Source organism: Pseudomonas fluorescens (assembly GCF_902497745.1).
Taxonomy (GTDB): Bacteria; Pseudomonadota; Gammaproteobacteria; order Pseudomonadales; family Pseudomonadaceae; genus Aquipseudomonas; species Aquipseudomonas fluorescens_BM.
In genome coordinates this window covers 57672-113390 of sequence record NZ_CABVHJ010000006.1, presented here as the reverse complement: position 1 = coordinate 113390, position 55719 = coordinate 57672, and the positions used below count along the sequence as shown (strand labels likewise).

The window sequence follows — 55719 nt, the reverse complement described above, 5'->3', positions numbered from 1 at the left end:
AAGGCGCGATGATGCGCAGGGTTTCAAGATTCCACGGAATATCCGGCAGGGCGAAAGTCGGCAAGCCGCCGGCGATGTGCGCCATGTCGCCAAGGGTGCGGGTCGGCAGGCCGAACAGGTAAACCAGCAGGCCGACACCGAGAATCGCCACCAGTGCCGGCGGTACCGCTTTCGTCAGACGCGGCAGGATGTAGACGATGGCCATGGTCAGCGCCACCAGTCCGGTCATCAGGTACAGCGGCGCACCGCTGAGCCAGTCTTCACCGCTCTTGAAGTGCTCCAGTTGCGCCAAAGCAATGATGATCGCCAGGCCGTTGACGAAACCGAGCATCACCGGGTGCGGCACCATGCGCACCAGTTTGCCCAGGCGCAGCAGTCCGAACGCCATCATGATCAAACCGCCGAGCAACACCGTCGCCAGCAAATACTGCACACCGTGCTGCACCACCAACGCGACGATAACCACCGCCATCGAACCCGCCGCGCCGGACACCATGCCCGGCCGGCCGCCGAACAACGCCGTCAGCGTGCAGATGATGAAAGCGCCGTACAAGCCCATCAGCGGATTGAGGTGCGCCACCAGCGCGAACGCAATGCATTCGGGCAACAGGGCAAACGAGGTGGTGAGTCCGGCCAGGACATCGGCGCGCAGACGAATCGGTTTCATGGCTTACCTGACTGAGCGGCCGACGAGCACGGCCGCGGGTGTTCGGGGAAAAGAGGGTTGCGGATGTTACGGAATTGTTCCGGATCGAGCCAGTGAACGCTGACACCTGTCGGCTCGGGCTTTATGCTGGCGCGCTCCGGTATTCATCGAGTTCGACATGTCTGCATTTCTGACGTCCCGCGAAGTGTGCCAGCGTTTGCGTGAAGCGGCGCTCGGTGTGCTCGCGTTCAAAGTCTGCGAAGCACCTGCCGAGACCGGACTGGTCACAGTCGATATCGACGGCTGGCGCCTGCTGCTGGATTTTGCCGGGGGGCGATTACATCACTGTGAACACGCCCGCAGCGACGATGGACAAGAAGGCTCGCTAGAGCGCTGGCAGCGTTTCGGCACCGACCCGGTGAGCCTGCTCAGTACTTGGGAACTGGCGCAGATCGAGCAATTGCTCAAAGCGCCGACGAACGAGGTTGCTCAATGATGGCACTCTGCCCATAATTCGCGCCCTCCTCTATTCCCACGCAAGGAACTGCCGTGAAGAAGTCGCTGTTGTTGATCCCGATGCTGGCCGTGCTGCTGCAAGGCTGTGGCATGACCATGACCCGTTACGAGCCGAGCTTCGAGAACGTGCAGAAGCTCAAGCAAACCCCACCGCTGCATGCGATCAGCAATCCTCAGGTTACGGCCGAATCCGGTGAAGGTTCGCTGGTGGTGCGTGCCAATCCGGTCCGCTCGCCGTCCGGCAGCATCCCGGCACACATTCAGGACGCGATCACCGAAGAACTGCGCAAGGCCGGTCTGCTCGACCCGCAGGCTCAGCGTCAGTTGAAAGTGCTAGTGGTGAAGAACGAACTGTCCGCCGGCATGGGCACGGGCGACGGCAAACTGGCCGCACGCTTCACCCTGCTCAACGGCAACGATGTGGTGTACGACGCGACCAAGAATGTCAGCAGCCAGTGGAGCAGCAGCTTCTTCGGTTTCATTGCGATCCCGAACGCGGTCAACGCTTACAACCCGATGGTGCGTGACTTGCTGAAGGAACTGTACAGCGATCCGCAGTTCATTCAGGCCCTGAAATAAGGGCAAAAAAAGAGCCGCAATTGCGGCTCTTTTTTTCGCTTCAAACCCGTGGAATACCGGTTTCGAGCGCCGAGTACTTCAGGTTTTTGTTATCAACCATTTGCTTGAGCAACGCGTTGACCTGACGGGTAAAGGTGTCATTCACCGCGTCTTTAGGCGTGTTGGCCATCAGCGGAATGAACCAGATGCCGATCCAGGTGCCGACCGCATCGTGATTGCTCGCGGTGGTGAGGGCCTGACCTTGGCCATCCAAGCCTTCCAGGCTCAAGGTGTACTGATCGGTGCCGTACGCCGGGATTACCATCATGCTGAAGCCGCTGATGAAGGCCAGCACCATGGAGCCTGCATTCGGCGGATGGTTGTACATTTTCAGACGCAGGCTGTAGTCGCCCGGCTGCTTCTGGAACTCGTCCAGAGTGACACGGCCGAACAGACCCGAGTCAGTGAGGATTTTTTGCAGCTGTGGTTTCAGTTGATCACGTGCCTGCGGCACTTCCACGGCGGAACCACTTTTCGGCTCGCCCTGATAAAAATCGAAATCGACGTAAACGTTTGGCTTGTTGGTGTAACTGGCCATCGACGGCATAGTCACCGGCGCCACTTCGTCTTTGGTGAAACTGGCACAACCGCCCAGCGCAAGTACCAGCCCCAGCGCCAGCATTTTCCCGAATTGCATGATGTCCGTCCCTATGTGTACAAGACCAAATGATGGCATTGAGCCTTCATTGCGAAGGCCGAGCGGATTCTAGAGAGAGCGGCCTTCCAGCGAAAGCCTGAATTGGCGAAATCGGCAAAAAAATTGCTCAGCCCTGCCGCAAGTCGAGGATGTAGGTGTAGTAACCACTGTCGCGTACGTAGCCGAGGGATTCGTACAAGCCTTGCGCCGTGAAGTTGTCCGTGGCAGTTTCCAGCACCAAGCCCTTGGCGCCGGTTGCCAAAGCAAAATCCCGCGCAGTGTTCATCAACAGTCGGCCAACGCCGCGTCCACGGGCGGCGGGTGCAGTGAAGAGGTCGCTGAGCAGCCAGGTGCGGTGGGCATCGATTGACGAGAATGTCGGATACAGCTGCACGAAACCCAGCGTTTCACCGTGTTCATCCTGAGCAAGAAAAATCGCTGATTCGCTGGCAGCCATGCGTTCAGCGATGAAGGTGCGTGATTGTTCAAGGTTCGACGCCTGCCGGTAAAAGCCTCGATAAGCGTCGAACAACGCCGCCACCGCATCCAGGTATGTCGCGTCGGCCCGCAGTGCCTGAAGGGTCATGGCCTCGCTCCGTTTCCAATCAATGATCGAAACAGCATAGCGCTGCCCTTCGAGTGTGCTGGCTTCATCGCTATATAGTTTTGTATATTGCGAAACCGAAATAGCCAGAACCTTGCCATGCCGTCCATTCAGTCTCCATTTCCATGAGCGCGATCCGCGTACGCAACGAGCAGTTGATCCTCGCCGCCGCCAGCGAAGAGTTCGCCGCGAACGGCTTTGACGCCACCCAGACCCGCGACATTGCGGCGCGTGCCGGGGTGCCCAAGGCCAATCTGTATTATTACTTTCAGACCAAGGAAAACCTCTACAGCAAAGTACTGCTGGGGTTTGTCGAGCCGTTGTTGGAAGCTTCGGCGGCGCTGCGTGAAAGTGATGATCCGCTGATGGGGCTGCGCGCCTACGTTGCCGCGCGGATTCGGATTGCCCGCGAGCATCCGGCGATTGCCAAAGTGTTCAGTGGCGAGTTACTGCTGGGCGGTCGACAGTTGCCCGGCGAGTGCCGCGATCTGTTGCAGGCCGAAGCGCGGCGCAATGTTGAATGCCTGCGCAGCTGGATCGAGCGCGGCTTGCTGGCGCCGGTGGATCCTGAGCATTTGATGTTGTTCATCTGGTCGGCGACGCGTACGTACACCAACATTGGCTGGCAGATGGGCCGGATCATGGGGCGCGAAGTGCCGCAGGATGAGGATTATCAAACGGCGGCGCAGACGATTACGCGAATGGTGCTGGAGGGTGTCGTGGTGACACCGCGGGTGGGCGAGATTCGTGGGGTTTTGTTTGCGACTTGAGGGAGGGCTGCTGCGCAGATCAGGGCATGAAGTCTATGGGGAGTTCCAGATGAGCTTTCATGCGCTCGTTCCAGTCGTGCAAGGCGTCGGGTAGCCGTTTTTTCCATTTCGCAGCATTGGTGTAGTAACGCAGACGCGAGTGGCCGGTACTGTCGTAGGTCACCAACAACACCCAGAAATGGCCAGCGGTTGACCGCATCACGACACCGGTACCGCCGAGGCCGCGCATCCACATCTCCCAGACCTGACTACCCGGTACGTCGGTGCCTGGCTCGCCAGTCATCAACGAGCCGGACTTTTCCACCAGCGTTTGATAATCAGTCTTAAGCAACGTGTGCAGTGCCTGATTCTCTTCCGGTGTTTGTGCCAGGCCCAGGCTGAGCATGTCGTAATTCAGCGTCAGCGGTTGCTGCGAAGCAACAAAACGACCGGTGTAGTAGACGCCCAGTCCGGCACTGCAATATCCGCCTGCACCCACGAGCGAAATATCCAGCACACCGTTGATGGGAGTGAACAACAGGGTGCACTCGTCTTCCGAGTAAACGGCCTTACCGTCCTTGAGTGTGGCAACACCGTCCAGATCACCGGAGTTGGCGCCCTCGGCTGCCGTAATGTCGATGCTGATGTGCGTAGCATCGCGGCGCTGGGTTATCACTGTCGCCGAGGTTGAAGTCCCCGGCGGAACAAGCTGCCAGGTCGCGTCCCAACTGAAGGGCTGGGTGGCGTGTTCAAGTTCGGTCAGGCGCATCAGGTACTGGCGGCGCAAACAGGCTGTCTGATCGCCACAGGCGTTACGGCTTTTCAGCCACTGCCGCTGGTCAGTCTTGAGGGCTTTGGCATCGGGGACATTGGCCAATGTCGAGTGCCAAAGCTTGCCCAGTTTCTCATCGAGCAGCGAAATCTGCGGATCACCGCAAATGGCTTTTTCAGTTTTGCTGGCAGCGCTGGCGCAATCGAAACTGCTGGCCTGGGTAACAGCGGCAAACGCAAGGGACATCAGCGCCAAGGCATGACGCAGGGAGAGAGCGAACATCGAGAGATTCCATTCTTCGGACGGCGCGCAGTATGCCAGTGCTGCTGCCGGAAATCCCGGTGTCATGAAGTCCTCAGTTACCTTGTGGGAGCGAGCTTGCTCGCGAAGGCGGCGTGTCAGTCAGTTTGATATCGGCTGGTACACCGCTTTCGCGAGCAAGCTCGCTCCCACAGGGTTTTGTGTGGGTTGTCAGAACGTGATGTCGGCTGCGGGTTTGACGTCGATACGCGCCACGGAGCCAGTCAGGTGCGCCAGATCCTTGTTGTGTTCGGCGATGATGTCTTCGGCGCTCATGTTGCCGTTGTCGACGGTTGAATGCGCATCGGCGGCGAGCACCACGTCATAGCCCAGTTGATGGGCCTGACGCACGGTGGCGTTGACGCAGTAATCGGTTTGCAGACCGCAGATGACCAGTTTTTCGAAGTCTTCGCTCGGCAGCAGTTTGCGCAAGTCGGTCTGGTAGAACGAATCCGGGGTGGTCTTGCGTACGCGCAGGTCTTTGAGCGATGTCTCAAGCCCTTCGGCCAGTTGCCAGCCTTCGACACCATGGGCCAACGGGCTGTCCTTTTCTTCATGCTGGATCAGCACCACCGGCACGCCAGCCTTGCGCGCGCGGGCGCTTAAACCGTTGATGGTTTCGATCACGCGATGAATGTCATGACACTGATATTCGCCCGAGCAGAGGGCGCGCTGGACGTCGATGATCAATAATGCGGTGGTCATGATGAGCCTTCCTTGATCAGTCCTTGAGACAGGGGCGGACGTGAGCCTGCCCCCTTTTTACGCCCCTCAGTAACCCAGCGACAAGCCGGTGTTGCGGCGTGGATCGTTGGCGCCGTAGAAGCGGTTTTTGCCGACCTGTTTACCGCCCAGCGACGGTGCACCGACCAGAATCGCGGCGATGTGGTTGGCGTCCTGCGGGCCGGCGAACTTGTGGCCCCAGCTCTCGAGAATCTTGCGCGTATCGGGGCTGGCGGCGAAGTCTTCGAGGTTGGTTTCCTCCGGCATCCACTGCTGATGGAAGCGTGGCGCATCGACCGCTTCCTGAAGGCCCATGCCGTAGTCGATGACGTTGAGCATGGTCAGCAAAGTCGCCGTGATAATGCGGCTGCCACCCGGTGTGCCAACCACCATCACCACTTTGCCGTCCTTGGTGACGATGGTCGGGCTCATCGAGGACAACGGTGCCTTGCCCGGCGCAATGGCATTCGCTTCGCCCTGCACCAGACCGTACATGTTCGGCACGCCGACCTTGGAGGTAAAGTCGTCCATTTCATCGTTGAGGATCACCCCGGTCTTGCTCGCCATCACGCCCGCGCCGAACCAGTCGTTGAGGGTGTAAGTGACCGACACGGCATTGCCCCACTTGTCGACGATCGAATAGTGGGTGGTGTTGCTGCCTTCATGGGGCGCTACGCCGGGCTTGAGTTCAGCCGAGACGCCGGCCTTTTGCGGCTGAATGGCGTTGCGCAGTTTGGTTGCGTAGTTCTTGTCCAGCAGGTGCTCGATCGGGTTTTTGACGAAGTCCGGATCGCCGAGATAGCTGTTGCGATCGACATACGCGTGGCGCATCGCTTCGATCTGATAGTGCATGCCCTGAGCTGAATGGAAGCCCAGATCCTTCATCGGATAGCCTTCGAGGATGTTCATGATCTGGCAGATCACCACCCCGCCGGAGCTTGGTGGTGGCGCCGAGACCACGTGGTAACCACGATAATCGCACTCCACCGGCGCCAGTTCGCGGGTCTTGTATTTGTCGAGATCCGCCTGGGTGATGATGCCTTTGTTGGCCTGACTGGAGGTCACGATGGCATCGGCGACCCAGCCTTTATAAAAGCCGTCGGCGCCTTTTTCGGAAATGGTCCGCAGGGTTTTGCCGAGATCCTTCTGCACCAGCTTCTGCCCGACCTGCATCGGCTCGCCGTTGTGCAGGAAGATCGAGCCGGAGTCACGCATGTCCTTCTTGAACACGTCGGTGGCGTACTCCAGCAGCTCGACGTCACCCTGCTCCAGTGCGAAACCGTCTTCCGCCAGTTTGATCGCCGGGGCAATCATCTCCTTGCGCGGTCTGGTCCCGTATTTGCTCAGCGCCAGTTCCATACCGGAGACCGTGCCGGGCACACCCACCGCCAAATGGCCACGGGTGCTCAAATCGGGAATGACGTTGCCTTCCTTGTCTAGGTACATGTTGGCGGTCGCCGCCAGCGGCGCTTTTTCGCGGAAATCGAGGAAGGTCTTGCGCCCATCCGCCAATTGAATGGTCATGAAGCCGCCACCGCCGAGGTTGCCTGCTGCGGGATACACCACCGCCAGCGCGTAACCCACGGCGACTGCCGCATCGACGGCATTACCGCCACTTTTCAGTACATCGACACCCACATGGGTGGCCAGATGTTGCGCGGTGACCACCATGCCGTTTTCGGCGGCAACCGGTGCGACTGAAGCCGCGTGAGCCATGAGACAGCTAAGTGCCAGTGAGGTCGCTATCAGCGATTTGGCCAAAGGTTCGTACTTCATGAGTCGATCTCTTTTTTTGTTTTAGGGTCTGTGCAAAACAGAGGGGGAACGCTTCAAGAGCAACAAGCAGTATGGTCGGCTTTGCGTATTGCGCCTCCCCGCTCAGGCAGTATGCTGGGCGCTGTTGCCGTCCTGATCCGGAGTCTGCCGTCATGTCTTACTCGTTCATCACCCTGCCCTCGCCCGTCGGCGAGCTGAAGCTGGTCGCGAACGGCTCACGACTGGCGGCCATCCTCTGGGAAAACGACAAACCGAACCGCGTGCGCCTCGGGCCGATGAGTGAAGCGCCCGACAATCCGATCCTGCGTAAGGCCGCCCGGCAACTTGAAGAATATTTCTCCGGGACGCGGGACTGTTTCGAACTGGAACTGGATTTCGCCGGCACCGACTTTCAGAAAAAGGTCTGGGCGGCCCTGCTGACCATTCCATTTGGCGAGACGCGCACCTACAGCCAGATTGCCGAACAGATCGGCAACCCCAGCGCCGTACGGGCAGTAGGCGCCGCGAATGGACGCAACCCGATTTCCATTGTGGCGCCGTGTCATCGGGTGATCGGCGCCTCGGGGAAGCTGACCGGGTTTGCCGGGGGACTTGAGGCGAAAGAGCGCTTGCTGACACTTGAAGGTGGCGACTGGTCGCAGATTGGCAAAACCGGAGATTTGTTCTAGTCAGTCAATACAGATCAAGAGATCGCAGCCTTCGGCAGCTCCTGCCTGGAATGCGTTTTCCTGTGCGAGCTGCCGAAGGCTGCGATCTTTTGATTTATTGGGCAAACAAGTTATTCATCGCCGCATACTGCAACAGCATGATGGTCTTGGCGTCGCAGATCTCACCGCGCTGAAACGCTGCCAACGCTTCGTCGAATCGCCACTCCAGCACTTCCAGCTCTTCAGTCTCCTCTTCCAGACCACCACCGTCGCTGACCTTCGATGCCGCGTCGTATTCAGCAATGAAAAAGTGCAGCTTCTCGGTCACCGAACCGGGACTCATGTACGCCTCGAATACCTTCTTCACATCGTGCACGCGATAACCGGTTTCCTCCTCGGCCTCATCACGAATCCGTTGTTCCGGCGCAGCACCTTCGAGCAACCCGGCCGCCACCTCGATCAGCAAACCATCATGGCCATTGACGAACACCGGTAAACGGAACTGCCGGGTCAGCACCACCGTGCGCTGCTCGCGGTTGAACAACAAAATCGCCGCACCGTTACCACGGTCGTAGACCTCACGAGTCTGACGCTGCCACTCGCCGTTGTTGCGGTGATAGTCGAAGGTGATTTTCTTCAGCAAATACCAGTCATGGGACAACACCTGAGTGTCGACGATGTTGACCCGCTCGGCTGTGTTGGACATGACGCTTGATCCTGTTTCCTGAGTAAGCCGCCATGGTCGAATAATTGCGCGAACAAAAAAAGCCCGGCAGCGCTACCGGGCTTCTTTATTTGCAACTAACGAGCGATGAGCGATTGCATGTCATCGGCATCCTGCCCAACGGAACGAACCCCTTGAATCAGCGGCCCATAACGCCGGCTGAACTCCCAGTTGTACGGCACGCCATCCTTGCTAGTGCCGTTGTCCCAATTCACCGACCAGGTCATCAAACCTTTGATCGGTATCCCCTTGATCGCCAGACGCTTGAGGACATTCCCGACCACGGCTTTGTCGGTCACATAACCGGTGGCTGCCGCATCGTTGTTGGCCGGCAGGCCGATGACGAACTTGTCCGCCGGGATCCGCGTGAAGCCGCGAGTGCCGGTCACCAGACTTTCGGTCAGGTAGTAAAGGAAATCCTCCTTCAGCGCATCGTTGTTCTGCGCAATCCACGCACCCGCGCCATTATTGGCTTCCGGCACCCAGACTCCGTCTCCACCCTGGTTGTAGAACTGCGGGGCGATAAAGTCGTAGTAGCCTTCCAGTGCCTGCAGGTAGCTCACGTAGTTGCCGGTACTGGTCAGATACGGGAACTCCGGGGCCATGCTGATGATGAAGTGTTTGCCCTGGCCTGCGTAGTGATCCTTGACCCGTTTCAGCGCGGCCGGCAGGACGGTCTTGTTGGCAGCGAAATCAATCGCGCTCTGTTCAAGATCGATGTCCAGTCCATCGAAGCCATAGGTTTCCACCAGACGGATGATTTCGTTAGCCAGCGGCTGTTCCTGACCGCTGCGCAATTCGATGTGCGCATCGGCACCGCCGAGGGAGATCAGCACGGCCCGCCCCTGACTGTTGAGCACGCCGACCTGGCGGCGGAACTCGGCATCGGACACGTTGAACGGCTTGAAGGTCGGAATGCCGCTGCCCTTCATGAAGGCCACTGCAACGACGTTGTACTCCTTGGGCACTTCCTCCAGCGAGAGGCTGGCAAAGCGGCCCTGGCGATAACCATCGCTCGCCCCCGCTGGCCAGTTGTGCCAGAAGCCCATGAGGATCTTTTTGCCGGCAATGCTCGGCATCAGCGAAGCGGCATCGCTCGCCGGGTTTTGCATTAAAGAAAAGTCGATATTTGACATGTTCTAATCCTTCAGAACGTGTGGGTTTGACGACGCAGCGCCGTTATTTGAAGTCGACGTCGAAGGCCTGATAGAAGGCGTTACCGGTGTTGGCAACGATCCACATCAGCACGATCACGTGATGGCCCTTCTTGTTGGCTGGCAGTTTCACCGCGTGATTGACCTTGGCCTTCAGCTCATTCGGATAGCTGTAATAAGGCACCTGAGTGTAGAAGTCCTCGAAGAACGGTTGCGCCTCCAGTTGCGCGCGGCTGATGCGTTGTTTCTGGTCCCAGCCATCCTTGGTGATCAGCCAGCGGTAGCCCCGGGTGGTGTGCGGCGCGGTGTATTCCCACTTGATTTCGAGGGTCTGCCCCGGCGTGACATTGAGCAGCGGCCAGGTGAACGGGCGAGCGAGTTTCTTGCTCATCTCTTCATTGGTGAAGTTCACGCAATCGCGGGCATCGTTCTTGCCGCCGCTGAGAATGTAGCCGTCGGCCGGTGGCGTGACACTGTCCGAGTCGCTCTGGTAAGGGGCCGGAAACGGCCCCGCTGCCAGCGCCGGGAAATTCTTCCCGCCTTCCATTTCGTTGACCTGCCAGGCGCCGAGCAATCCTTGCTCGATCGCTACCGCACCGCGGCTTGCAGGGGAAATGACACGACCGTGTCGCAGTTGGATTTGTGGTTGATTCATGTTTTTCACTCCGTTGATTTAAGAACTCTCCTTTCCGAGGAGAGGCCTTCAAGCTAACGGAGGTGAATTTTTTGTCTATTGGCGGTTTTGTCGCAGTCGGCGGGTTTATGACGTAAAAACACCGCAAATACTGGATGCATATACAGTCTTTTACGATAACGCCCACCCGAGGTGACGCCAAAAGATTACACGCCAATGCTGCAAACACTGCCATTCGGTACTCACGACAACTGTGCCTGGAACTCCTTTTCGTATTGTCCGGCGAGTTGTACTTTCTGTTTTTCGTTGAGCAATTTGCCGGCCATCTGGAAGAACTTCTGCTCTTCTTCCTTCAAATGATGATGAACCTTGTCCGACAGCTTCTTCGCGGTTGCCAACCACGCCGGACTGGACATCTCGGTCTCGTCGAGTTCTTCCATCATCTCGTCCATTTCATGGTGTTCGGCGATGGCATGGCGGCTCAGATCGACACCCTCGTCAAGCTCCATCAATGGAATGTAGAAATGGCGTTCTTCGGCGGTTTCGTGGGCTTGGAGTTCGGCTTTGAGTTGTTTGTACGCCTCAACCCGCTCCGGCGTATCGCCGCTGGTTTCGATCAGGGTTTTGGCGTAGCTACGCTGGCGATCGTGGCTTTCGCGAAGGGCTTCGAAAATATTCATGGAGATTCCTCATCAACCGCGTGCTGGAATGACGCTGTAAAGGCTAGACCGCAGCGCGTAAGCGGCGGTTCCACCGGGTTGAAGAAGCGCTTGGACGATGCCCGCGGGGCAGGATAGGCTTGCAGGTTCACATCACAAGGAAGTTGCGCATGACGTTGCGAATCGAGTTGTCGAAGAATCCTACGGAAGAACAACGCAAGGCCATTCTCGAGCCACTGATTGCCTATAACGATGCCAAGACCGGAGGCTCCACGTCGGAACCTTTCGCGCTGACAGTGCGGGATGAGCACGACGCGATTCTCGGCGGTTTGTATGGTCGGGTGATCTTCAAGTGGATGTACATCGAGCTGCTTTTAGTGCCGGAACAGGGGCGCGGCCAGGGCCTGGGATCAAGACTGATGACCATGGCCGAAGAACTCGCCAACGAGAAGCACTGCTTGGGCATCTGGCTGGACACCTTCGATTTTCAGGCGCCGGAGTTCTACAAGAAGCTGGGATTCAGCCAGTTTGGCGAGATTATCGATTATCCGCCGGGGCATAGCCGGCATTACTTGCAAAAACGGTTGAGGGGTTGAATTCACTGGCCCCACCGCCAGCAGGCTGGCTCCTACACTTGGAATGCATTTCAAATGTGGCAGCCAGCCTGCTGGCGAAAGCGGTTTGCGCTTCACTGCATCAATTTGACCATTACAGGCAGGTCGCCAACGCCGCCAACCGGCGCTTGGCGACAAAGTCATCCTTCTGCGCGTAGTAATTCAACGTCGTACCCGATGCCTCGGTAATCACGTCGACAAACGACTCCGCCGAACGGGTGTATACCGTCGTACCGCCCGACTTGCGCGGTTCCAGATACGCCGCCGCATCGACGCCGAACACCGCTTCGTCCTGCCAGCCGAATTGCACACACCGCGCCACATCTTTTTCGGCTTTGTTCGACGTCAACACCTTGTATGGGGTTTTCGTGCGAGCATCGTCCATCACCGAGCCTGCGCAACCGGCCAGCAGTGTCGCGGCCAACGCTACCATCAGAATTCGCATCGCATTCGCTCATTCAAAAAAAGCGGACTGTATCATCGCAGCAGCAGGAATCGTTCTGCTTTACTGCATTTATACCGCGACATCCGCCAATCGCTGCGGCAACCTAAGGTCATCAGCCTCACAAGGAAAACCCATGGCGCCCACCGACCAGCGACATGAACATGCCCTGAAAGTGTTTCTCGACGCGCGTCCCGAACTGCGCGAATCCCTCGACCACCTCAACCCGCTACTGGCTCAGGCCAAAGGCGAAACTCAAGCGCAGTATCGTGAAGAACGCCTGCATGAAGCGTTTGAGGCTGAAGCGGAAAGTCTCGGGCTGTTTGCCTGGGAGCTGACCTTGCAACTGACCGCTGACTCGCCTGAGGAATACCAGGCGCAGCGTCTGGAAGTACATCGTGAAGTCGCGGAAATGGCCGGGATGGATTGGCTGGAATATTGCGATCTGTATGGCATAGAACCGTAACCGCCGCGAAAGGACACCGCCACTCATGCTGCCATCCGCCTCGACTCACCGCGCCAGCCCCGGCCACCTGCACACACAGAAGTGGCGCGGGCGGATTGGTCTGGCGCTAGTTGCCAGCCTCTCGGTGCTGGCCGGGATGACCGACGCCATCGGCTTTATGGCTAGCGGCGACTTCGTCTCGTTCATGAGCGGCAACACCACTCGACTCGCTGTGGCGATCAGTGATGGCGATGTCGGGTTGACCGTGCGTTTGTTGATACTCGTCGCAACTTTTATCGTCGGCAATGCCTTGGGCGTTGTCGTCGCACGTTACGGTGGACGCCGGGCGCTGCCGTTGCTGCTGTGTATTGCCACCCTGTTGTGCGCGGCGGCGGCCTGGCCATTCGACACACAATTGCCGGCGCTGCTGGCGGCGATCATTGCGATGGGCATGCTCAACGCGTCGGTCGAAGAAGTGAATGGCTTGCCGGTCGGACTGACTTACGTGACTGGCGCATTGTCGCGGTTCGGCCGTGGCTTGGGGCGCTGGATGCTTGGCGAACGGCGCAGCGGCTGGCGGGTGCAACTGGTGCCTTGGAGCGGAATGTTTATCGGCGCGATTCTGGGGGCGGTGCTGGAACATCATTTGGGACTACAGGCGATGTTTGTCAGCGGTTTGCTGGCTGCAATCATCGGGCTGTTTTCCCTGAAAATCCCGCGCCGCTGGCAACTGGGCTACATGCCCCGCTAACGGATTCCTCAACCAACGCTCATGTAGGAGCTGCCGAGTGAAACGAGGCTGCGATCTTTTGATCTTGCTTTTAAAGATCAAGATCAACAGATCGCAGCGTGCCGCAGCTCCTGCAGAGATCGTGTTTCGCTGCAAGCGCTGCGATCCTTTGCGGTCTGCAATGCTTTATCATGGCCGCAGTTTTGCTGATCGAGTCCGTCATGAAGTTCGCCATTGCGCTGTTTTCCGCCGCCCATGCGCCCTCCTCGCGCCGCGCCCTGCTGTTTGCGCAAGCCGCGCTGGCCGGTGGGCATGAAATTGTCCGGCTGTTTTTCTATCAGGACGGCGTTTACAACGCTTCGGATACGCTAGTCACCCCGCAGGACGAACTCGACCTGCCCAAACAATGGCGCACGTTCATCAGCGAGCAAAAGCTGGACGGCGTGGTGTGCATCGCCGCCGCCCTGCGCCGTGGTGCGCTGAACGCTGAAGAGGCCAAGCGTTATCAGCGTGAAGCGATTTCGGTCAGCGCGCCGTGGGAATTGTCCGGCCTCGGTCAGTTGCATGACGCAGTGCAAGATGCTGACCGCTTGATCTGCTTCGGAGGTGCGTGAGATGGCCAAGTCCCTGTTGATCATCAGCCGCCAATCGCCATGGTCAGGCCCCGGTGCCCGCGAAGCGCTGGACATCGTGCTGGCCGGCGGCGCCTTTGATCTACCGATCGGTTTGCTGTTTCTCGATGACGGCGTGCTGCAACTCAGCGCCGGGCAAAACGCCAAGGCCCTGCAGCAGAAAGACCTCAGCGCCAACCTGCAGGCATTGCCGATGTTTGGTGTCGAAGAACTGTTTTACTGCGCCGACAGTGCCAGCTCTCGTGGTCTCGGCAATCTGTCACTGGACGAAGCGCAGCCGCTGGCCGCCGAGCAAATCACCGCCCTTATTGACCGTTACGACCAGGTGATCACCCTCTGATGTCGACTTTGCATGTGTTGTCTCATTCCCCTTTTGGCGACGATCGTCTGACCAGTTGCCTGCGCCTGATCGGCAGCGCTGATGCCCTGCTGCTGTCCGGCGATTCCGTCTATGCATTGCAACCGGGTACCGCGCCATTCACCGATCTGCAAAGCCGCCAGATCAAATTGTTCGTTCTGGCCGAGGATGCACAGGCGCGCGCCATCGAAGTGCCGGACTGGGCCGAAGCCATCGATTACCCGGCCTTCGTCGAGCTGTCGATCCACCACGACAAGGTCAACAGCTGGCTATGAACTCCATGACCGTCGGCGCCCGCGCCATCGAACTGGACAAGGATGGCTTTCTCGTCGACCTCAGCGACTGGTCGGCGGATGTCGCCAGCGCCCTCGCCGCCGCCGAAGACATCGAGTTGACGCCCGAACACTGGGAAGTCCTCGAACTGCTGCGCAACTTCTACGAGGAATTCCAGCTGTCCCCGGCCACCCGGCCGCTGATCAAGTACACCGCGTTGAAACTCGGCCCGGACAAAGGCAACAGCCTTCACCTGAACCGACTGTTCAAAGGCACCCCCGCCAAACTCGCCGCGAAACTGGCGGGCCTGCCCAAACCGACGAATTGCTTATGACCGACTTTCCAGCGCTGACCCTCGAAACGCCCGCCGAGCATCCCTTCGCCCAGTTCGTGCGCATCCTCGGCAAAGGCAAACGCGGCGCTCGCGACCTGACGCGCGAAGAAGCCCGCGAAGCCATGGGCATGGTCCTTGACGACAAGGTCGAGGACACCCAACTCGGCGCGTTCCTGATGTTGCTGCGGCACAAGGAAGAAAGCGCCGAGGAGATGGCCGGTTTCACCGAGGCCCTGCGCGAGCGTTTGCAGGCCCCAAAACTGAACGTCGATCTGGACTGGCCGACCTATGCCGGCAAAAAGCGCCATCTGCCGTGGTATCTGCTGGCGGCGAAGTGTCTGGCACAGAACGGTGTGCGCATCTTCATGCACGGCGGCGGCGCACACACCGCCGGGCGAATGTACAGCGAGCAGCTGCTCGGTGAGTTGAACATCCCGTTGTGCCGCACCTGGCAGCAGGTCGGCACAGCACTGGACAACGGCGGACTGGCATTCATGCCGCTGGTGGACTGGGCGCCGCAGTTGCAGAACATGATCGACCTGCGCAACACCTTGGGCCTGCGCTCGCCGATTCATTCGCTGGCGCGGATTCTCAATCCGCTGGGTGCGCGTTGTGGGCTGCAAAGCATCTTCCACCCCGGCTATCAGGCGGTGCATCGCGATGCCAGCGGTCTGCTCGGCGACACGGCGATTGTGGTCAAGGGCGACGGCGGCGAAATCGAGATTAACCCGGATGCCGACAGCCACCTCTACGGCACCACCGGCGGCGAAAGCTGGGACGAGGAATGGCCGCAATTGTCGGCGCAGCGCCACGTCAAACCGGCGACCCTGGACGTTGAACATCTGAAAGCCGTCTGGCGCGGAGATGTCGTCGACAGTTACCCGCAAATGGCCTTGATTGCGACCATGGCGCTGGCCTTGCGCGGTCTGGGTCAAAGTCGTGAGCAAGCCTTCGCAACCGCCGAGCAATACTGGGCTGCGCGGAACAAATCGATTTAACCGATCATTCACGCCCGATCTTTGCGCTTTTTGTTCGAACTCATCGGAATAGACTCGACTCCAACGATTATTGGTTTACGGAGTCTTGATCATGGGTTTACTCGTCGATGGCCGCTGGCAGGACAAGTGGTACGAAAGCAGCAAGGACGGCGCGTTCCAGCGCGAACAGGCCAAACGCCGCAATTGGGTCACCGCCGATGGCCAGCCCGGCCCCAGCGGTGAAGGCGGATTTGCCGCTGAAGCCGGGCGCTACCACCTGTACGTTTCTCTCGCCTGTCCATGGGCGCATCGCACGCTGATCCTGCGCAAGCTCAAAGGTCTGGAAAGTCTGATCGACGTTTCGGTGGTCAGCTGGTTGATGCTGGAAAACGGCTGGACTTTCGATACGACGCTCGGCTCGACCGGCGACAAGCTCGACAACTTCGAATTCATGCACCAGCGCTATACCGCCGACACGGCCGATTACACAGGGCGCGTCACTGTGCCGGTACTGTGGGACAAAAAGCTCAAACGCATCGTCAGCAATGAATCAGCGGAGATCATCCGCATGTTCAACAGCGCGTTTGATGATCTGACCGGCAATGATCTGGATTTCTACCCGGCGCCGTTGCGCGGTGAAATCGATGCGCTGAACGAGCGGATCTATCCGGCGGTAAACAACGGTGTCTATCGCGCAGGCTTCGCGACTTCGCAACAGGCTTATGAAGAAGCGTTCGATGAGGTGTTTGCCGAGCTGGATCATCTGGAGCGTCTTCTGGGCGCCAATCGCTACTTGTCGGGTGAATACCTCACCGAAGCTGACATCCGTTTGTTCACCACGATGATTCGTTTTGACGCGGTGTACCACGGGCACTTCAAGTGCAATTTGCGGCGGATTGCCGATTACCCGAATCTGTCGAACTGGCTTCGTGAGCTGTATCAGCTGCCGGGGATTGCCGAGACCGTGGATTTCCAGCACATCAAGAACCACTACTACGGCAGTCACAAGACGATCAATCCGACGGGGGTTGTGCCGAAGGGGCCGGCGCAGGATTTCACCGTGGCCCATGATCGGGCGCGGTTGGCTGGGAAAGGGGTTTGGTTGAAGGGTTAATAGCAAAAAGCAAAAGATCGCAGCCTTCGGCAGCTCCTACAGGGAACGCATTCTCATGTAGGAGCTGCCGAAGGCTGCGATCTTTTGATCTGACTCAGACCTGCGCCTGAGCCCCTTCGAACCACGCCAGTTTCTCGCGCAGTTGCACCACTTCCCCGACGATCACCAATGTCGGCGCATGCACTTCATGCTCCGCCACCAATCGCGGCAGATCAGCCAGCGTGCCGGTGAAGACGCGCTGATTGACCGTGGTTCCCTGCTGAATCAACGCGGCCGGGGTATCCGCCGAACGACCATGTTTGATCAGTTGTTCGCAAATGACCGGCAAGCCGACCAGGCCCATGTAGAACACCAGCGTCTGCGCCGGGGCGACAAGGTCGGCCCATGGCAGATCGGTGGAACCGTCCTTCAAATGCCCGGTGACAAAACGCACCGACTGCGCGTAATCACGATGCGTCAGCGGAATCCCGGCATATGCCGCGCAACCGCTGGCCGCTGTGATCCCCGGCACCACCTGAAACGGAATGCCGTGGGCTGCCAGCTCTTCGATTTCTTCGCCGCCACGGCCGAAGATAAACGGATCGCCGCCCTTCAACCGGACCACGCGCTTGCCGGCCTTGGCCAGATCGACCAGTTGCTGGTTGATCTGATCCTGCGGCACGGCGTGATCAGAACGACGCTTGCCGACATAAACCCGCTCGGCATCACGACGGCACAGCTCAAGAATCGCTGGCGCCACCAAGCGGTCGTACAGCACCACATCGGCTTGCTGCATCAGTCGCAAGGCCTTGAAGGTCAGCAGATCCGGATCGCCCGGACCGGCGCCAACCAGATACACCTCGCCGGTGGTGACCATGGCCTCGCCATCAATCTTGGCCTGCAGCAAACGCTCGGCTTCCGCGCCCTGCCCGGCCAGTTGGCGGTCGGCAATCGGACCCTGAAAAACGTCTTCCCAAAAGCCACGACGCTGCTGCACATCAGGAAACAGGCTTTTCACCTGATTGCGGAAACGCGCGGCGAGCCCGGCCAACTGACCGTAAGTCGAGGGAATCCAGGTTTCGATCTTGGCGCGGATCAAACGCGCCAGCACCGGCGCATCGCCGCCGCTGGACACCGCGATGATCAATGGCGAGCGATCGACGATCGCCGGGAAGATCACGCTGCACAAGGCCGGCGCATCGACCACGTTGACCGGCACGCAACGCTTGTGAGCATCGGTGGAAACTTGTGCGTTCAGCGTTTCATCGTCGGTGGCGGCAATAATCAGCCCGCAGCCGTCCAGATCCGCCTCGACGTAACCGCGCAACAGGCATTCACCGCCAGAGGCAGTAACCAGTTCACGCAGTTGCGTTTCGATTTCAGGTGCGACCACCCGCAGTAGCGCACCGGCATCGGCCAGCAGGCGGGATTTGCGCAAGGCAATTTCCCCCCCACCGACGACCAACACACGACTGCCGCGCAGGTTGTGAAACAGCGGCAGATATTTCATTTAGCCGATGACCTCAAGGCCACCCATGTACGGCTTCAGCACATCCGGCACACGGATCGAACCGTCGGCCTGCTGGTAGTTTTCCAGCACGGCCACCAGAGTGCGGCCGACGGCCAGACCGGAACCGTTCAGGGTGTGCACCAGCTCAGGCTTGCCGGTTTCCGGGTTACGGAAACGCGCCTGCATACGGCGGGCCTGGAAGTCGCCGCAGTTCGAGCACGAAGAGATTTCGCGGTACTTGTCCTGGCTCGGGATCCACACTTCCAGATCGTAAGTCTTGACCGCGCTGAAGCCCATGTCGCCAGTGCACAGCGCCAGGGTGCGATAAGGCAGACCGAGCAGTTGCAGGACTTTTTCGGCGTTGGCGGTCAGGCCTTCCAGCGCTTCCATCGATTGCGATGGCTCAACGATCTGGACCATTTCAACTTTGTCGAACTGGTGCTGACGGATCATGCCGCGGGTGTCACGACCCGATGCGCCAGCTTCACTGCGGAAGCACGGCGTATGCGCGACGAACTTGATCGGCAGCAGTTTCGAATCGACGATTTCACCGGCAACAATGTTGGTCAGCGACACTTCGGCGGTAGGGATCAGGTACAGATCGGCTTCGCCTTCACGAGCGATCTTGAACAGGTCTTCTTCGAACTTCGGCAGTTGACCGGTGCCTTGCAGTGCCGGGGCCTGAACCAGATAAGGCGTGTAGGCCTCTTCGTAGCCGTGCTCGTTGACGTGCAGGTTGATCATGAACTGTGCCAGTGCGCGGTGCAGACGGGCGATCGGGCCACGCAGCAGGGCAAAACGGGCGCCGGACAGCTTGGCGGCGGTTTCGAAATCCAGCCAGCCGAACTTCTCGCCCAGCGCCACGTGGTCTTTCACTTCGAAATCGAATGCAGTCGGCGTGCCCCAACGGCGCACTTCGACGTTGTCGTCTTCGTCTTTGCCGACCGGCACGGATTCGTGTGGCAGGTTCGGGATGCCGAGCAGGATCGAGTCCAGTTCGGTCTGGATCGCGTCCAGCTCGACTTTACCGGCGCTCAGTTCGCCCGCCATGCGCTCGACGTCCGCCATCAGCGGCGCGATGTCTTCGCCGCGCTGCTTGGCCTGACCGATGGATTTGGAACGCGCGTTACGCTCAGCCTGCAGTGCTTCGGTGCGGGTCTGGACGGTCTTGCGCTGTTCTTCCAGCGCTTCGATGCGCGCGGTGTCCAGGGCAAAGCCACGGGAAGCCAGGCGGTCCGCTACGTCCTGAAGGTTGCTACGTAACAGTTTGGAATCGAGCATGTCGGTTTCTCGTTATCAAAGTTTGGTCAAAGACAGGCCAGCCCACGTCGCGAGCAGCCCGCCGAATACGCTGAGTGCCGCATAGCCCAGGGCCAGCGGCACTTGCCCGCTTTCCAGCAGGCGCACCGTATCCAGTGAAAAGGATGAAAAAGTCGTCAGCCCCCCGAGGAAGCCGACCATCAACCCGGCGCGTACCTCGATCGGCACTTCCGGGCGTATCAAAAACAGGCCGTACAACACGCCAATCAGCAGACAGCCCACGATATTAACGGCCAGCGTCGCGGTATAGAAGTGCCGCGGCCAATTGGCGTTGACCCAATTGCCGGTGGCGAAGCGCAACAAGGTGCCAGCGACACCGCCGACGGAGACCGCAACAATCAATGGAAGCACTATTTTCTCCGCTGCCGAGGGCTTAAACGGTCAAGTTGGGCGAGGTGGTTGAGCTTCTCGCCGATCTTCAATTCGAGGCCGCGCGGCACCGGTTGGTAGAACGGAATCGGTTCGAGCTCTTCCGGGAAGTAGTCTTCGCCGGCGGCGTAAGCGTCCGGCTCATCGTGGGCGTAACGGTATTCGTCGCCGTAGCCCAATTGTTTCATCAGTTTGGTCGGTGCGTTGCGCAGGTGCAGGGGTACTTCCAGCGAGCCGTTTTCAGCAGCGGCACGCAGAGCGGTTTTGAAGCCCATGTACACCGCATTGCTCTTCGGCGCGCAGGCCAGATAAGTGATGGCCTGGGCCACGGCCAACTCGCCTTCCGGACTGCCGAGGCGTTCCTGCACCTCCCACGCCGCGAGGCACAGACTCAGTGCGCGCGGGTCGGCGTTGCCAATGTCTTCGCTGGCCATACGCACCACACGCCGCGCCAGGTACAGCGGATCGCAACCACCGTCGATCATCCGCGCAAACCAGTACAGCGCGCCGTCGGGGTTGGAGCCGCGTACCGATTTGTGCAGCGCCGAGATCTGGTCGTAGAACGCCTCGCCACCCTTGTCGAAACGCCGACGGGTGTCGCCGAGCAGGCTTTGCAGCAGCTCGGTGCCGATTTCGCTGTTGTCTTCAGCAAGATCCGAGGCGTTTTCCAGCAGATTGAGCAGACGCCGGCCATCGCCATCGGCGGCCGACAGCAACATCTGGAAGCCTTCGTCGTTCAGCGTCAGATTGCGCTTGCCCAGACCACGCTCTTCGGTAAGTGCGCGGTGCACCAGTTTGCGCAGCGCCGCTTCGTCGAGGCTTTTCAGCACGTAGACGCGGGCCCGCGACAACAAGGCGTTGTTGAGTTCGAACGAAGGGTTTTCGGTGGTGGCGCCGATGAAGATCAGCGTGCCGTCTTCAACATACGGCAGGAACGCGTCCTGCTGGGATTTGTTGAAACGGTGCACTTCATCAACAAACAGAATCGTGCGCTTGCCGTACTGGCCGGCCTGCTGCTTGGCGATTTCAACGGCCTGACGGATCTCCTTGACCCCGGCGAGCACCGCCGAGACCGTTTCGAAATGCGCATCGGAGACTTCGGCGAGCAATCGTGCAAGGGTGGTTTTACCCACGCCCGGCGGGCCCCAGAAGATCATCGAATGCAGGGCACCCTGCTCCAGCGCCTCACGCAGAGGCTTGCCGCGAGCGAGCACGTGCTCCTGACCGACGTACTCATCCAGATTGGTCGCACGCAAACGCGCGGCCAGTGGCTGGGCAATCGGTGCACTGCGAAACAGATCCATCACGTAGCGTTGAAACCTCTATTTGATCAAGTCGATCATTTGCCCTTGTGGGAGCGAGCCTGCTCGCGAAAGCGGTGTATCAGTCACTATTAATGCTGGATGAAATATCGCTTTCGCGAGCAGGCTCGCTCCCACAGGGTTTCGTGTTTATTCCTGGATCACGTCGGCACCCTTGGGGATGTCGAACTTGAACTTGGACGGCGATACCGGCTCGTTGGCCTTGACCCCGGTGAACAGGATATTGGTGCGTTGGCCGACACTGTCGATCAGTTGCATGTCATTGAGCAGACCGTTGCGGAACGACAGACGCAGGTTGTCGAACAGGGTGTCCTTGGTCTTCGGCTTGAGAGTGAAGTCGATCACGCCGCCTGCCTCTTTCGCGCTGATGTCGAAGCTCTGGCTGATCTTCGACACGTCACCGGACAGCAGCAGCGCCGGGGTCTGGGTCAGACGCTCGTCGAGCTTCTTGATGGTCGCCTGTTCCAGATCAGGGTCCCACAGGGTGACTTTCTTGCCGTCGGAAACCATGGTCTGTTCGGCCGGCGCATTGGTGTGCCAGTAGAACAGGCCCGGACGCTGCAGGGTCATGTTGCCGGTGGTTTCCTGCAACTGCGTGCCGCTGCCGTCGAGGGTCAGCTGCGAAAAGTTCGCGCTCAGGGTCTTGGATGTTTCCAGCAATTGGGTCAGACGCGCCACGTCCTTGTCATCGGCGTGGGCCGTGAGAGTGGTCAGCGCCAGTACTGGCAGCAACATGCGGATAAGACGCATGGGAGTCCTCTTGAATACTCGTTGGGAGAGCGGCGGCACATCATTGTCCCGCCTCTTGCGTTTGCAATCAGTCGCGTACCGGGCCAGGGGCCAGGACTTCACGGGAACCGTTGGTGTTCATCGAGGTGACGACGCCGGCCATTTCCATGGCTTCGATCATCCGTGCGGCGCGGTTGTAGCCGATCTTCAGCTTGCGCTGTACCGCGGAAATCGAGGCGCGACGGCTTTCGAGTACGAACTGTACGGCTTCGTCATACAGCGCGTCGGCTTCCGGATCATCGCCGTCGCCGCCACCGCTGCTGCCTTCAAAACCGCTGCCGGCTTCTTCGACACCGTTGAGGATGTCGTCGTTGTATTCCGGTGCGCCGCGCAGTTTCCATGCTTCGACCACGCGGTGTACTTCATCGTCGGATACGAATGCACCGTGAACCCGAATCGGCAGGCTGGTGCCCGGTGGCATGTAAAGCATGTCACCGTGGCCGAGCAGTTGTTCGGCGCCACCCTGATCGATGATGGTGCGCGAGTCGATCTTGCTCGACACCTGGAACGCCATACGCGTTGGAATGTTGGCCTTGATCAGACCGGTGATCACGTCCACCGATGGCCGCTGGGTTGCGAGGATCAAGTGAATACCGGCCGCACGCGCCTTCTGGGCGATACGGGCGATCAGTTCTTCAACCTTCTTGCCGACGATCATCATCATGTCGGCAAATTCGTCGACCACCACAACAATGGTTGGCAGCTTCTGCAGTAATGGTGCTTCGTCGTGGATGCTTTCGCGCTTGTACAGCGGATCACTCAACGGCTCGCCTGCGTCCTGGGCTTCCTTGACCTTGGCATTGAAGCCAGAGAGGTTACGCACGCCCATTTTCGCCATCAGCTTGTAGCGGCGTTCCATCTCGGCAACGCTCCAGCGCAGGGCGTTGGCGGCGTCTTTCATGTCGGTGACGACCGGGCACAGCAGGTGCGGAATGCCTTCGTAGATCGACAGTTCCAGCATTTTCGGGTCGATCATGATCAGCTTGGCGTCTTCCGGGCCAGACTTGAACAGGATCGACAGGATCATCGCGTTCACACCCACCGACTTACCGGAACCGGTGGTACCGGCCACCAGCAGGTGCGGCATCTTCGCCAGGTCAGTGATCACCGGTTTACCACCGATATCGTGACCGAGTGCCAGGGTGACCGGCGATTTGAAGTTGTCGTACTCAGGCGTCGACAGCACTTCGGAGAAGCGCACGATCTGCCGGTCTTCGTTGGGGATCTCGATACCGACGGTGGTCTTGCCCGGAATCACCTCGACCACCCGCACACTGGTCACGGCCAGGGAACGTGCAAGGTCTTTGGCGAGGTTGGCGATGCGGCTGACTTTGACGCCCGCCGCCGGTTGAATTTCGTAACGGGTAATCACCGGGCCCGGGTGGATCGAATCTACCGTGACCTCGACACCGAACTCCTTGAGCTTGATCTCCAGCAAGTGGCCGACCGCCGCCAAGGATTCCGGTGAGTAATTGAGTTGTTTCTTTTCTGCAGGATCGAGAATCGAGATCGGCGGCAAAGTGCCTTCCACAGCGCTGTCGACGAACAACGGCACCTGTTTCTCTTTCTGCACGCGCTTGCTTGGCTCCGGCGCTTTGGCCGGAGCCGGTGCGATAACCGGCGGCACTTGTTTCTCGCGATCGGACATGTGCTTGCTCAGGGCTTGCTCACGTTCGATCAGGCGTTCTTTGACTTTGGCCTGCTCACGTTTGTCGGTCACCGTCGGCGCGACCACGTCATGCACACGATCGTCGACTTCACGCAGTTGCGCGACCAGTTGTTTGCGCTCGGTACGCGCCGCCCACCAGCGATTGAGCGCGCCCTGGAATAGTTCGAACAGGTCGAGGGTGATCTTGCCGGTGATGTCCATCACCTTGAACCACGACAGATCAGTGAACACTGTCAGGCCGAACAGGAACAGCGCGATGAACAGCAGCGTGCTGCCCTGAATGTTCAGGGCATTTTTCGCCAGATTGCCGAGGCTTTCGCCCAGTGCCCCACCCGCACCTGCCGGCAAACCCGACGCTGCGTGGAAATGCAGATGCGCCAGCGCAGCGCCGGACAGCACCAGAAACACCAGACCGATCAGGCGCCAGGAGAACAGCCAGCCGCTCCACTGCCACGGCTCGTGGCGCTGGCGGAAGATCTGGTAGGCCTTGATCGCCAGCAGCAACGGGAAGATATAAGCGAAATAACCCAGCACCATGAACAGGATGTCAGCGCTGTAGGAGCCCGCCGGGCCGCCGAAATTCTGTACATCGTCGATCTTGCTGTTGTGGCTCCAGCCCGGATCGTCCTTGCCGTAGGTCAGCAAAGCCATCATCAGGAACAGGCACAAGGCACCGATGGCGATCAATGCACCCTCCTTGAGCCGGTAGTGCAACTGTTGGCGCCAGAGCGGAACGACTGTTTTTGGTGCTTCGGTGGATTTCTTCAAAACGCTTCTTTTCCTGCGCCCGAGGCGCGTCCATCTATTGAATGACGATAAAAAACTGCCCAATCCAGGCAGGTAAAAAAGTGAACGAGCGCAACTGAGACTACTTTTAACACTGTGCTGCCGGTTTTATAAACACAGCCATGAATACAGCGCACTGCGAATATTCTGTAACAGCCCGGCATTGTACGGGTTTGTGCGTCCGATGCCATGCTTCAAACCCCAGGATCAAGCATAGTCAAGCACACAAGACCTGTTGGCCAATTTGAGCATGCATTACCTTTTGTGACAAAGGCTTATGAGGTGTATTTGATGAACGTAGCGAAGCATTCACGCCTGATCATCCTCGGCTCCGGTCCGGCCGGTTACAGCGCTGCCGTGTATGCCGCTCGCGCCAACCTCAAACCCGTGGTCATTACCGGCCTGCAGGCAGGTGGCCAGCTCACCACCACCGTTGAAGTCGACAACTGGCCCGGCGACGTTGAAGGCCTCACCGGCCCTGTGTTGATGGAGCGCATGCAGAAGCACGCCGAACGCTTTGCCACAGAGATCGTTTACGACCACATCCACACCGCCAAGTTGCAGCAGCGCCCGTTCGAACTTGTTGGCGACAGCGGCACCTACACCTGCGACGCACTGATCATTGCCACTGGCGCCTCGGCGCAGTATCTGGGGCTGCCTTCGGAAGAAGCCTTTGCCGGCAAAGGTGTTTCCGCCTGCGCGACCTGTGACGGCTTTTTCTATCGCAATCAGGTGGTCGCCGTAGTCGGCGGCGGCAATACAGCAGTTGAGGAAGCCCTGTACCTGTCGAACATCGCCAAAGAGGTACACCTGATCCATCGCCGCGACAAACTGCGTTCGGAGAAAATCCTTCAGGACAAACTGTTCGAGAAAGCCGCCAACGGCAATGTGCGCCTGCACTGGAACCAGAATCTCGACGAAGTACTCGGCGATGCCAGCGGCGTCACCGGCGCGCGACTGCGTAACAGCCATACCGGCGAAACCCGCGAACTGGCACTGGCCGGCGTCTTCATCGCCATTGGCCACAAACCCAACACCGACCTGTTTCAAGGCCAGTTGTCGATGCGCGACGGCTATTTGCAGGTCAAGGGCGGCAGTGACGGCGACGCGACCTCCACCGGGATTCCCGGGGTGTTTGCCGCCGGCGACGTGGCCGACCACGTTTACCGCCAGGCGGTGACGTCGGCGGGCGCCGGCTGCATGGCCGCGCTCGATGCCGAGAAGTATCTGGACGACATTCCTGTCATTTAACGGCACACTTTATCGCGGGCCGAACAGCCCGCACCGCCCTCCCCTTCTGCAAGCCTGGATGCCATGCTGACTTGGTTACAACGTAATTCCCTGACTTTTCCACCTCTGGAAAAGGCCATGCGCGACCCTAACGGATTGCTCGCCGCCGGTGGCGATCTGTCGGCCGATCGGCTGATTCAAGCGTATCGCCATGGCTGCTTTCCTTGGTTTTCCGAAGGCCAGCCGATTCTCTGGTGGTCACCGGATCCGCGCACGGTGTTATTTCCCGACGAACTGCACGTCTCGCGCAGCCTCAGCAAATTGCTCCGCCAGGAACGCTATCAAGTGACCTTCGATCAAGACTTCGATGCGGTAATCCGCGCCTGCGCCGCGCCACGGGATTACGCTGACGGCACCTGGATCACCGAGGCGATGCAGGACGCCTACGTCGAACTGCATCGTCGCGGCTTCGCCCATTCGGTGGAGGTCTGGGATCAGGGAGAGCTGGTCGGCGGCCTGTATGGCTTGGCGATGGGCCAACTGTTTTTCGGCGAATCGATGTTCAGCCGCGCCGACAATGCCTCCAAGTTCGGCTTCGCCACCCTGGTGCGCCATCTGCAAGACTCGGGATTCGTGCTGATCGATTGCCAGATGCCGACCGATCATCTGCACAGCCTCGGCGCGCGGGCGATTCCTCGTCAGCAATTCGCCGACTATCTGGCCAATCACCTGGATCAACCCAATCGTGCCACTTGGGTTTGCTGAGCGACTTTTGCGCGCGTGGCTTACACTTAATTCACCAGCTTATCCCGAGGGTTGATCATGACCGAGTTGGCGCGGTTGAAGTTCTATGCCACTCAGCCTCACTCTTGCAGTTATCTGCCCGAGGAGCAGGCCACGACCCTGTTTCTCGATCCGAGTCAGCCCATGGATGTGCATGTCTACGCAGACCTGTCGGAAATGGGCTTTCGTCGCAGCGGCGATCATCTGTACCGCCCGCATTGCCAGAACTGCAATGCGTGCGTGCCTGCGCGCATTCCGGTGGCGCAGTTCACACCCAATCGCCAGCAGAAGCGGATTTTCAAGCGCAACACCGATCTGCAGGTGCGCCCGGCCAAACCGCAATTCAGTGAAGAATATTTCGATCTGTACCAGCGCTATATCGAACAACGTCACGCCGACGGCGACATGTACCCGCCGAGCCGTGATCAATTCTCGACTTTTCTGGTACGCGATCTGCCCTTCTCGCGCTTTTACGAGTTCCGACTCGACGGACGGTTGCTCGCCGTGGCAGTGACCGATTTACTGCCGAACGGTTTGTCGGCGGTGTATACCTTCTACGAACCCGACGAAGAGCGCCGCAGCCTTGGCCGATTTGCCATCCTCTGGCAAATCGCCGAGGCACAGCGCCTCGGGCTTGAGGCGGTGTACCTCGGGTACTGGATCAAGAACTGCAAAAAGATGAACTACAAGACGCAATACCGACCCATCGAATTGCTGATTAATCAGCGCTGGGTCATCCTCAACTAAACCCAAGCCGTAAACCCCTTGGCGTAAACACCATTTTTCGGGCACAATGCACGCCGCTTTTGCCTGGCGCAGTTGCACCGGGCCATTCATTGGATACCGAGGGCTTTACTGCATGTCGAAAGAAGACAGCTTCGAAATGGAAGGCACTGTCGTCGACACCCTGCCCAACACCATGTTTCGTGTGGAGTTGGAAAATGGGCACGTCGTAACCGCGCATATTTCCGGCAAGATGCGCAAGAACTACATTCGTATTCTTACCGGTGACAAAGTGCGCGTCGAGCTGACGCCCTATGACTTGAGCAAAGGGCGCATTACTTACCGCGCTCGTTAATCAAGTCAATACAGAACGCCCGGTTTATGCCGGGCGTTTTTGTTTGTCTGGGATTTGGGTTTTGGTCTTGTGTGTATATCCGTTGCTGCGGGGGTTGCTACTGGCGGTTTCGCTCTTACAGCGAGTCACCTTTTCCAAACGCCGAAAAGGTAACCCAAAAGGCTTTGCCCCGGCGTACGGCACTTCGCTGAGGCTCAGTGTTCCCTCGCTACGGTGTCCATCCGGGGGCATCGCCTACGGTTTGCTTCGCTGCACCTCCTCTCGATGAATGCGGCTGCGCCGCACGGCGCTGCGCGCCTACCCCCGGATGAACACCTACGCTCGGCCTGCCGATGGGGCAAAAGATCAAAAGCCAAAGCAAGATCAAGAGCCAGATCAAAAGCCCCTCACCCTAGCCCTCTCCCGGAGGGAGAGGGGACTGACGGTGGTGTTTGGGAGAGCAACGCCGACGTGAAATACCGAGTTGAACTCAGGTTCTGAAAAGCCCACAGATCGGCCCCCTCTCCCTCGGGAGAGGGCTGGGGTGAGGGGCGAATCCAACACCGAACAAAAGCCGACCGCATGCTCTTCACCACTCAACAGGATGAGCGTTAGCTCGGCTGCGGCTTTTGATCTGTAAGGCGACGTCGGAAGGCTGAGTGAAGGGATTGATCCGGGCGTGGGAGCGCAGCGACCGTTTGGCGCAGCCAAACACAGCGAGAGGAGGTGCAGCGAAGCAAACCGTAGACGCTGCGCCCGGATCGATCACGCAGCGAAGGAACCCCGAGCCCCAGCGAGCGGGCCGCACGTAGGAGCAAGCCCTTTTGGTTACTTTTGGCTGGGCCGGCATTCCGGGCGTTTGCCAAAAGTGACCCGCCGTAAGGGCGGAACCCTAATCAGCAACACCCGCAGCAACGGATATACACCCAAAAACTCCAGACAACAAAAAAGGCGCCCGAAGGCGCCTTCCCAATCAACATCAAGCCATCAGGCCATCTCTGCGGTAGTCTCGAAGTCAAACGTCAACTCACCATCCTTGATGTCGATGTGCACCACACCGCCATGCTCGGCCAGTTCGCCAAACAGAATCTCCTCCGCCAACGGACGCTTGATCTTGTCCTGAATCAGACGCGCCATCGGACGTGCGCCCATCGCCGAGTCATAACCACCCGCCGCCAGCCAACTACGCGCGGCATCAGTGACCTCCAGCAGCACACGCTTGTCTTCCAGCTGCGCCTGAAGCTCGGTAAGGAACTTGTCCACCACACTTTTGATGACCTCATGACTGAGGCGACCAAACTGGATAATGGTGTCCAGACGGTTACGGAACTCCGGCGTGAAGCTCTTCTTGATCACTTCCATCGCATCGGACGAGTGGTCCTGATGAGTGAAACCGATCGAAGCACGTGCCGCCGTTTCGGCACCGGCGTTAGTGGTCATGATTACGATCACATTGCGGAAGTCCGCCTTGCGCCCGTTGTTATCGGTCAGCGTACCGTGGTCCATCACCTGCAACAGCAGGTTGAAGACTTCCGGATGCGCCTTCTCGATTTCATCGAGGAGCAATACGCAATGCGGCTGCTTGGTGATCGCCTCGGTCAGCAGACCGCCCTGATCGAAACCGACATAGCCTGGAGGCGCACCGATCAGACGCGATACGGTGTGACGCTCCATGTATTCGGACATGTCGAAGCGAACCAGCTCGATCCCCAACGCCTTGGCCAGTTGCCGCGCAGCCTCGGTCTTACCAACACCGGTCGGACCTGCGAACAGGAACGAACCGACTGGCTTGTCCGGCGACTTGAGCCCGGCACGAGACAGCTTGATCGCCGTCGATAGCGAATCGATCGCCGCGTCCTGACCAAACACCGTCAGCTTCAGGTCACGCTCCAGGTTACGCAGCAGTTCCTTGTCGGAACTGGTGACGTGCTTAGGCGGAATCCGCGCGATTTTCGCGACGATGTCTTCAACCTGCGGCACTTCAATGCGCTTCACGCGCTTTTCGACCGGTTGCAGACGCTGGTAGGCGCCCGCCTCGTCAATCACGTCGATGGCCTTGTCCGGCATATGCCGGTCATTGATGTAGCGCGAGGCCAGTTCAGCAGCTGCGCGCAACGACTCATCGCTGTACTCGATGTTGTGGTGCTGCTCGAAACGCCCTTTCAGGCCGCGCAGGATGCCAATGGTGTCTTCCACCGACGGCTCGACGACATCGACCTTCTGGAAGCGACGCGCCAAGGCACGATCCTTCTCGAAGATGCCGCGAAATTCCTGGAACGTGGTCGAGCCGATGCAGCGAATGTCGCCAGACGACAGCAGCGGCTTGAGCAGATTCGAAGCATCCATGACGCCACCGGAAGCAGCACCGGCACCGATGATGGTGTGAATTTCGTCGATGAACAGGATCGCCTGCGGACGTTTTTTCAGTTCATTGAGCAGCGCCTTGAAGCGCTTCTCGAAATCACCGCGATACTTGGTGCCCGCGAGCAGAGCACCGAGATCGAGAGAGTAAACAACGCTGTTGGCCAGCAGATCCGGCACCTGGTTGTCGACAATGCGCTTGGCCAGGCCTTCGGCAATCGCGGTTTTACCCACGCCTGCTTCGCCAACCAGCAGCGGATTGTTTTTACGCCGGCGCGCGAGAATCTGCGCGACACGCTCGACTTCCGATTCGCGGCCGACCAGCGGATCGATACGACCCTGACGCGCGAGTTCGTTGAGGTTGCTGGCATAAGCATCCAGAGGATTGCCTGAAGAAGAAGACTCACCGCCCTCGTCGTCCTGCATATCTTGTTCACCTTCAGAGTGATCGCCATGCCCCGGCACTTTGGAAATGCCGTGAGCGATGTAGTTGACGACATCGATGCGCGCAACGCTCTGCTGTTTCAGCAGGAACACTGCCTGACTCTCTTGCTCACTGAAGATGGCAACCAGCACGTTGGCGCCGGTTACTTCGCGTTTGCCCGAGCTCTGTACGTGGAAAACAGCACGTTGCAGTACACGCTGGAAGCCCAGGGTTGGCTGGGTTTCACGATCTTCGTCATGAACGGGGATCAATGGCGTGGTGGAGTCGATGAACTCCTGCAGGTCATGCTTGAGTTTGTCGAGGTTTGCGCCGCAGGCACGCAAAACGGTGGCGGCAGCCTCATTGTCCAATAGGGCCAGCAAAAGGTGTTCGACGGTCATGAATTCATGACGTTTCGAACGAGCCTCCTTGAAGGCTAGATTGAGGGTGACTTCGAGCTCGCGGTTTAACATAGCTTCACCTCATACCCAAGTGGTCGGCGATTAACCGTCCTTCTCGATTTCACAGAGTAGCGGATGCTGGCTTTCCCTGGCGTACTGGTTGACCTGCATGGCCTTTGTCTCGGCGATGTCGCGGGTAAACACTCCACATACTGCCCGTCCTTCTGTGTGGACGGCCAGCATGACCTTGGTCGCCAGCTCGCGATTCAGGTTAAAAAACACCTCGAGCACTTCGACGACGAAATCCATCGGTGTGTAGTCATCGTTGAACAAAACCACCTTGTACATCGGCGGCGCCTGTAACGCAGGCTTTGCTTCCTGAACAGCAACGCCTGCCGAATCGTCGTCGTGCTCCTCTGGATGATCCTTTTGGAGAAGCGGGCGATCCTGATTGAATGTTAGTCGAATCTGGCTGATTGCATGCATGGAAAGAAAGGTTCGTCAGTTGTGCAAATACAGTGGTGGGGGCGGTTGTCCACGTTTTCAACTCCGACTGCCCGGTCACCTTGACTATCGGGAAAACGGTGTTACAACCAATAGAACCCACAGTGGGTAAAAAAGATCCGCGGAGTCAATTCTTTTAACGAATAAGATTGCGGATGAACTGGATGATACTCCAGCGATGGAGTCTGTTGCAGAGGGATTTGAGCATGGCTGTCGGCAAGGTGAAATGGTTCAACAATGCCAAGGGATTCGGCTTTATCAATACCGACGCCCGTGAAGGCCGCGATGAGGATGGCAAAGAGATCGACTTTTTTGCTCATTTCTCTCAGATCAAGATGGAAGGATACAAAACCCTGAAAGCGGGTCAGGCAGTGAAATTCGAGATCGTGCAAGGCCCCAAAGGCCTTCACGCAGTGAAGATCTGCTCGGCAGACGTGGCCAAAGAAGCGACCCCGGCCGCCACTCACGAAGAAAAAGTAACCAACTGACGCCACTAAATTTCCAGCCATAAAAAAACCGTCTGACTCAATTCATCGAGCCAGACGGTTTTTATGTGCCCGCGTTTTACATATGCGAAATCAACGCATCCCCAAAGCCCGAAGACGAAACCAGCTTGGCCCCGTCCATCAGACGCTCGAAGTCATAGGTCACGGTCTTGGCACCAATGGCGCCGTTGGTGCCCTTGATGATCAGATCCGCCGCTTCAGTCCAGCCCATGTGGCGCAGCATCATCTCGGCCGAGAGGATCAGCGACCCCGGGTTGACCTGATCCTTGCCAGCGTACTTCGGCGCAGTACCGTGGGTCGCTTCGAACATCGCCACGGTGTCGGACAGGTTGGCGCCCGGCGCGATACCGATACCGCCCACTTCCGCCGCCAGGGCATCGGAGAGGTAGTCGCCGTTCAGGTTGAGGGTTGCGATCACATCGTACTCGGCCGGACGCAGCAGGATTTGCTGGAGCATGGCGTCGGCGATGGCGTCTTTGACCACGACATTCTTGCCGGTTTTCGGGTTCTTGAACTGCATCCACGGGCCGCCGTCGAGCAGGGTCGCGCCGAATTCTTCAGCGGCCACTTCGTAGGCCCACTCTTTGAAGGCACCTTCGGTGAACTTCATGATGTTGCCTTTGTGCACGATGGTCAGCGAATCGCGGTCGTTATCGACCACATATTGCAGAGCCTTGCGCGCCAGACGCTTGGTGCCTTCCAGCGAAACCGGCTTGACGCCGATGCCGCAGTTTTCGTCGAAACGGATCTTGGTGACGCCCATTTCTTCTTTAAGGAATTTGATGACCTTGGTGGCTTCCGGCGAACCGGCCTTCCACTCAATGCCGGCATAGATGTCTTCGGAGTTCTCGCGGAAGATGGTCATGTCGACGTCGCCAGGCTTTTTCACCGGGCTTGGTACGCCTTCGAACCAGCGCACCGGGCGCAGGCAGACATACAGGTCGAGTTGCTGACGCAGAGCAACGTTCAGCGAACGGATGCCGCCACCGACCGGGGTGGTCAGCGGGCCCTTGATGGAAACCACGTAATCCTTGACTGCATCGAGGGTTTCCTGAGGCAGCCAGGTGTCCTGATCGTAAACCTGAGTGGCTTTTTCCCCGGCGTAGACTTCCATCCAGGAAATCTTGCGTTTACCGCCGTATGCCTTTTGAACTGCAGCATCGACAACCTTGATCATCACCGGACTGATGTCGACACCAATGCCGTCACCTTCGATGAAGGGGATGATCGGGTTATCAGGAACATTGAGAGAATGGTCTGCATTGACGGTGATTTTGTCGCCGACGGCTGGAACCTGAATCTTCTTGTAACCCATGCTGAACTCCATTGTTTGGATTGAACATCTGGCTTGGTTCGAGCGTAACCCAGTTAAATCAACACGCAAACCCTCTGTTCGTGGCGCGGCCACATCTCGTTTCGTACAAGCCTGAAAGCAAAGGGAAAAGCGCCAAACTCAAGCATTCGCGACGACTCTACGCCCCACCCTGCCCTGCGACCTTTAGACCAATGGACGAGAATCGTTGCATATGAACCATCGGCAGATTGCCAGCTACCTATGTATAATGCCGCCCGCTGACCACAGGGTCACGACGGCTGGCCTCTCTAGCACGAGACTTTCCGCCTGATTGGTCGGGTTGTTACCGCAGTCCGACTGCTTGACGCTCTACTGATGCACCCAACATCACCGCGAAGAATCTCGACATTCGGTTCATGGATGACTTTGAACGAACGCGCTTACCCGGCGCCCCTCGAGTTTCTGCGCACGCTTTAGCAAAGAAGAGAGAGTTAATCCGAATATGCCCACCCGCTCGAAGATCATCTATACCTTCACCGACGAAGCTCCAGCCCTCGCCACCTATTCCCTGCTGCCGATCATCGAGGCGTACACCGCTTCGGCCGATATCGCCGTGGAAACCCGCGATATCTCTCTTGCAGCGCGCATTCTGGCCAGCTTCCCCGAGCAACTGGGCGACAAAGCCGTAGCCGACCACCTCGCCGAACTGGGCGACCTGGCCGTTACGCCTGAAGCCAACATCATCAAGCTGCCGAACATCAGCGCTTCGGTGCCACAGCTGCAAGCCGCGATCAAAGAGCTGCAAGCTCAGGGTTACAACCTGCCGGACTATCCGGAAACCGTAACCAGCGACGCCGACAAAGACGCGAAGGCACGTTATGACAAGGTCAAGGGCAGCGCCGTGAACCCGGTTCTGCGTGAAGGCAACTCCGACCGTCGCGCACCGCTGTCGGTGAAGAACTATGCGCGCAAGCACCCGCACAAAATGGGCGCCTGGGCCAAAGACTCCAAGTCCCACGTCGCTCACATGAGCACCGGCGATTTCTACGGCAGCGAAAAAGCTGCCCTGATCGACGCCGCTGACGCTGTGAAGATCGAGCTGATCGCCAAGGACGGTAGCGCTACCGTCCTGAAAGAAAAAACCACCGTTCAGGCTGGCGAGATCCTCGACTGCGCCGTAATGAGCAAAAACGCCCTGCGTGCGTTCATCGCTGCTGAAATCGAAAGCGCCAAGGCCCAGGGCGTGCTGCTCTCGGTTCACCTGAAAGCGACCATGATGAAGGTCTCCGACCCGATCATGTTCGGCCAGATCGTTGCCGAGTTCTATAAAGATGCCCTGACCAAGCACGCTGACGTGCTGGCCGAGATCGGCTTCAACCTGAACAACGGCATCGGCGATCTGTACGCGCGCATCAAAGCCCTGCCGGCTGAGCAGCAAGCACAGATCGAAGCTGACATGGCCGCCGTCTACGCTGCTCGTCCATCGCTGGCGATGGTCAACTCCGACAAAGGCATCACCAACCTGCACGTGCCGAGCGACGTGATCGTCGACGCCTCGATGCCAGCAATGATTCGTGACTCCGGCAAAATGTGGGGCACCGACGGTCAGCTGCACGACACCAAGGCGGTGATCCCGGATCGTTGCTACGCGACCATCTACCAGGCCGTGATCGAAGATTGCAAAGCCAATGGCGCTTTCGATCCGACCACCATGGGCAGCGTGCCAAACGTTGGCCTGATGGCGAAGAAAGCCGAAGAGTACGGCTCGCACGACAAGACCTTCCAGATCAAGGCTGACGGCGTGGTTCGCGTTACCGACAGCAAGGGCAACCTGCTGATGGAACAGGCTGTTGAAGCCGGCGACATCTTCCGCATGTGCCAGACCAAAGACGCGCCGATCCAGGACTGGGTCAAACTGGCCGTCAACCGTGCTCGCGCAAGCAGCACGCCAGCAATCTTCTGGCTGGACCCGATGCGCGCTCACGATGGCGTAGTGATCGAGAAAGTTCAGGCCTACCTGAAGGATCACGACACCAGCGGTCTGGACATCCAGATCATGGCGCCGGTCGACGCCATGAAGTACACCCTGCAGCGCACCCGCGAAGGCAAGGACACCATTTCGGTGACCGGCAACGTACTGCGCGACTACCTGACCGACCTGTTCCCGATCATGGAACTGGGCACCAGCGCCAAGATGCTGTCGATCGTGCCGCTGATGAACGGCGGTGGCCTGTTCGAAACCGGCGCTGGCGGTTCGGCTCCGAAGCACGTGCAGCAACTGGTTGAAGAAAACTTCCTGCGCTGGGATTCGCTGGGCGAGTTCCTCGCACTGGCGGCGTCCCTCGAGCATCTGGGTGTGAACTACAACAACCCGAAAGCGCTGGTGCTGTCGAAAACCCTGGACCAGGCCACTGGCCAGTTCCTCGACAACAACAAGTCGCCATCGCGCAAAGTCGGCAACATCGACAACCGCGGCAGCCACTTCTACCTGGCGATGTACTGGGCTCAGGCCCTGGCTGCCCAGACTGAAGACGCTGCACTGCAAGCGCAGTTCGCGACTCTGGCCAAGACTCTGACCGAGAACGAGGCGACCATCGTTGCCGAGCTCAACGCCGTTCAGGGCAAGCCAGTCGACATCGGCGGTTACTACCACGCCAATGCCGAGCTGATCAGCAAGGCCATGCGCCCAAGCGCAACCCTCAACGCGGCGATTGCTGCGCTGGTTTAAGGTTGTAATGGGAACATCACAAACCCCGGCCTTGTGCCGGGGTTTGTGTTTTCAGAGTTCACACTTCCCCTGTGGGAGCGAGCTTGCTCGCGAAGGCGGCGGATCAGTCAATGAAAATGTTGAATGATAAACCGCATTCGCGAGCAAGCTCGCTCCCACAATGGGAATGGGTTTCAACCAATAGATTGAGGAAGGTTTTATGGAATGGCTCCCCCACATCACCGTCGCCACCATCGTCGAGGACAACGGTCGCTTCCTGATGGTCGAAGAACACAAAGCCGGGCGTAACGTACTCAACCAGCCCGCCGGCCATCTCGACCCGGACGAAACCCTGATCGACGCCGCCGTACGCGAAACCCTCGAAGAAACCGGCTGGGACGTCGAGCCCACCGGCGTGATCGGCATTTACCTGTACACCGCGCCGAGCAACGGCGTGACTTACCAGCGCGTGTGCTTCAGCGCCAAAGCCGTGCAACACCACCCCGATTATCAACTCGACGACGGCATCGTCGGCGCCAAGTGGCTGACCCGCGACGAATTAATCGCCCAACGCGACAACTGGCGCAGCCAGCTGATCATCCGTTGCATCGACGATTATCTGGCCGGCCATCACTTCAGCCTCGAACTGATCCGCCCTTCTCTTTAGCCTTGAGGCCGCGAGCCTGCTAGAATCGCGTCCTTTTTCAAGACACTCATTGAATCCCTATGCGTGATCCAGCCCCTTCTGACACATCCAAGAAGCGCGTCATTGTCGGCATGTCCGGCGGCGTGGACTCTTCCGTTTCCGCTCTCCTGCTGATCGAGCAGGGTTATGAAGTGGAAGGCCTGTTCATGAAGAACTGGGAAGAAGACGACGGAACGGAATACTGCACCGCCATGGACGACCTGGCGGATGCCCAGGCTGTCTGCGACAAGATTGGCATCAAGCTGCACACCGCCAACTTCGCCGCCGAGTACTGGGACAACGTGTTCGAGCACTTTTTGGCCGAGTACAAGGCCGGACGTACGCCGAACCCGGACATCCTCTGCAACCGCGAGATCAAGTTCAAGGCGTTCCTCGATTACGCCATGCTGCTCGGCGCCGACCTGATCGCCACCGGCCACTACGTGCGCCGCCGTGACATCGATGGCCGCACCGAACTGCTCAAAGGCCTCGATCCGAACAAGGATCAGAGCTACTTCCTGCACGCCGTCGGCGGCGAACAGATCGCCAAGACCCTGTTCCCGGTCGGCGAACTGGAAAAGCCGGAAGTGCGCGCCATTGCCGAGAAATACGAGCTGGCGACCGCCAAGAAGAAGGATTCCACCGGGATCTGCTTCATCGGCGAGCGTCGCTTCAGCGACTTCCTCAAGCAATACCTGCCGGCGCAACCGGGCGAGATCAAGACCACCGAAGGCGAAGTCATCGGCCGTCATCACGGTTTGATGTACCACACCATCGGTCAGCGCCAGGGCCTCGGTATCGGCGGTTTGAAAGACGCCGGCGATGAACCGTGGTACGTGCTGCGCAAGGATCTCGACACCAACGAGCTGATCGTCGGCCAAGGCAACAACCATCCGTGGCTGTTCTCCAGCGCCCTGCTCGCTTCGGAAATCTATTGGGTCAACCCGATCGACCTGAGCCAGCCGCTGCGCCTGACCGCGAAAGTGCGTTATCGCCAGAGCGACCAGGCCTGCACCCTGGAAAAAACCGCCAGCGGCTACCGCGCCGTGTTCGACGAACCGCAACGCGCGGTCACTCCGGGCCAGTCCGTGGTGTTCTACGACGGTGAAATCTGCCTCGGCGGCGGCGTGATCGAAGTCGCCGAGCCGTGGAGCGGCCAGGCATGAGCCCGACTCAGGAGCAACTGACGGCGCTGGGCGGTGTGTTTCTCGCCGCGGTGCTGGTCGACCGGATCGCCAAGACCGGCCAGACCAGCGAGGCTGGCCTGAGCTGCATGCTCGGCAGCCTGCTGGTGCGCGACCCGAAGGACACGCTGGATGTGTACGGCGGCGACGACATCAATCTGCGCGAAGGTTACCGTGCGTTGATTGGCGCCCTCGAGCGCGACCCAAGCACGTTGCAACGCGAGCCGCTGCGTTATGCCCTGTCGATGCTCGGTCTTGAGCGTCAACTGGCCAAACGTGACGACATGCTCGACATCATCGGCAAGCGCTTGCCGCAGATCCAGTCGCAGGTCGAACATTTCGGCCCGGCCCATGAAAACGTCGTCGCGGCGTGCGGCGCGTTGTATCAGGACACCCTGAGCACCTTGCGCCAACGCATCCAGGTGCACGGCGACATGCGCAACCTGCAGCAGCCGAGCAATGCCTCGAAAATCCGCGCCCTGCTGCTTGCCGGCATTCGTTCGGCGCGCCTGTGGCGGCAGCTCGGCGGCCATCGCTGGCAGTTGGTGATCAGCCGGCGCAAGCTGCTCAAAGAGCTGTATCCGTTGATGCGCAGCGAGTAATTCGCCCTGCAACAAAAGCTTTGTAGTCTGTAACGCGTAATACGCCGGTCAGTTGGCAACGGACCGGCGGATTTTTTCATGTATGATACGCGCCCCATTTCGTTGCCCGACTGTCCGAGAACACCCCATGCAGCTTTCTTCGCTCACTGCGGTTTCCCCTGTTGACGGCCGCTACGCCGGCAAAACCCAGGCCCTGCGCCCGATTTTCAGCGAGTACGGTTTGATCCGTGCCCGTGTTCTGGTTGAAGTGCGCTGGCTCCAGCGTCTGGCCGCCCACGCTGGCATCCCTGAAGTACCAGCCTTCTCCGCCGAGGCCAACGCCGTTCTCAATGAACTGGCTGAAAACTTCTCGCTGGAGCACGCCGAGCGCGTCAAAGAGATCGAGCGCACCACCAACCACGACGTCAAAGCGATCGAATACTTGCTCAAAGAGCAAGCGGCCAAACTGCCGGAGCTGGCCAAGGTCAGCGAGTTCATCCACTTTGCCTGCACCAGCGAAGACATCAACAACCTGTCCCACGCCCTGATGCTGCGCGAAGGTCGTGACGACGTGATGCTGCCGCTGATGCGCCAGACTGCCAACGCCATCCGCGAACTGGCCATCCGTTTCGCTGACGTGCCAATGCTGTCGCGCACTCACGGCCAACCAGCTTCGCCGACCACTCTGGGTAAAGAGCTGGCGAACGTGGTTTACCGTCTCGAGCGTCAAATTGCTCAGGTCGCTGCCGTGCCGCTGCTGGGCAAGATCAACGGCGCTGTCGGCAACTACAACGCGCACCTGTCGGCCTACCCGCAGATCGACTGGGAAGCCAACGCCCGCGCCTTCATCGAAGACGAGCTAGGCCTGGGTTTCAACCCGTACACCACGCAGATCGAACCGCACGACTACATCGCCGAGCTGTTCGACGCAATCGCGCGCTTCAACACCATCCTGATCGACTTCGACCGTGACATCTGGGGCTACATCTCCCTGGGTTATTTCAAGCAGCGCACCATCGCTGGCGAAATCGGTTCGTCGACCATGCCGCACAAGGTCAACCCGATCGACTTCGAAAACTCCGAAGGCAACCTGGGCATCGCCAACGCATTGTTCCAGCACCTGGCGAGCAAACTGCCGATTTCCCGCTGGCAGCGCGACCTGACCGACTCCACCGTACTGCGCAACCTCGGTGTCGGCTTCGCCCACAGCGTGATCGCCTACGAAGCCAGCCTCAAAGGCATCAGCAAACTGGAGCTCAACGAGCAGAAGATTGCCGCTGACCTCGACGCTTGCTGGGAAGTGTTGGCTGAGCCGATCCAGACCGTGATGCGCCGCTACAACATCGAAAACCCGTACGAGAAGCTGAAAGAACTGACCCGCGGCAAGGGCATCAGCCCGGAAGCGTTGCAGACTTTCATCGATGGTCTGGACATGCCTGCCGAAGCGAAAGCCGAGCTCAAGCAACTGACCCCGGCCAACTACATCGGCAACGCTGTAGCGCAAGCCAAACGCATCTGATCGACCGCTTGATCCGTTTGAGACGCCCGGCCGCGCCGGGCGTTTTTATTCCCGTCTGAAAAGTGCTTTTTTTCAATAGGTTACATATGAATCCCGATATTCCTCTTCAACTTCTGGGCGGCATCACGGCACGCGAATTCCTGCGCGACTACTGGCAGAAAAAGCCGCTGCTGATCCGTCAGGCGATTCCTGATTTCGAAAGCCCGATCGACGCCGACGAACTGGCCGGCCTGGCCCTGGAAGAAGAAGTCGAATCGCGCCTGGTGATCGAGCACGGCGAGCGTCCGTGGGAACTGCGTCGCGGCCCGTTCGCTGAAGACGAGTTCAGCAAGCTGCCGGAAAAAGAGTGGACTCTGCTGGTACAAGCGGTCGACCAGTTCGTGCCGGAAGTCAGCGAACTGCTGGAAAACTTCCGCTTCCTGCCGAGCTGGCGCGTTGACGACGTGATGATCAGCTTCGCCGCCCCGGGTGGCAGCGTTGGTCCTCACTTCGACAACTACGACGTGTTCCTGCTGCAGGGCCACGGCAAGCGCAACTGGAAAATCGGCCAGATGTGCGATTCCGAGAGCCCGCTGCTGCAACACGCGGATCTGCGCATCCTCGCCGAATTCCACGAGACCGAAGAGTGGGTGCTGGAACCGGGCGACATGCTCTACCTGCCGCCACGCCTGGCGCACTGCGGTGTCGCGGTCGACAACTGCATGACCTACTCGGTTGGCTTCCGCGCACCAAGCGCTTCTGAAGTGCTGACCCACTTCACCGACTTCCTCAGCCAGTTCCTGACTGACGAAGAGCGCTACACCGACGCCGACGCACAGCCAGCAGCCGATCCACACCAGATTCAACACGATGCACTGGATCGCCTGAAAGCGCTGCTCGCCGAGCACATGAGCGACGAGCGCCTGCTGCTGACCTGGTTCGGCCAGTACATGACCGAGCCGCGTTATCCAGAACTGGTGGCCGGCCCGGAAGACATCGAAGAAGAAGACTTCCTCGCTGCCCTGCAGGATGGCGCCATTCTGATCCGCAACCCGAGTGCGCGCCTGGCCTGGTCGGAAGTCGATGACGACCTGCTGCTGTTCGCCAGCGGCCAGAGCCGTTACCTGCCGGGCAAGCTGCGCGAACTGCTGAAGCTGATCTGCGCCGCTGACGCCCTGCACACCGACAACCTCGGTGAGTGGCTGAACGACGAAGACGCTTGCGGCCTGCTGTGCCAGTTGGTCAAGCAAGGGAGCCTGGGGTTCGCCGATGAATAAGATTCGCGTACGTGTCGCAGACTGGCAGAAGGACATCGCCGAGATCCGGCGCATTCGTGAAACGGTGTTCATCGCCGAACAATCGGTGCCACCTGAGCTGGAATGGGACGCGGATGACGCGACCGCCGTACATTTTCTGGCGTTTGAAGGCGACTTTCCGATCGGCACTGCGCGCTTGCTGCCCGATGGGCACATCGGCCGGGTTTCAGTGCTGAAAGACTGGCGCGGGATGAAGGTCGGTGATGCGCTGATGCAAGCGGTCATTGCTGAAGCTGAAGAACGCGGATTGAAGCAGCAAATGCTCAGCGCGCAGGTTCAGGCCACCGCGTTCTATGAGCGCTTGGGCTTCAGCTTGGTCAGCGAGGAATTCCTCGAAGCCGGGATTCCGCATGTCGACATGGTTCGCCATTCGGCCTGAGACCGAGGTGCGGCTTTCTCGAGCAGGCTCGCTCCCACACTGGACCTGTGCCTGACGCACAATTTGTGTCCGCTGGAGATCTACTGTGGGAGCGAGCCTGCTCGCGAAGAGGCCCTCGAGAACACCACAAAACGCCCCGACATCCGCCGATGCCGGGGCGTTTTGCTGTCTACGATTCAACTTGCCCCACCCAAGGCCGACAAACTGGCAATATCAAGCCTTTCGAAAGCGGAGATAACGGACATGTCCCTACGCACCCGGCTCACCACCCTGCTGCTCGGTTGCAGTTTTTCGGTGATGGCAGCCACAGAAATCGTGCCTCTCAATTACCGCACCAGCACCGACATGCTGCCGATGGCGCAAGACTTCCTCGGCAAGGACGGTCAGGTCAGCGCCTACGGCAATCAACTGATCATCAAAGCCGAGCCGGACAAGATTCAGGAACTCAAGGCGCTGATCACCCAACTGGACACTGCGCCCAAGCGCTTGCTGATCAGCGTCGACACCAATGAAAACAATGGCCGGGGCGACGAAGGTTATTCGGTCAACGGCGCTCAGCCGAACCAGACCCGTATCATCAGCCGCAGCACCACCAGCCGCGAAGGCGGCGTCCAGCAGGTTCAGGCCACCGATGGCATGCCGGCGCTGATCCAAGTCGGCCAGAGCGTTCCGATCACCAATGTTCAGAGTGATTCCTACGGCGGTTACAACAGCCAGACGCAATATCGCAACGTCACTCAGGGTTTCTACGTCACCGCCAGCGTCACCGGCGACATCGTTCACCTGGCGATCAGTACCAACCGTGACCGCATGAGCCAGGAACGTCCCGATGTAGTGAACGTGCAAAGCACCGACACAACTGTCAGCGGGCGCCTCGGCGAGTGGATCACCCTCGCCGGCGTAAATCGCCAGACTCAGGCCGACAAACAGGGCCTGACCCGCAGCTACTCGACTCAAGGCCGGGATGACATGACCTTGCGGGTGAAAGTCGACGCCTTGGACTAAAGCACCGAAAACTGACTGATTAGTCGTATTAGACGAAAGATGTAGTGCTTGAAAAAAAGCACTACAAAACGTTTGACGGGGTAAAAAAGCGAAGGCATGATGGCCTCGCTCCCGCTAATCAGAGGCCCTGGCAAGGGCCTTCGAAGCGACGTTCGCACCTACCCCGCGAACCGTTTCGTGTCTGTACCGCCCACAAGGTGTGTTTGACGAGGTTGCCGACTGGAACGAAGTTGTCCCGAGGGACGGAAGCGTAATTAGGTAACCCGGCTTCACGCTGTAGACCGTGTAAAGGCCCACGACGCCCGAATGCGCCCTGCAGTGCGCCACTACCTGCTCACTTCCCCTCGAGCCCATCGTTCATCCCGTCGCCTACCCCGCCGAATCCGCCTTGACCACCTAAGCTTCTGGTCAGCGAGCGCAGGAATTTTCCACCGCAGAACAACTTTTCATAAAGACGCGACGAGGTTTATCTCCATGGCACTGACACGCGAACAGCAAATTGCAGCCCTCGAAAAAGACTGGGCTGAAAACCCGCGCTGGAAAGGCGTGACACGCACTTACTCCGCTGCTGACGTCGTCCGTCTGCGTGGCTCGGTTCAACCTGAGCACACCTTTGCAAAAATGGGCGCCGACAAGCTGTGGAACCTGGTCACCCAGGGTGCCAAGCCGTCCTTCCGTCCTGAGAAAGATTTCGTCAACTGCATGGGCGCCCTGACCGGCGGCCAGGCTGTTCAGCAGGTTAAAGCCGGTATCCAGGCGATCTACCTGTCGGGCTGGCAAGTGGCTGCGGACAACAACTCCGCAGAATCCATGTACCCGGACCAGTCGCTGTACCCGGTGGATTCGGTTCCAACCGTGGTCAAGCGCATCAACAACTCGTTCCGTCGTGCTGACCAGATCCAGTGGAAAGCCGGCAAGAACCCGGGCGACGATGGCTACATCGACTACTTCGCGCCGATCGTGGCTGACGCTGAAGCCGGTTTCGGTGGCGTGCTGAACGCATACGAGCTGATGAAGAGCATGATCGAAGCAGGCGCCGCCGGCGTTCACTTCGAAGACCAACTGGCTTCCGTGAAAAAATGCGGTCACATGGGCGGTAAAGTACTGGTTCCTACTCAGGAAGCCGTACAGAAGCTGACCGCTGCTCGCTTGGCTGCTGACGTTGCCGGTACTCCGACCATCATCCTGGCCCGTACCGACGCTAACGCTGCTGACCTGCTGACTTCCGATTGCGACCCGTACGACCAGCCGTTCGTAACTGGCGAGCGCACTCAGGAAGGTTTCTACAAGGTTCGCGCCGGCCTCGATCAAGCCATCGCCCGTGGTCTGGCTTACGCTCCGTACGCCGACCTGATCTGGTGTGAAACTGCCAAGCCGGATCTGGACGAGGCTCGCCGCTTCGCCGAAGCGATCAAAAAGGAATACCCGGACCAACTGCTGTCGTACAACTGCTCGCCTTCCTTCAACTGGAAGAAAAACCTGGACGACGCGACCATCGCCAAGTTCCAGCGCGAACTGTCCGCCATGGGTTACAAGCACCAGTTCATCACCCTGGCCGGCATTCACAACATGTGGCACAGCATGTTCAACCTGGCGCACGACTACGCCCGCAACGACATGACTGCCTACGTGAAGCTGCAAGAGCAGGAATTCGCTGACGCCGCCAAGGGTTACACCTTCGTGGCGCACCAGCAGGAAGTGGGCACCGGCTACTTCGATGACATGACCACTGTGATTCAGGGTGGCTCGTCGTCGGTAACCGCACTGACCGGCTCGACTGAAGAAGAACAGTTCCACTGATCTGCTTCGCCTGAGCAAACGGCCTCTGCGGATCGAATAGAAAGCTAACCGCAGAGCCGCAAAACTGACGCCCCGACTGGTTCGGGGCGTTTTTTTTGCCCCCGGAAAACACACACTCCCCTGTAAGAGCTGCCGAAGGCTGCGATCTTTTGACTTTGTTTTTTCAGAATCAAAAGCAGGATCAAAAGATCGCAGCCTTCGGCAGCTCCTACAGGGATCGGTGTCGTTCGGAGAAAACATTGATCCAGCGCGGTACAACCGTCAGAAAAATCCGCTAAAACGGGCGCCGTCGCTACTTGCAGTAACGTGCAAGTAAGACAACTTCCCAACTGACATCCCGTTAAACAGTTACAAAACCACTCCAAACGATATCAATTATCATTTAGCTGCAACTATGTTCGTTACATTCCCTACAAAACATTATTTGCATAAACCCGCCTAATGCCCGCAACGCATGGGCTGCAGGGCATTGGAGACGCGCTATGTCCTTATTCCAATAAATAATTTCGCTATAGGAATTTTACTTGCAGGGTGTTTAGCCATAAAATCAGCGCGATTGATTGCTGCGACATATCGTCACTGCCTATTTCTTTATCAAGCTCAGAGACCTTTGCTCTCTGTTAAGGATTACCAGCATGCCCGAAGCGACAGGACTCATGGCCCACAACTGGGGCTTTGCCATTTTCCTTCTGGGTGTCGTCGGCCTGTGTGCCTTCATGCTTGGCGTCTCCAGCCTCCTTGGGTCAAAAGCCTGGGGCCGCAGCAAAAACGAACCGTTCGAGTCGGGCATGCTACCTACCGGTGGCGCCCGCTTGCGGCTCTCAGCCAAATTCTATCTGGTCGCGATGCTCTTCGTGATCTTCGATATCGAAGCCCTCTTTCTCTTTGCATGGTCTGTGTCCGTCCGCGAAAGCGGCTGGACCGGATTCGTCGAAGCTCTCGTTTTCATAGCAATTCTGTTGGCAGGTCTTGTCTACCTGTTCCGAGTGGGCGCCCTTGACTGGGCTCCGGAAGCTCGTCGCAAGCGGCAGGCGAAGCTGAAACAATGAGGCTTTGGCAATGCAATACAATCTCACCAGGATCGACCCCGATGCTCCTAACGAGCAATATCCGATTGGCGAACGGGAAACCGTTTCCGATCCGTTAGAAGATCAAGTCCACAAAAACATTTTCATGGGCAAGCTGGAAGACGTGCTGAGTGGCGCGGTCAACTGGGGACGTAAGAACTCCCTGTGGCCGTACAACTTTGGCTTGTCGTGCTGCTACGTGGAAATGACCACCGCCTTCACGGCGCCCCACGACATCGCGCGCTTTGGCGCCGAAGTGATCCGGGCATCACCGCGTCAGGCCGACTTCATGGTTATCGCCGGGACCTGCTTCATCAAGATGGCGCCGATCATTCAGCGTCTCTACGAGCAAATGCTCGAGCCGAAGTGGGTTATCTCCATGGGTTCGTGCGCTAACTCCGGTGGCATGTACGACATCTACTCTGTGGTTCAAGGGGTGGACAAGTTCCTGCCCGTGGACGTCTACGTACCTGGCTGCCCTCCTCGTCCGGAAGCATTTCTGCAAGGCTTGATGCTGTTGCAGGAATCGATCGGCAAGGAGCGTCGTCCGCTTTCCTGGGTCGTTGGCGATCAAGGCGTTTATCGCGCCGACATGCCTTCGCAAAAGGAAGAGCGCCGCGAACAGCGAATCGCAGTCACCAACCTGCGCAGCCCTGACGAAGTCTGATCCAGATCTGTTCTGACAAAGAAACGAGAAGCTGGCTTCATTCTTTACGTTGACCGAAAGCGAAAAAATAACCATGACTACAGGCAGTGCTCTGTACATCCCGCCTTATAAGGCAGACGACCAGGATGTGGTCGTTGAATTGAACAACCGTTTTGGCGCCGAAGCGTTCACCGCTCAGTCGACCCGCACCGGCATGCCGGTGCTGTGGGTGGCGCGTGCCAGACTCGTCGAAGTCCTGACCTTCCTGCGCAACCTGCCCAAGCCGTACGTCATGCTCTATGACCTGCACGGCGTGGACGAGCGTCTGCGCACCAAGCGTCAAGGGCTGCCATCGGACGCCGAGTTCACCGTGTTCTATCACCTCATGTCGCTGGAGCGTAATAGTGACGTGATGATCAAGGTTGCCTTGTCCGAGAGCGACCTCAGCTTGCCGACCGTCACCGGCATCTGGCCGAACGCCAACTGGTACGAGCGTGAAGTCTGGGACATGTTCGGCATCGACTTCAAAGGCCACCCGCACCTGTCGCGCATCATGATGCCGCCGACTTGGGAAGGTCACCCGCTGCGCAAGGACTTCCCGGCGCGCGCCACCGAATTCGATCCGTACAGCCTCAATCTCGCCAAGCAACAGCTTGAGGAAGAAGCCGCGCGCTTCCGTCCTGAAGACTGGGGCATGAAGCGCTCCGGCCCGAACGAGGACTACATGTTCCTCAACCTCGGCCCGAACCACCCTTCCGCGCACGGTGCGTTCCGCATCATTCTGCAACTGGACGGCGAAGAGATCGTCGACTGCGTGCCGGACATCGGTTACCACCACCGTGGTGCCGAGAAGATGGCCGAGCGTCAGTCGTGGCACAGTTTCATTCCGTACACCGACCGTATCGACTACCTCGGCGGCGTGATGAACAACCTGCCGTACGTGCTCTCGGTCGAGAAGCTGGCCGGCATCAAGGTGCCTGAGAAGGTCGACGTCATCCGCATCATGATGGCCGAGTTCTTCCGGATCACCAGCCACCTGCTGTTCCTCGGGACTTACATCCAGGACGTCGGCGCCATGACTCCGGTGTTCTTCACCTTCACCGACCGCCAGAAGGCGTACACGGTGATCGAAGCCATTACCGGTTTCCGTCTGCACCCGGCCTGGTACCGCATCGGTGGTGTTGCCCACGACCTGCCGCGCGGCTGGGAAAAACTGGTGAAAGACTTCGTTGAATGGCTGCCAAAACGCCTCGACGAATACACCAAGGCTGCCCTGCAGAACAGCATCCTCAAGGGTCGTACCATCGGCGTCGCCCAGTACAACACCAAAGAAGCCCTGGAATGGGGCGTCACCGGTGCTGGCCTGCGTTCGACCGGTTGCGATTTCGACCTGCGTAAGGCGCGTCCGTACTCCGGCTACGAGAACTTCGAGTTCGAAGTACCGCTGGCTGCCAACGGCGATGCCTACGACCGCTGCATGGTCCGCGTCGAAGAGATGCGCCAGAGCATCAAGATCATCGACCAGTGCATGCGCAACATGCCGGAAGGCCCGTACAAGGCGGATCACCCGCTGACCACGCCGCCGCCGAAAGAGCGCACGCTGCAGCACATCGAAACCTTGATCACACACTTCCTGCAAGTTTCGTGGGGCCCGGTGATGCCGGCCAACGAATCCTTCCAGATGATCGAAGCGACCAAGGGCATCAACAGTTATTACCTGACGAGCGACGGCGGCACCATGAGCTACCGTACCCGGATCCGCACTCCAAGCTTCCCGCATCTGCAACAGATCCCTTCGGTGATCAAAGGCAGCATGGTCGCGGACATGATTGCGTACCTGGGTAGTATCGATTTCGTTATGGCCGACGTGGACCGCTAAGCATGAACAGCACGCTTATCCAGACAGACCGTTTCACCCTCAGTGAAACCGAGCGCTCGGCCATCGAGCACGAGCTGCATCACTACGAAGACCCGCGCGCGGCGTCGATCGAAGCCCTGAAGATCGTTCAGAAAGAACGCGGCTGGGTGCCGGATGGCGCCCTGTACGCGATCGGCGAGATCCTCGGCATCCCGGCCAGCGACGTTGAAGGTGTGGCGACGTTCTATAGCCAGATTTTCCGTCAGCCGGTTGGCCGTCACATCATTCGCGTCTGCGACAGCATGGTCTGCTACATCGGCGGCCACGAGTCGGTGGTCAGCGAAATCCAGAACAATCTGGGCATCGGCCTGGGTCAGACCACCACCGACGGTCGTTTCACCCTGCTGCCTGTCTGCTGCCTCGGCAACTGCGACAAGGCACCGGCGCTGATGATCGACGACGACACTTTTGGTGATGTGCAGCCTGCTGGCGTCGCCAAACTGCTCGAGGGCTACGTATGACCCTGACATCTTTCGGTCCTGCCAACCGCATTCAGCGTTCGGCCGAGACTCACCCGCTGACCTGGCGTCTGCGTGACGACGGCGAAGCCGTTTGGCTCGACGAGTACCAGGCCAAAAACGGTTACGCCGCTGCGCGCAAAGCCTTCGCCGACATGGATCAGGACGCCATCGTCCAGACCGTGAAAGACGCAGGCTTGAAAGGTCGCGGCGGTGCAGGCTTCCCCACTGGCGTGAAGTGGGGCCTGATGCCCAAAGACGAATCCATCAACATCCGCTACCTGCTGTGCAACGCGGATGAAATGGAGCCGAACACCTGGAAAGACCGCATGCTGATGGAGCAACTGCCCCATCTGCTGATCGAAGGCATGCTGATCAGTGCTCGCGCGCTGAAAACCTACCGTGGCTACATCTTCCTGCGTGGCGAATACACCACGGCAGCCAAGCACTTGAACCGTGCCGTGGAAGAAGCCAAGGCTGCGGGCCTGCTGGGCAAGAACATTCTCGGCAGCGGCTTCGATTTCGAGTTGTTCGTCCACACCGGCGCCGGGCGTTACATCTGCGGTGAAGAAACTGCACTGATCAACTCCCTCGAAGGCCGCCGCGCCAACCCGCGCTCCAAGCCGCCCTTCCCTGCCGCTGTTGGCGTGTGGGGCAAGCCGACCTGCGTGAACAACGTGGAAACCCTGTGCAACGTGCCGGCGATCATTGCCGACGGCGTTGACTGGTACAAATCGTTGGCCCGCGAAGGCAGCGAAGACATGGGCACCAAGCTCATGGGCTTCTCCGGCAAAGTCAAAAACCCGGGCCTGTGGGAACTGCCTTTCGGCGTTACCGGTCGCGAGTTGTTCGAAGACTACGCCGGCGGCATGCGCGACGGCTTCAAGCTCAAGGCCTGGCAGCCAGGCGGCGCCGGTACCGGTTTCCTTCTGCCAGAACACCTCGACGCACAAATGTACGCCGGCGGCATCGCCAAAGTGGGCACCCGTATGGGTACCGGCCTGGCCATGGCGGTGGACGACAGCGTCAACATGGTCTCCTTGCTGCGCAACATGGAGCAGTTCTTCGCTCGCGAGTCGTGCGGTTTCTGCACCCCGTGCCGCGATGGTTTGCCATGGAGCGTCAAGCTCTTGATGGCCATCGAACAAGGTCGCGGTCAGCCAGGCGACATCGAGACCCTGCTGGGTCTGGTCAACTTCCTCGGCCCGGGCAAGACCTTCTGTGCTCACGCACCGGGTGCAGTGGAACCGTTGGGCAGTGCCATCAAATACTTCCGTCCAGAGTTCGAAGCCGGTATCGCGCCAGTCAGCGCCGCCGTCCCGCCTCTGGCAAGGCCGATCGTAATCGGCGCGTAAACGCTTAAAAAGGCGAAGGGTCCGTGCCCTTCGCCTTTCGTCCGATGACGCCTTTCGGGGCTGACTGGATTCGGACGGATAACAAGATTCCATTAGCCACGCCCGCTGACACCGGGCCAACGAAGACCTTTGAACCATGGCCACTATCCACGTAGACGGCAAAGCGCTCGAAGTCGACGGGGCAGACAACCTGTTACAGGCATGTCTGTCGCTGGGCCTCGACATCCCTTATTTCTGCTGGCACCCCGCGCTTGGTAGCGTCGGGGCTTGCCGCCAGTGCGCGGTCAAGCAGTACACCGACGAGAACGACACCCGTGGTCGCATCGTCATGTCCTGCATGACCCCGGCCACCGACAACACCTGGATCTCCATCGAAGATGAAGAGTCCAAGGCGTTCCGCGCCAGTGTTGTTGAATGGCTGATGACCAACCACCCGCACGACTGCCCTGTGTGCGAAGAAGGCGGTCATTGCCACCTGCAAGACATGACAGTGATGACCGGCCACAACGAGCGCCGTTATCGCTTCACCAAACGCACCCACCAGAACCAGCAACTGGGGCCGTTCATTTCCCACGAAATGAACCGCTGCATCGCTTGCTACCGCTGCGTGCGTTTCTACAAGGATTACGCCGGCGGCACCGACCTCGGTGTGTTCGGCGCCCACGACAACGTGTACTTCGGTCGCGTTGAAGACGGCACCCTCGAAAGCGAGTTCTCCGGCAACCTCACCGAGGTCTGCCCGACCGGTGTGTTCACCGACAAGACTCACTCCGAGCGCTACAACCGCAAGTGGGACATGCAGTTCGCGCCGAGCATCTGCCATGGCTGCTCGAGCGGTTGCAACATCTCCCCGGGCGAGCGTTACGGCGAACTGCGTCGCATCGAAAACCGTTTCAACGGTTCGGTGAACCAGTACTTCCTCTGCGACCGTGGCCGTTTCGGTTATGGCTACGTCAACCGCACCGACCGTCCACGTCAGCCGCTGCTGGCCGACGGCACCAAGCTCGGTCTGGATGCTGCACTGGATAAAGCTGCTGACTTGCTGCGCGGTCGCAACATCGTCGGTATCGGTTCGCCGCGCGCCAGCCTCGAAAGCAACTACGCGTTGCGCGAACTGGTCGGCGCCGAGCACTTCTACTCGGGTATCGAAGCCTCCGAACTGGAGCGCATCCGTCTGGTCCTGCAAGTGCTGAAAGACAGCCCGCTGCCAGTGCCGAACATGCGCGACATCGAAGACCACGATGCGATCTTCGTGCTTGGCGAAGACCTGACCCAGACCGCCGCCCGTGTGGCGCTGTCGCTGCGTCAATCGGTCAAAGGCAAGGCCGAAGATATGGCCGAAGCCATGCGTGTTCAGCCTTGGCTCGACGCTGCGGTGAAGAACATCGGTCAGCACGCGCTGAACCCGCTGTTCATCGCCAGCCTCGCTGAAACCAAGCTCGACGACATCGCTGAAGAATGCGTACACGCCGCGCCTGACGACTTGGCGCGCATCGGTTTCGCCGTGGCTCACGCTCTGGACGCCAGCGCCCCGGCCGTTGAAGGTCTGGACGCCGAAGCACTGGAACTGGCCAAGCGCATTGCCGACGCCCTGCTCGCGGCAAAACGTCCGCTGATCATCGCCGGTACTTCGCTGGGCTCCAAAGCCTTGATCGAAGCCGCGGCGAACATCGCCAAGGCGCTGAAGCTGCGCGAGAAAAACGGTTCGATCAGCCTGATCGTGCCGGAAGCCAACAGCCTTGGCCTGGCCATGCTCGGTGGCGAATCGGTCGACGCTGCGCTGCAAGCCGTCATCGACGGTAAGGCTGACGCGATCGTTGTGCTGGAAAACGATCTGTACACCCGCACCGCCAAAGAAAAAGTCGATGCCGCACTGAACGCTGCGCAAGTGGTGATCGTTGCTGACCATCAGAAGACGGCTACCAGCGACCGCGCGCACCTGGTCCTGCCAGCGGCAAGCTTCGCTGAAGGCGACGGTACGCTGGTCAGCCAGGAAGGTCGCGCCCAGCGCTTCTTCCAGGTTTTCGACCCGCAATACATGGACGCGAGCATTCTGGTTCACGAAGGCTGGCGCTGGCTGCACGCCCTGCGCGCGACCCTGCTGAACCAGCCGATCGACTGGACGCAACTCGACCACGTCACCGCTGCCGTTGCTTCGAGCACCGAGCAACTGGCGCGTATCGTCGACGCTGCACCATCGGCGGCATTCCGCATCAAGGGTCTGAAACTGGCACGTGAGCCGCTGCGTTATTCCGGTCGCACCGCGATGCGCGCCGACATCAGCGTTCACGAACCACGCACCCCGCAAGACAAAGACACCGCGTTTGCCTTCTCCATGGAAGGTTACTCGGGCTCTACCGAACCGCGTCAGCAAGTGCCATTCGCATGGTCGCCGGGCTGGAACTCGCCACAAGCGTGGAACAAGTTCCAGGACGAAGTCGGTGGTCACATCCGAGCCGGTGACCCGGGCACCCGCCTGATCGAAAGCACCGGTGATTCACTGAACTGGTTCGCTGCAGCACCGCGCGCATTCAACCCGGCGCCGGGCACCTGGCAAGCCGTGCCGTTCTTCCACCTGTTCGGCAGCGAAGAAAACTCTTCGAAAGCCGCACCGGTTCAAGAGCGCATTCCGGCTCCATACGTGGCTCTGGCCAAGTCCGAAGCGGATCGTCTGGGCGTCAACGACGGTGCCCTGCTGAGCCTGAACGTGGCCGGTCAGACCCTGCGTCTGCCGCTGCGCATCAATGAAGAACTGGGCGCCGGTCTGGTGGCATTGCCTGCGGGCATCGCCGGCATTCCACCGGCATTCGCCGGCGTATCCGTCGACGGTCTGCAGGAGGCAGCGCAATGACCTGGTTCACCCCTGAAGTGATCGATGTGATCCTCTCGGTCGTCAAAGCCATCGTGATTCTGCTGGCCGTTGTGGTTGCAGGCGCGTTGCTCAGCTTTGTCGAACGTCGCCTGCTGGGCTGGTGGCAGGACCGTTACGGTCCGAACCGCGTTGGCCCGTTCGGTATGTTCCAGATCGCCGCCGACATGCTGAAGATGTTCTTCAAGGAAGACTGGACCCCGCCGTTTGCCGACAAAGTGATCTTCACTTTGGCACCGGTGGTGGCCATGTCGGCCTTGCTGATCGCCTTTGCGATTATCCCGATCACCCCGACCTGGGGCGTCGCGGATCTGAACATCGGCCTGCTGTTCTTCTTCGCCATGGCCGGTCTGTCGGTCTACGCGGTGTTGTTCGCCGGTTGGTCGAGTAACAACAAGTTCGCCCTGCTCGGCAGCTTGCGTGCGTCGGCGCAGACCGTGTCCTACGAAGTGTTCATGGGCCTGGCCCTGATGGGCATCGTGGTCCAGGTCGGCTCGTTCAACATGCGCGACATCGTCGAGTACCAGGCGCAGAACCTGTGGTTCATCATTCCGCAGTTCTTCGGCTTCTGTACCTTCTTCATCGCTGGCGTCGCCGTGACTCACCGTCACCCGTTCGACCAGCCGGAAGCGGAACAGGAACTGGCCGACGGTTACCACATTGAATACGCCGGTATGAAATGGGGCATGTTCTTCGTCGGTGAATACATCGGCATCATCCTGATCTCGGCGCTGCTGGTCACCCTGTTCTTCGGTGGCTGGCACGGTCCGTTCGGCATCTTGCCGCAACTGGCGTTCGTCTGGTTCGCATTGAAGACCGCGTTCTTCATCATGCTGTTCATCCTGCTGCGCGCCTCTATCCCGCGTCCGCGTTATGACCAGGTGATGGATTTCAGCTGGAAATTCTGCCTGCCACTGACCCTGATCAATTTGCTGGTGACCGCTGCGGTCGTGTTGTGGAACACGCCTGCAGTCGCGGTTCAGTGAGGATTTGACCCATGTTCAAATATATTGGCGACATCGTTAAGGGTACTGGTACCCAGTTGCGCAGCCTGGTCATGGTCTTCGGCCATGGTTTTCGCAAGCGCGACACCCTGCAATACCCGGAAGAAGCGGTCTACCTGCCACCACGCTACCGTGGTCGCATCGTCCTGACCCGCGATCCCGATGGCGAAGAGCGTTGCGTAGCCTGCAACCTGTGCGCCGTGGCTTGCCCGGTGGGTTGCATCTCGCTGCAGAAAGCTGAAACCGAAGACGGTCGCTGGTACCCGGACTTCTTCCGTATCAACTTCTCGCGCTGCATTTTCTGCGGTCTCTGCGAGGAAGCCTGTCCGACCACCGCAATCCAGTTGACTCCGGATTTCGAGATGGCCGAGTTCAAACGTCAGGACCTGGTGTACGAGAAAGAAGATCTGTTGATCTCCGGCCCCGGCAAAAACCCTGATTACAACTTCTATCGTGTTGCAGGTATGGCAATCGCTGGCAAGCCGAAAGGCTCCGCGCAGAACGAAGCCGAACCGATCAACGTGAAGAGCTTGCTGCCTTAAGGAAGAACGATGGAATTCGCTTTCTATTTCGCATCGGGTATCGCTGTTGTGTCCACGCTTCGCGTAGTCACCAACACCAACCCTGTGCACGCCCTGCTCTACCTGATCATCTCGTTGATCGCCGTGGCCATGACCTTCTTCGCACTCGGCGCACCGTTCGCCGGCGTGCTGGAAGTGATCGCTTACGCTGGCGCCATCATGGTGCTGTTCGTGTTCGTGGTGATGATGCTCAACCTCGGCCCGGCCTCGGTTCAGCAAGAACGCGTCTGGCTCAAGCCCGGCATCTGGGCCGGCCCGGTGATTCTCGCCGCGCTGCTGCTGGCCGAACTGCTGTATGTGCTGTTCGCTCACCAGAGCGGCCAGGCCATCGGCCACACCACCGTAGACGCGAAAGCCGTGGGCATCAGCCTGTTTGGCCCGTACCTGCTGGTGGTCGAACTCGCCTCGATGCTGCTGCTTGCTGCAGCCGTCACGGCGTTCCATTTGGGCCGTAACGAGGCGAAGGAGTAAGACATGCCTGCTATCCCTCTCGAACATGGTCTGGCGGTTGCCGGCATCCTGTTCTGCCTTGGTCTGGTCGGCCTGATGGTCCGCCGCAACATTTTGTTCGTGTTGATGAGTCTGGAAGTAATGATGAACGCCTCTGCACTGGCGTTCATTGTTGCAGGCGCCCGTTGGGGCCAGCCGGATGGACAGATCATGTTCATCCTGGTGATCAGCCTTGCAGCCGCCGAGGCCAGTATTGGTCTGGCGATCCTGCTGCAACTGTATCGCCGCTTCCACACGCTCGATATCGACGCTGCCAGTGAGATGCGCGGATGAACCTGATCTTTCTGACTTTCGTATTCCCTCTGATCGGTTTCCTGCTGCTGTCGTTCTCCCGTGGACGCTGGTCGGAAAACCTCTCGGCGCTGATCGGCGTGGGTTCCATTGGCTTGTCGGCGATTGTCGCCGCCTACGTCATCTGGCAATTCAACGTCGCACCACCCGAAGGCGGTCACTACACCCTGGTGCTGTGGAAGTGGATGGCGGTCGAAGGCTTCAAGCCTGACTTCGCCCTCTACGTCGACGGCCTGTCGATCACCATGCTTGGCGTGGTCGTTGGCGTCGGCTTCCTGATCCACCTGTTCGCCTCTTGGTACATGCGCGGTGAAGCGGGTTACTCGCGCTTCTTCTCGTACACCAACTTGTTTATCGCCAGCATGCTGTTCCTGGTACTCGGCGATAACCTGTTGTTCCTGTACTTCGGCTGGGAAGGCGTGGGCCTGTGCTCGTACCTGTTGATCGGTTTCTACTACAGCAACCGCAACAACGGTAACGCCG

Annotated in this window: 57 protein-coding genes and 2 pseudogenes (2 of these 59 running past the window's edge); 39 read left to right on the top strand and 20 right to left on the bottom strand. The window is 59.0% G+C overall.

Annotated features, from left to right (window positions below):
- Positions 1-667, bottom strand: the start of a protein-coding gene (locus F8N44_RS11210) for a SulP family inorganic anion transporter (RefSeq protein WP_150650335.1). 779 nt of this gene lie to the left of the window's left edge; 667 of the gene's 1446 nt are visible here — the first part of the coding sequence; the start codon lies at positions 665-667; the stop codon falls past the left edge of the window.
- 157 nt (positions 668-824) lie between these two features.
- On the opposite strand from F8N44_RS11210, the gene F8N44_RS11205 reads away from it, so the two are divergent.
- Positions 825-1142 carry a hypothetical protein gene (locus F8N44_RS11205; protein ID WP_150650334.1) on the top strand — a complete coding sequence of 106 codons (318 nt, stop codon included), beginning with the start codon at positions 825-827 and terminating at the stop codon, positions 1140-1142.
- A gap of 53 nt (positions 1143-1195) precedes the next feature.
- A complete protein-coding gene (locus F8N44_RS11200; RefSeq protein WP_141129093.1) occupies positions 1196-1741 on the top strand; it encodes a hypothetical protein in 546 nt (181 codons plus the stop codon).
- A gap of 40 nt (positions 1742-1781) precedes the next feature.
- Here F8N44_RS11200 and F8N44_RS11195 read toward each other — a convergent pair whose 3' ends face one another.
- Together F8N44_RS11195 and F8N44_RS11190 are read right to left on the bottom strand one after the other, a co-directional pair.
- A complete protein-coding gene (locus F8N44_RS11195; protein ID WP_150650333.1) occupies positions 1782-2417 on the bottom strand; it encodes a hypothetical protein in 636 nt (211 codons plus the stop codon).
- 127 nt (positions 2418-2544) lie between these two features.
- Positions 2545-3003: a GNAT family N-acetyltransferase gene (locus F8N44_RS11190; RefSeq protein ID WP_150650332.1), complete on the bottom strand. Its 459-nt coding sequence runs from the start codon at positions 3001-3003 to the stop codon at positions 2545-2547.
- A gap of 143 nt (positions 3004-3146) precedes the next feature.
- On the opposite strand from F8N44_RS11190, the gene F8N44_RS11185 reads away from it, so the two are divergent.
- Entirely contained in the window at positions 3147-3791 is a 645-nt protein-coding gene (locus F8N44_RS11185) for a TetR/AcrR family transcriptional regulator (protein WP_150650331.1), read from the top strand.
- 19 nt (positions 3792-3810) lie between these two features.
- On the opposite strand, the gene F8N44_RS11180 is transcribed toward F8N44_RS11185, so the two are convergent.
- The 3 genes from F8N44_RS11180 to ggt form a co-directional block, all read right to left on the bottom strand.
- A complete protein-coding gene (locus F8N44_RS11180; RefSeq protein ID WP_150650330.1) occupies positions 3811-4824 on the bottom strand; it encodes a lysozyme inhibitor LprI family protein in 1014 nt (337 codons plus the stop codon).
- Positions 4825-5013: 189 nt separating this feature from the next.
- Positions 5014-5547 (bottom strand): cysteine hydrolase family protein, encoded by a 534-nt coding sequence (locus F8N44_RS11175; protein WP_150650329.1) that lies wholly within the window; start codon positions 5545-5547, stop codon positions 5014-5016.
- 66 nt (positions 5548-5613) lie between these two features.
- Positions 5614-7341 (bottom strand): gamma-glutamyltransferase, encoded by a 1728-nt coding sequence (gene ggt, locus F8N44_RS11170; RefSeq protein WP_150650328.1) that lies wholly within the window; start codon positions 7339-7341, stop codon positions 5614-5616.
- A 152-nt stretch (positions 7342-7493) separates the two neighbouring features.
- Between ggt and F8N44_RS11165 the strand changes: the two genes are divergently transcribed.
- The gene (locus F8N44_RS11165) at positions 7494-8009 is read left to right on the top strand and encodes a methylated-DNA--[protein]-cysteine S-methyltransferase (protein WP_150650327.1); all 516 of its coding nucleotides are present in this window, start codon (positions 7494-7496) and stop codon (positions 8007-8009) included.
- Positions 8010-8103: 94 nt separating this feature from the next.
- Here the strand turns inward: F8N44_RS11165 and F8N44_RS11160 are convergent, their stop codons facing one another.
- The 4 genes and pseudogenes from F8N44_RS11160 to F8N44_RS11145 all read right to left on the bottom strand — a co-directional run bounded on the left by F8N44_RS11160 (position 8104) and on the right by F8N44_RS11145 (position 11180).
- Positions 8104-8694 carry an NUDIX domain-containing protein gene (locus F8N44_RS11160; protein WP_150650326.1) on the bottom strand — a complete coding sequence of 197 codons (591 nt, stop codon included), beginning with the start codon at positions 8692-8694 and terminating at the stop codon, positions 8104-8106.
- A gap of 155 nt (positions 8695-8849) precedes the next feature.
- Positions 8850-9848, bottom strand: a pseudogene (locus tag F8N44_RS11155) (chitinase); the annotation flags it as partial.
- Between the two features lie 43 nt (positions 9849-9891).
- Positions 9892-10521 carry a lytic polysaccharide monooxygenase auxiliary activity family 9 protein gene (locus F8N44_RS11150; RefSeq protein WP_150650324.1) on the bottom strand — a complete coding sequence of 210 codons (630 nt, stop codon included), beginning with the start codon at positions 10519-10521 and terminating at the stop codon, positions 9892-9894.
- Between the two features lie 221 nt (positions 10522-10742).
- On the bottom strand, positions 10743-11180 hold the full coding sequence (locus F8N44_RS11145) for a hemerythrin domain-containing protein (RefSeq protein ID WP_150650323.1): 438 nt from the start codon (positions 11178-11180) through the stop codon (positions 10743-10745).
- Between the two features lie 149 nt (positions 11181-11329).
- On the opposite strand from F8N44_RS11145, the gene F8N44_RS11140 reads away from it, so the two are divergent.
- Positions 11330-11755 (top strand): GNAT family N-acetyltransferase, encoded by a 426-nt coding sequence (locus F8N44_RS11140; RefSeq protein WP_150650322.1) that lies wholly within the window; start codon positions 11330-11332, stop codon positions 11753-11755.
- A gap of 112 nt (positions 11756-11867) precedes the next feature.
- Here F8N44_RS11140 and F8N44_RS11135 read toward each other — a convergent pair whose 3' ends face one another.
- Positions 11868-12218, bottom strand: a complete 351-nt coding sequence (locus tag F8N44_RS11135) for a hypothetical protein (protein ID WP_034155154.1) — start codon at positions 12216-12218, stop codon at positions 11868-11870.
- A 133-nt stretch (positions 12219-12351) separates the two neighbouring features.
- Here F8N44_RS11135 and F8N44_RS11130 point away from each other — a divergent pair, with 133 nt between their 5' ends.
- From F8N44_RS11130 to F8N44_RS11095, 8 genes are all read left to right on the top strand, one after another.
- On the top strand, positions 12352-12681 hold the full coding sequence (locus F8N44_RS11130) for a DUF6388 family protein (protein WP_034155153.1): 330 nt from the start codon (positions 12352-12354) through the stop codon (positions 12679-12681).
- A 25-nt stretch (positions 12682-12706) separates the two neighbouring features.
- Positions 12707-13411 (top strand): YoaK family protein, encoded by a 705-nt coding sequence (locus F8N44_RS11125; RefSeq protein ID WP_034155152.1) that lies wholly within the window; start codon positions 12707-12709, stop codon positions 13409-13411.
- A gap of 200 nt (positions 13412-13611) precedes the next feature.
- A complete protein-coding gene (gene tusD, locus F8N44_RS11120; RefSeq protein WP_150650321.1) occupies positions 13612-14004 on the top strand; it encodes a sulfurtransferase complex subunit TusD in 393 nt (130 codons plus the stop codon).
- Position 14005: 1 nt separating this feature from the next.
- Positions 14006-14362, top strand: a complete 357-nt coding sequence (gene tusC, locus F8N44_RS11115; RefSeq protein WP_150650320.1) for a sulfurtransferase complex subunit TusC — start codon at positions 14006-14008, stop codon at positions 14360-14362.
- Positions 14362-14655, top strand: a complete 294-nt coding sequence (gene tusB, locus F8N44_RS11110) for a sulfurtransferase complex subunit TusB (RefSeq protein WP_150650319.1) — start codon at positions 14362-14364, stop codon at positions 14653-14655. The genes tusC and tusB overlap by 1 nt, the downstream gene beginning before the upstream one ends.
- Positions 14652-14987 (top strand): TusE/DsrC/DsvC family sulfur relay protein, encoded by a 336-nt coding sequence (locus tag F8N44_RS11105; protein WP_150650318.1) that lies wholly within the window; start codon positions 14652-14654, stop codon positions 14985-14987. The genes tusB and F8N44_RS11105 overlap by 4 nt, the downstream gene beginning before the upstream one ends.
- On the top strand, positions 14984-15985 hold the full coding sequence (locus F8N44_RS11100) for a glycosyl transferase family protein (protein WP_150650317.1): 1002 nt from the start codon (positions 14984-14986) through the stop codon (positions 15983-15985). The genes F8N44_RS11105 and F8N44_RS11100 overlap by 4 nt, the downstream gene beginning before the upstream one ends.
- A gap of 91 nt (positions 15986-16076) precedes the next feature.
- On the top strand, positions 16077-17078 hold the full coding sequence (locus F8N44_RS11095; RefSeq protein WP_150650316.1) for a glutathione S-transferase family protein: 1002 nt from the start codon (positions 16077-16079) through the stop codon (positions 17076-17078).
- Between the two features lie 94 nt (positions 17079-17172).
- Here F8N44_RS11095 and cysG read toward each other — a convergent pair whose 3' ends face one another.
- From cysG to F8N44_RS11065, 6 genes are all read right to left on the bottom strand, one after another.
- The gene (cysG, locus tag F8N44_RS11090) at positions 17173-18567 is read right to left on the bottom strand and encodes a siroheme synthase CysG (RefSeq protein WP_127928925.1); all 1395 of its coding nucleotides are present in this window, start codon (positions 18565-18567) and stop codon (positions 17173-17175) included.
- A complete protein-coding gene (serS, locus tag F8N44_RS11085) occupies positions 18568-19848 on the bottom strand; it encodes a serine--tRNA ligase (protein WP_038369693.1) in 1281 nt (426 codons plus the stop codon).
- Positions 19849-19863: 15 nt separating this feature from the next.
- Positions 19864-20238, bottom strand: coding sequence for a fluoride efflux transporter CrcB (crcB, locus tag F8N44_RS11080; protein WP_064390665.1), 375 nt, complete (start codon positions 20236-20238; stop codon positions 19864-19866).
- Positions 20238-21560 (bottom strand): replication-associated recombination protein A, encoded by a 1323-nt coding sequence (locus F8N44_RS11075; RefSeq protein ID WP_064587012.1) that lies wholly within the window; start codon positions 21558-21560, stop codon positions 20238-20240. Before F8N44_RS11075 ends, crcB begins: the two co-directional genes overlap by 1 nt.
- 147 nt (positions 21561-21707) lie before the next feature.
- A complete protein-coding gene (lolA, locus tag F8N44_RS11070) occupies positions 21708-22328 on the bottom strand; it encodes an outer membrane lipoprotein chaperone LolA (protein WP_127928929.1) in 621 nt (206 codons plus the stop codon).
- A 67-nt stretch (positions 22329-22395) separates the two neighbouring features.
- Positions 22396-24804 carry a DNA translocase FtsK gene (locus F8N44_RS11065; RefSeq protein ID WP_077573592.1) on the bottom strand — a complete coding sequence of 803 codons (2409 nt, stop codon included), beginning with the start codon at positions 24802-24804 and terminating at the stop codon, positions 22396-22398.
- A gap of 309 nt (positions 24805-25113) precedes the next feature.
- Between F8N44_RS11065 and trxB the strand changes: the two genes are divergently transcribed.
- The 4 genes from trxB (at position 25114) to infA (ending at position 27913) form a co-directional block, all read left to right on the top strand.
- The gene (gene trxB / locus F8N44_RS11060; protein WP_150650315.1) at positions 25114-26073 is read left to right on the top strand and encodes a thioredoxin-disulfide reductase; all 960 of its coding nucleotides are present in this window, start codon (positions 25114-25116) and stop codon (positions 26071-26073) included.
- A 63-nt stretch (positions 26074-26136) separates the two neighbouring features.
- Complete coding sequence (gene aat, locus F8N44_RS11055) at positions 26137-26817, top strand: leucyl/phenylalanyl-tRNA--protein transferase (protein WP_150650314.1); 681 nt, start codon at positions 26137-26139, stop codon at positions 26815-26817.
- Between the two features lie 57 nt (positions 26818-26874).
- On the top strand, positions 26875-27582 hold the full coding sequence (locus F8N44_RS11050; RefSeq protein ID WP_110719379.1) for an arginyltransferase: 708 nt from the start codon (positions 26875-26877) through the stop codon (positions 27580-27582).
- Between the two features lie 112 nt (positions 27583-27694).
- Positions 27695-27913 carry a translation initiation factor IF-1 gene (gene infA / locus F8N44_RS11045; RefSeq protein WP_002553999.1) on the top strand — a complete coding sequence of 73 codons (219 nt, stop codon included), beginning with the start codon at positions 27695-27697 and terminating at the stop codon, positions 27911-27913.
- Between the two features lie 966 nt (positions 27914-28879).
- On the opposite strand, the gene clpA is transcribed toward infA, so the two are convergent.
- Both clpA and clpS read right to left on the bottom strand, forming a co-directional pair.
- On the bottom strand, positions 28880-31150 hold the full coding sequence (gene clpA, locus F8N44_RS11035) for an ATP-dependent Clp protease ATP-binding subunit ClpA (RefSeq protein WP_016987404.1): 2271 nt from the start codon (positions 31148-31150) through the stop codon (positions 28880-28882).
- A gap of 30 nt (positions 31151-31180) precedes the next feature.
- Entirely contained in the window at positions 31181-31564 is a 384-nt protein-coding gene (gene clpS, locus F8N44_RS11030; protein WP_027614670.1) for an ATP-dependent Clp protease adapter ClpS, read from the bottom strand.
- A 224-nt stretch (positions 31565-31788) separates the two neighbouring features.
- Between clpS and F8N44_RS11025 the strand changes: the two genes are divergently transcribed.
- Positions 31789-32070, top strand: a complete 282-nt coding sequence (locus tag F8N44_RS11025; protein ID WP_150650312.1) for a cold shock domain-containing protein — start codon at positions 31789-31791, stop codon at positions 32068-32070.
- 76 nt (positions 32071-32146) lie between these two features.
- Here F8N44_RS11025 and icd read toward each other — a convergent pair whose 3' ends face one another.
- A complete protein-coding gene (gene icd / locus F8N44_RS11020; RefSeq protein WP_034155137.1) occupies positions 32147-33403 on the bottom strand; it encodes an NADP-dependent isocitrate dehydrogenase in 1257 nt (418 codons plus the stop codon).
- A 481-nt stretch (positions 33404-33884) separates the two neighbouring features.
- On the opposite strand from icd, the gene F8N44_RS11010 reads away from it, so the two are divergent.
- The 21 genes and pseudogenes from F8N44_RS11010 to nuoL all read left to right on the top strand — a co-directional run.
- The gene (locus F8N44_RS11010) at positions 33885-36110 is read left to right on the top strand and encodes an NADP-dependent isocitrate dehydrogenase (protein WP_150650311.1); all 2226 of its coding nucleotides are present in this window, start codon (positions 33885-33887) and stop codon (positions 36108-36110) included.
- Between the two features lie 71 nt (positions 36111-36181).
- A pseudogene (locus F8N44_RS31685) lies at positions 36182-36271 on the top strand (metal ABC transporter ATP-binding protein); the annotation flags it as partial.
- A gap of 38 nt (positions 36272-36309) precedes the next feature.
- Positions 36310-36756 (top strand): NUDIX hydrolase, encoded by a 447-nt coding sequence (locus F8N44_RS11000; RefSeq protein WP_150650309.1) that lies wholly within the window; start codon positions 36310-36312, stop codon positions 36754-36756.
- 59 nt (positions 36757-36815) lie between these two features.
- Complete coding sequence (mnmA, locus tag F8N44_RS10995) at positions 36816-37940, top strand: tRNA 2-thiouridine(34) synthase MnmA (protein WP_150650308.1); 1125 nt, start codon at positions 36816-36818, stop codon at positions 37938-37940.
- Positions 37937-38560, top strand: coding sequence for a high frequency lysogenization protein HflD (hflD, locus tag F8N44_RS10990; RefSeq protein ID WP_122606186.1), 624 nt, complete (start codon positions 37937-37939; stop codon positions 38558-38560). The genes mnmA and hflD overlap by 4 nt, the downstream gene beginning before the upstream one ends.
- 127 nt (positions 38561-38687) lie before the next feature.
- Positions 38688-40058 carry an adenylosuccinate lyase gene (purB, locus tag F8N44_RS10985; RefSeq protein ID WP_003223822.1) on the top strand — a complete coding sequence of 457 codons (1371 nt, stop codon included), beginning with the start codon at positions 38688-38690 and terminating at the stop codon, positions 40056-40058.
- A gap of 86 nt (positions 40059-40144) precedes the next feature.
- Positions 40145-41314 (top strand): cupin domain-containing protein, encoded by a 1170-nt coding sequence (locus F8N44_RS10980; protein ID WP_150650307.1) that lies wholly within the window; start codon positions 40145-40147, stop codon positions 41312-41314.
- Complete coding sequence (locus F8N44_RS10975; protein ID WP_034155132.1) at positions 41307-41732, top strand: GNAT family N-acetyltransferase; 426 nt, start codon at positions 41307-41309, stop codon at positions 41730-41732. Before F8N44_RS10980 ends, F8N44_RS10975 begins: the two co-directional genes overlap by 8 nt.
- Positions 41733-41975: 243 nt before the next feature.
- Positions 41976-42737 carry a secretin N-terminal domain-containing protein gene (locus F8N44_RS10970; RefSeq protein WP_150650306.1) on the top strand — a complete coding sequence of 254 codons (762 nt, stop codon included), beginning with the start codon at positions 41976-41978 and terminating at the stop codon, positions 42735-42737.
- A gap of 474 nt (positions 42738-43211) precedes the next feature.
- Positions 43212-44537: an isocitrate lyase gene (gene aceA / locus F8N44_RS10965; protein WP_007920195.1), complete on the top strand. Its 1326-nt coding sequence runs from the start codon at positions 43212-43214 to the stop codon at positions 44535-44537.
- Positions 44538-45172: 635 nt separating this feature from the next.
- On the top strand, positions 45173-45586 hold the full coding sequence (locus F8N44_RS10960) for an NADH-quinone oxidoreductase subunit A (protein ID WP_003223812.1): 414 nt from the start codon (positions 45173-45175) through the stop codon (positions 45584-45586).
- Positions 45587-45596: 10 nt separating this feature from the next.
- Positions 45597-46271, top strand: coding sequence for a NuoB/complex I 20 kDa subunit family protein (locus F8N44_RS10955; RefSeq protein WP_007920192.1), 675 nt, complete (start codon positions 45597-45599; stop codon positions 46269-46271).
- 73 nt (positions 46272-46344) lie between these two features.
- Positions 46345-48129: an NADH-quinone oxidoreductase subunit C/D gene (gene nuoC / locus F8N44_RS10950; RefSeq protein WP_122843739.1), complete on the top strand. Its 1785-nt coding sequence runs from the start codon at positions 46345-46347 to the stop codon at positions 48127-48129.
- 2 nt (positions 48130-48131) lie between these two features.
- Positions 48132-48629, top strand: coding sequence for an NADH-quinone oxidoreductase subunit NuoE (nuoE, locus tag F8N44_RS10945; RefSeq protein ID WP_007920186.1), 498 nt, complete (start codon positions 48132-48134; stop codon positions 48627-48629).
- Positions 48626-49981, top strand: a complete 1356-nt coding sequence (gene nuoF, locus F8N44_RS10940) for an NADH-quinone oxidoreductase subunit NuoF (protein WP_007920184.1) — start codon at positions 48626-48628, stop codon at positions 49979-49981. Before nuoE ends, nuoF begins: the two co-directional genes overlap by 4 nt.
- Before the next feature lie 136 nt (positions 49982-50117).
- On the top strand, positions 50118-52832 hold the full coding sequence (nuoG, locus tag F8N44_RS10935; protein WP_150650305.1) for an NADH-quinone oxidoreductase subunit NuoG: 2715 nt from the start codon (positions 50118-50120) through the stop codon (positions 52830-52832).
- Positions 52829-53836 (top strand): NADH-quinone oxidoreductase subunit NuoH, encoded by a 1008-nt coding sequence (gene nuoH / locus F8N44_RS10930; RefSeq protein ID WP_007920179.1) that lies wholly within the window; start codon positions 52829-52831, stop codon positions 53834-53836. The genes nuoG and nuoH overlap by 4 nt, the downstream gene beginning before the upstream one ends.
- Positions 53837-53847: 11 nt before the next feature.
- Positions 53848-54396, top strand: a complete 549-nt coding sequence (gene nuoI / locus F8N44_RS10925; protein WP_007920177.1) for an NADH-quinone oxidoreductase subunit NuoI — start codon at positions 53848-53850, stop codon at positions 54394-54396.
- Between the two features lie 9 nt (positions 54397-54405).
- Positions 54406-54906, top strand: a complete 501-nt coding sequence (nuoJ, locus tag F8N44_RS10920; protein ID WP_007920176.1) for an NADH-quinone oxidoreductase subunit J — start codon at positions 54406-54408, stop codon at positions 54904-54906.
- Positions 54907-54909: 3 nt separating this feature from the next.
- On the top strand, positions 54910-55218 hold the full coding sequence (gene nuoK / locus F8N44_RS10915; protein ID WP_003223790.1) for an NADH-quinone oxidoreductase subunit NuoK: 309 nt from the start codon (positions 54910-54912) through the stop codon (positions 55216-55218).
- Positions 55215-55719: the 5' portion of an NADH-quinone oxidoreductase subunit L gene (gene nuoL / locus F8N44_RS10910; RefSeq protein WP_123450781.1), read on the top strand. It continues 1349 nt past the right edge of the window; 505 of the gene's 1854 nt are visible here — the first part of the coding sequence; the start codon lies at positions 55215-55217; the stop codon falls past the right edge of the window. Before nuoK ends, nuoL begins: the two co-directional genes overlap by 4 nt.

Bases quoted from the DNA above. Each gene is read 5' to 3' on its own strand.
- F8N44_RS11160 (WP_150650326.1), bottom strand. From the start codon at position 8,694: ATGTCCAACACAGCCGAGCGGGTCAACATCGTCGACACTCAGGTGTTG.
- F8N44_RS11175 (WP_150650329.1), bottom strand. From the start codon at position 5,547: ATGACCACCGCATTATTGATCATCGACGTCCAGCGCGCCCTCTGCTCG.
- F8N44_RS11000 (WP_150650309.1), top strand. From the start codon at position 36,310: ATGGAATGGCTCCCCCACATCACCGTCGCCACCATCGTCGAGGACAAC.
- F8N44_RS11185 (WP_150650331.1), top strand. From the start codon at position 3,147: ATGAGCGCGATCCGCGTACGCAACGAGCAGTTGATCCTCGCCGCCGCC.
- serS (WP_038369693.1), bottom strand. From the start codon at position 19,848: ATGCTCGATTCCAAACTGTTACGTAGCAACCTTCAGGACGTAGCGGAC.
- F8N44_RS11135 (WP_034155154.1), bottom strand. From the start codon at position 12,218: ATGCGAATTCTGATGGTAGCGTTGGCCGCGACACTGCTGGCCGGTTGC.
- aceA (WP_007920195.1), top strand. From the start codon at position 43,212: ATGGCACTGACACGCGAACAGCAAATTGCAGCCCTCGAAAAAGACTGG.
- lolA (WP_127928929.1), bottom strand. From the start codon at position 22,328: ATGCGTCTTATCCGCATGTTGCTGCCAGTACTGGCGCTGACCACTCTC.
- F8N44_RS11095 (WP_150650316.1), top strand. From the start codon at position 16,077: ATGGGTTTACTCGTCGATGGCCGCTGGCAGGACAAGTGGTACGAAAGC.
- tusB (WP_150650319.1), top strand. From the start codon at position 14,362: ATGTCGACTTTGCATGTGTTGTCTCATTCCCCTTTTGGCGACGATCGT.
- F8N44_RS10970 (WP_150650306.1), top strand. From the start codon at position 41,976: ATGTCCCTACGCACCCGGCTCACCACCCTGCTGCTCGGTTGCAGTTTT.
- F8N44_RS11100 (WP_150650317.1), top strand. From the start codon at position 14,984: ATGACCGACTTTCCAGCGCTGACCCTCGAAACGCCCGCCGAGCATCCC.
- F8N44_RS11150 (WP_150650324.1), bottom strand. From the start codon at position 10,521: ATGAATCAACCACAAATCCAACTGCGACACGGTCGTGTCATTTCCCCT.
- F8N44_RS11010 (WP_150650311.1), top strand. From the start codon at position 33,885: ATGCCCACCCGCTCGAAGATCATCTATACCTTCACCGACGAAGCTCCA.
- nuoI (WP_007920177.1), top strand. From the start codon at position 53,848: ATGTTCAAATATATTGGCGACATCGTTAAGGGTACTGGTACCCAGTTG.
- trxB (WP_150650315.1), top strand. From the start codon at position 25,114: ATGAACGTAGCGAAGCATTCACGCCTGATCATCCTCGGCTCCGGTCCG.
- nuoK (WP_003223790.1), top strand. From the start codon at position 54,910: ATGCCTGCTATCCCTCTCGAACATGGTCTGGCGGTTGCCGGCATCCTG.
- nuoF (WP_007920184.1), top strand. From the start codon at position 48,626: ATGACCCTGACATCTTTCGGTCCTGCCAACCGCATTCAGCGTTCGGCC.
- F8N44_RS11180 (WP_150650330.1), bottom strand. From the start codon at position 4,824: ATGTTCGCTCTCTCCCTGCGTCATGCCTTGGCGCTGATGTCCCTTGCG.
- aat (WP_150650314.1), top strand. From the start codon at position 26,137: ATGCTGACTTGGTTACAACGTAATTCCCTGACTTTTCCACCTCTGGAA.
- F8N44_RS11075 (WP_064587012.1), bottom strand. From the start codon at position 21,560: ATGGATCTGTTTCGCAGTGCACCGATTGCCCAGCCACTGGCCGCGCGT.
- F8N44_RS11140 (WP_150650322.1), top strand. From the start codon at position 11,330: ATGACGTTGCGAATCGAGTTGTCGAAGAATCCTACGGAAGAACAACGC.
- F8N44_RS10955 (WP_007920192.1), top strand. From the start codon at position 45,597: ATGCAATACAATCTCACCAGGATCGACCCCGATGCTCCTAACGAGCAA.
- F8N44_RS11145 (WP_150650323.1), bottom strand. From the start codon at position 11,180: ATGAATATTTTCGAAGCCCTTCGCGAAAGCCACGATCGCCAGCGTAGC.
- F8N44_RS10960 (WP_003223812.1), top strand. From the start codon at position 45,173: ATGCCCGAAGCGACAGGACTCATGGCCCACAACTGGGGCTTTGCCATT.
- F8N44_RS11105 (WP_150650318.1), top strand. From the start codon at position 14,652: ATGAACTCCATGACCGTCGGCGCCCGCGCCATCGAACTGGACAAGGAT.
- nuoE (WP_007920186.1), top strand. From the start codon at position 48,132: ATGAACAGCACGCTTATCCAGACAGACCGTTTCACCCTCAGTGAAACC.
- F8N44_RS10975 (WP_034155132.1), top strand. From the start codon at position 41,307: ATGAATAAGATTCGCGTACGTGTCGCAGACTGGCAGAAGGACATCGCC.
- F8N44_RS11125 (WP_034155152.1), top strand. From the start codon at position 12,707: ATGCTGCCATCCGCCTCGACTCACCGCGCCAGCCCCGGCCACCTGCAC.
- F8N44_RS11205 (WP_150650334.1), top strand. From the start codon at position 825: ATGTCTGCATTTCTGACGTCCCGCGAAGTGTGCCAGCGTTTGCGTGAA.
- nuoH (WP_007920179.1), top strand. From the start codon at position 52,829: ATGACCTGGTTCACCCCTGAAGTGATCGATGTGATCCTCTCGGTCGTC.
- F8N44_RS11190 (WP_150650332.1), bottom strand. From the start codon at position 3,003: ATGACCCTTCAGGCACTGCGGGCCGACGCGACATACCTGGATGCGGTG.
- clpS (WP_027614670.1), bottom strand. From the start codon at position 31,564: ATGCATGCAATCAGCCAGATTCGACTAACATTCAATCAGGATCGCCCG.
- mnmA (WP_150650308.1), top strand. From the start codon at position 36,816: ATGCGTGATCCAGCCCCTTCTGACACATCCAAGAAGCGCGTCATTGTC.
- F8N44_RS11050 (WP_110719379.1), top strand. From the start codon at position 26,875: ATGACCGAGTTGGCGCGGTTGAAGTTCTATGCCACTCAGCCTCACTCT.
- hflD (WP_122606186.1), top strand. From the start codon at position 37,937: ATGAGCCCGACTCAGGAGCAACTGACGGCGCTGGGCGGTGTGTTTCTC.
- tusC (WP_150650320.1), top strand. From the start codon at position 14,006: ATGGCCAAGTCCCTGTTGATCATCAGCCGCCAATCGCCATGGTCAGGC.
- infA (WP_002553999.1), top strand. From the start codon at position 27,695: ATGTCGAAAGAAGACAGCTTCGAAATGGAAGGCACTGTCGTCGACACC.
- nuoG (WP_150650305.1), top strand. From the start codon at position 50,118: ATGGCCACTATCCACGTAGACGGCAAAGCGCTCGAAGTCGACGGGGCA.
- F8N44_RS11130 (WP_034155153.1), top strand. From the start codon at position 12,352: ATGGCGCCCACCGACCAGCGACATGAACATGCCCTGAAAGTGTTTCTC.
- nuoC (WP_122843739.1), top strand. From the start codon at position 46,345: ATGACTACAGGCAGTGCTCTGTACATCCCGCCTTATAAGGCAGACGAC.
- F8N44_RS10980 (WP_150650307.1), top strand. From the start codon at position 40,145: ATGAATCCCGATATTCCTCTTCAACTTCTGGGCGGCATCACGGCACGC.
- tusD (WP_150650321.1), top strand. From the start codon at position 13,612: ATGAAGTTCGCCATTGCGCTGTTTTCCGCCGCCCATGCGCCCTCCTCG.
- F8N44_RS11195 (WP_150650333.1), bottom strand. From the start codon at position 2,417: ATGCAATTCGGGAAAATGCTGGCGCTGGGGCTGGTACTTGCGCTGGGC.
- F8N44_RS11025 (WP_150650312.1), top strand. From the start codon at position 31,789: ATGGCTGTCGGCAAGGTGAAATGGTTCAACAATGCCAAGGGATTCGGC.
- ggt (WP_150650328.1), bottom strand. From the start codon at position 7,341: ATGAAGTACGAACCTTTGGCCAAATCGCTGATAGCGACCTCACTGGCA.
- purB (WP_003223822.1), top strand. From the start codon at position 38,688: ATGCAGCTTTCTTCGCTCACTGCGGTTTCCCCTGTTGACGGCCGCTAC.
- clpA (WP_016987404.1), bottom strand. From the start codon at position 31,150: ATGTTAAACCGCGAGCTCGAAGTCACCCTCAATCTAGCCTTCAAGGAG.
- cysG (WP_127928925.1), bottom strand. From the start codon at position 18,567: ATGAAATATCTGCCGCTGTTTCACAACCTGCGCGGCAGTCGTGTGTTG.
- F8N44_RS11165 (WP_150650327.1), top strand. From the start codon at position 7,494: ATGTCTTACTCGTTCATCACCCTGCCCTCGCCCGTCGGCGAGCTGAAG.
- icd (WP_034155137.1), bottom strand. From the start codon at position 33,403: ATGGGTTACAAGAAGATTCAGGTTCCAGCCGTCGGCGACAAAATCACC.
- nuoJ (WP_007920176.1), top strand. From the start codon at position 54,406: ATGGAATTCGCTTTCTATTTCGCATCGGGTATCGCTGTTGTGTCCACG.